This window comes from Paraburkholderia sp. HC6.4b, assembly GCF_014200875.1.
GTDB lineage: Bacteria > Pseudomonadota > Gammaproteobacteria > Burkholderiales > Burkholderiaceae > Paraburkholderia > Paraburkholderia tuberum.
Window position 1 is genome coordinate 1 of the sequence record NZ_JACHDC010000036.1, and the last position, 55602, is coordinate 55602.

A 55602-nucleotide genomic window follows, 5' to 3' on the forward strand; every position below is an offset into this window, starting at 1 on the left:
GCAACGTCAAATATGACCTTATAAGCAGCGACAATTACCCCGTTGACCGGCCAAGATAGTTGTCGCTGACCGGCCATGCTGCTTGACGCTGTCTATGAGGACGAGATCGGTAATCGTGACGATCGAAGCAGCGCACGCGAACCCCGCCAGCCACGACGGCAAGCCGGGCCAATGCTCCATCGCCCACGACGATAAGGAAAAGCCGCCGAGCAACGTCACGATCGAATAAACGAACTTGCGAAACCACGACGGCTCATGCGAGCGCATCATGAAAACGCACGTCCCACACACCACACCTACGACGAGTTTTGGATCAACCTGCGAATGCAGAAGCGTGATCAACACGCCGCTCGTCATTCCTGCGCTGATCGCAGCCCCCGTCGATGAAACAGGCTCTGTCATTGGCTCTCCGATAAGAAAGCGGCCACCAAATGGTGGCCGTAAACGAAAAACCCGCCCGAAGGCGGCGAATCTGAAAGCGTTAGAACAACATGCTGCTAGGTTGATGTTTGCTCCGCCGGCCATTCGATCTGCGGCATCCCCGCAGTGAACACCGCGAGCGCCGGCAGCGACTTCTCGCCGCTCCGCGCTGCTGCGATCTCGGCAAGGCCGTATCCCCACATTGCGTCGCGCCAGTCGCGCATTGCGCGGGCCTCAGCGGCAAACGTTGGGATGCTGCTCTCCAGATACGTGATGCCCGACTTGATGTCGTCGTAACCACGGCTGCGCGCCGCGGCGTCCATCGCCCGCTGCAACGCGTCGACGTAGGCGCTTGCGATCGTGTCATCGTCCGTGACTGGTTCAGCGCGCGCTGTGCGAACCACATCGCCGTCGAGGTAGGGTTCGACGTCGACGCATTTAGTTAGCGCGTCGAACTGGACATCGTCGGCAACGGGATAGACGTGGTTATCCGCGAGCCAGGTTGCAGACGGCGCGCCACCGGCAAAACTGACATTCGGGAACAGATTCCCAAGCAAATCAATCTTGAACGAACCATCGGGATTCTGTATTGCGTATCTCATGGAGTTCCCCAGTAAGCCTGCTGGTTTTGATAGAGGGCGCCTTCCGCTCCGGGCGGGAGGAGGATCGCCTCAGCGAGAAAAGCGGTCATGATCGAGCCGAAGGTCCCGGTTCCGGGCTCATATGGGACGCCCAGCACCACGCTGTTCACCGTAACTGCTGCCGACCCGCCCGTGCTGGATGTGTACTGCGAGCCGTTAAGCCAGAGCGTGAGCGGGCTTTTCGAGAGAAGTGCGCTCGCGCTATTGAGATTCGTCGGTGACGCGTTGCTTGAACTGATGACGCCGTAGCTACTCGATAGCGCTGTGCCATTGATCCGTTGCGACGCGACGGTACCGGAAGTGACGAATCCGATCTGGTATCCAATCGGGTTGCTCACGACGGGCGTCTGAAGGAATGGGTATACGACGCCAGTGGCACGCTGGAGCGTGCAGTTGAATACGGTGTTCAGCGTGAAGGGATTCGCGGCCGTGTTGATATTCGGCAGCGGCGCGCTCAGCGTCTGAGAGTTTCCACTGTCGTCGTCAGAATACGACTGGACCGCCGGTTGCCCGTTGACCGCGACCAGCACGCCAGCTTCGACGATGTGCGGTTGCGCCCCCGCCACCGCCGTCGCGTGATACCCCTTTCCGCTTTGGTCGTACCAGGTGCTGACCGTGGCGTCGCTCACGCCTACAAATTCCATCAGCGCCGCGATATCCAGATCGCCCTGCGGCGTAAAACGGATGTTCCGTACTGCGCTATCCGATGCACGCACGACTGTTCGAGCTGATAGCAAGCACGCCCAATCTCGACTGGCTGCTGCTGACCAAGCGCATCGGCAACGCTCGAGAGATGATCGTCGATGCGCTACTACAGAGGAAAGGCCTAAAGGCTCACGCCCCTTGGCCGTGGCCGAACGTCTGGATCGGCGCGACGGTCGTCAATCAGGAAGAGGCCGACCGGGATATTCCGAAGTTGCTCGAGGTGCCAGCTCGCGTGCGCTTCCTTTCGGCGGAGCCGTTGCTCGGGCCGGTCGATCTCAGGCGGTGGCATCTGTCGGATCGGTGCGGCGGTCGCTATCCGTCCCCGACGCTGCCGGATGAACATCGCACGACGCGGCTGGACATGCTCGATTGGGTGATTGCCGGCGGTGAAAGCGGCCCGGGCGCGCGGCCGATGAATACGGATTGGGCGCGCACGCTCCGCGATCAGTGTGGTGAGGCCGTGGTGCCGTTTCTATTCAAACAGCACGGCGAATGGGCCGATGCGTCGGTGGCAGCGTTCGGCTCCTCACCCGGCGAAGTACGTTTCATGCGCGCCGACGGCACCCTATGGGCCGCGCCTCCTAGCGATGAAGACGCCGACTGCATCACGATCAGACGTGTGGGCAAGAAAGCAGCTGGCCGCGAACTTGATGGCCGCACGCATGACGCATTTCCGGAGAAGCGGTGATGTCAGAGATCGGGGAAACCGTCATTGATCGCCGTACGAGCGCGCACTTCTGCGTCTCTGAGTGCATCCTGAAGCTCGTCGAACCACGGACCTTCTTCGAGCTGGTAGTTGAGGAAATTCTTGTACACAGGTTGACCGTCCAGCCTCGTAATTACGGCTCGCGCCGAAAAGCGGCCATTCGGATCGGCAGCGCCGGCAAGATATTCCCGGTCAGCGTTGACAATGATTCGATACGGATCGTATTCAATTTCGCGATGTCGGTCCGACATGTTCAGCTCCGGTTTTTCGCTTTAGGAATCCTAGCATGAGAGCGCTTTCCATCCGCCAGCCCTGGTGTTGGCTCATCGTGCGTCCAGATCTCACCGATGCGGCGCGCGCGGCAGCGATCGCCGCTGGCACCCTGAAGGACATCGAAAACCGCAGCTGGCCGACAAAGGTCCGCGGGCGCGTGTTGATTCACGCTTCAAAGGGTATGACGCGCGCGGAGTACGAAGCCGCACAGGATCCGCTGTGGCCGGTCGGCGGCCCGACGATCGAACTGCCTCCGTTCGACCAGCTACAACGCGGCGGAATCGTCGGCGTCGCAACAATCGACGGATGCGTCGCGCCCAGCGATCGCACGTCACCGTGGCACATCGAAGGCCAATACGGCTTTCATGTCGTCGAGTCGAAGCCGCTGCCTTTCGTTGCCTGCAAGGAGCACTCAACTTTTTCGAAGTTGCGCCAGAGGTCGCCGCGCAGTTGCGGCAACTGCTCGAACTTGGAGTCGTCGCATGAGCGCGATTATTAGTCCCTGCGGCACCTATCGATATCTGCTCAGGCGGCCGGCCCCGGTCGGGCCCGAGTTCGAACAGCCGTGCCTCGGAACTGCTTTGTTCGTGATGCTAAACCCGAGCACCGCAGACGCAACTGCCGACGATCCCACGGTGCGCCGCTGCAAGGCGTTCGCATACCGATGGGGATGCAACGGAATTGCCGTGGTCAACCTGTATGCCCTTCGCTCTCCAAGCCCGGCTGACCTGTGGCGCCACGCTGATCCTGTCGGACCCGACAACGACATGTGGCTGCGCATCGCCGCGCGCGAGCACGAAACGGTCATTTTCGCCTGGGGAGCGAACTCCAAACTGGACCGCGTGCGTGAGGTGTACGCGATCTTTTGCGGCGCCCCGCACAGGCGGATTCTGAGCCTTGGCACGACGAAAGACGGATCGCCACGCCATCCGCTGTATGTGCGCGCCGACCAGCGGCTTACCAATTGGAGCCCGGCGCAATGACGTCAAGACGAAAAAAAGCCTCGCTCGTCGCGAGGCTTAACATCGCGGGAGACGCGGCTGCCAACGTCTGCATCTTATTCCGCACGCACCGTCGCACTTATCGGACGACTCCGAAAGTCGGACTCAGACGTGAGAGCGAAATGATCGCCCAATCTAACCAGCTCGACGAAACGATGGTGATAGACGAACAGATTCTCGATGAATTAGAGCGCCAGCCTCTAACTTTTTGTCTTCAATGCTTGTTGCGACCGGTGAAGGCTTTTCAAGCAATCGAGGATCATGTTACGGCTGTATGGCCAAGATTCCGGAGAATCTATTTCGGATTCGAAAATAATCTCGTTGAGATTGCGAAGACAAACTCGAACACTCAAGGCGACTCCCAACAAGTCCGTCTCGGCAAGATCTTCGACCGGGAGCGACGCCAGAATCTCCAAGTACTCGTCAAGTTGGCGTTTTCTGAATATTTTGTATTGACTCCATGTGCCAACTTCTTTAAATCGATCGCCGGGTTCGTGCGCCTCCTCCGCAAGCGTAATACTCAGTCGGAGAGTGTCATCGACAGCCCTTCGAATCGATGCCTTGCGTCTGCGGTCGCGACGCACATCTCGGCGGCGCTGCGCCCAGTACAAGCCAATCGTCGCGAAGATAGCGGCGACGGTTCCGACCGCTTGCCCGAAACCAAACCAGTCACCACGATGATATGCGTCCATGCGTGAGCTCCCGATCCTACTTTCCGGTGGAATATTTCATGTGCGCTGCCGCAGCGAATCGCGGGTGCAGCGGCGATCAACAGCCTTGAAGCAGTCAATGTTGACCCGCGTTCACCAGCATCCAGATTTGCTTTCGGGTTTCGCCTGCAAGGATGCGAGCGAACACGGCGCCGCAGCGAATGCAGGTGTAATGCTCCTCCGCACGCACCGCCTGCACGGTCCCTCTACCGTTGAAGTCCAGGTTCTCATGCGGGCCGATGGCGGCCGGCTGCCCGTAGAGGTCGCTGCAGGCACCGCAAGGCTGAATCCAAAGTCTCATCGCGAAACATTCGGGCGGCTATCGAGCAGAAGCGTTTTGCAGTTGCACGATGATTTCGCGCATTCCGCGATGCGTGCATGGGCGACCGGGCGCCACCGATTCGATAGCGGCGTTCAATTCAGCCACCGAGAGGCCGCGCTTGCGCAACAGCGGATAGAGCGATTGAAGGTGGAGTTCGTGGAGGAATTTCCCGCTTTTCTCGTTGAAGCAAATACGCAACAGCCCGCGCGCTTCGCCCTGTGTGACTGCATCGACGCGCAGGCCCATTGCCTTCGCAATGTCGAGCGAGCGCTGGACAAAATCTTGTTTGGTCATGGCCAGTCTCCATTTTCAGCCATGGTACATCACGCCGCGCCGTGCGCCGTGGGTAGCGTCTCTCCCATCGGTGGAAACCAGATGGAGGTAATCCAATGATCGGATCGATGTTCCGAATAATCCGAATCCACATGAGGAGCGAGCGATGAGCGACTATCTCACGGCTCACGAACTGGCCGACCTTATCAACTGCAAACCCAACCAGCGCACCGCAATGCAGCGCTGGCTGAGAGATAACCACTGGAAATTCGTCGTCGACCGAAACGGCCTGCCGAAAGTGTCGCGCGCATATCGCGATATGAAGCTCGGCGTCACGCCGACGGATCACAGAAACTCGAAATTTGATGCCGCGCCAAACCTCCAAGCCTTCGCCCGATAAGCCCGCCGCAGTCAACGAATCGACTGGCATAGACCGGCTGTACAAGCGCACTGGCGTCCGCAAGATCTCGTTCTGGTACAAGTTCCCAGACGGCCGCAGCGAGACCTTTGCAACCGTGGCGCGCGGCGACCGGGCCGCACTCGCCACCGCCGAGCGCAATGCGATGCGTAAAGCGCTCGACATTCAGGCCGGCCAGATCGTCGCTGGCTCCGTTGCCGCCATGGTCGAGCGCTTTCGCGACGAGGTCGCGCCGACGCACTTCCGCGATCAATCGAAAGATGGTCTCGCCGTCCGACGCGGCGCGTACGAGCGTCTCATCAAGTTCTTCGGCCGGATGGCCCCGATGGCCCTCGAAACATTCCACGGTTATCAGTTCCTCGACGCGCGAGCGAACGCGGGCGCGCCGATCGGCGCAAACAAGGACATGGCCCTCATGCAGACCATCTGCAATTACGCGGTGCGCTGGGGCGTCATCAAGCAAAACCCGTTCATCGGGATGATGCTGAACACCAACGACCCGGACGTGCGCACGATCGAGCGGCATCAAGTGCTCGCGTTCTACGTTTGGGCGCTTCGCCAGAAGCAGTCCTATCGCACAATGGGACTCGCAGCGATGTTTTGCTACCTGACCGGCTTTCGCGCGGCAGAGATCCGCCCTTTCCACTTCTCCGGCCTGACCGAGGCCGGCGTGCGCGTCGTCGGCGCGAAGCGGAAAAAAGGCGAGGCTGAAGTGCACAAGCTTCGGCAGTGGTCGTGGCGGCTACGCGCTGTCACCGAGCGTGCCAAGCGCGATCGAGCGGTCGACAGCCTCTTCCTCTTTCCAACGCGGACCGGACAGCCATATTCGAAAAGCGGTTGGAATGCTGTCTGGCAGGACGCCATGTACGCCTACATCGGCTCGTTCGACAAGAACATCGCGCTCGAGGCCGAGGCGAAGCGCATGCATGAGGCTGCGCAGCGCATCGCGAACCGGATCAACGCGCCAATCCGCGGCGGCATAATGGAACTGCAGATCACCAAGCATCCCGAGTATTTCGCACTCTCGGACGTTCGGCCGACTGCAATTAGTGCAAAGCTCGAGCAGCACGACGCGGATGCGTACGACTTCGCCGCCCACGCGAGTCCAGGCACGACACACCGTCACTACGACCGGCGTCGCGTCAAGGTCGCAAAGGCCACGGAGTAAGTACATCGTAAGAAGCTGGCTAACTACCCGGATTTGCGTCGCGAATTCCTCGCGACTTCCGGCATGGGAAACGGCGCAGTTCGGCCATCTGCTGCCGATCCCTCACCGGCTCCTAACGTCACTCCTATGACCTTTGAACATCCGTTTGCGGACGCTCATCAGCGCTCGCAGCCACGGCCATGAGCGGTAGCAGCGGCGAGCGCAAGGTGGCATGTTCAGAGATGCCGCACGTGTCACCACCGCCGAAGCGATTTTCAGATTCGCGAAATCCGTTCCTCTAATTTCATGGCGTCGTCGAGCCGGCCAAGTCTTCCGTAGCAGACGGCGAGGGAGCTCAAGCTAGACTTCAGGCTGCCGTGATCCACGCGGCCATGCTTATCGCCCTGTTCCTTTTCCGTGACCGCGCGCTCGAACCACGGTCGCGCCTCGTCGAATTTGCCGACGCTAGACAGGCAGGAGCCGACCGAATTCAGGCTCTCGCCCAGGCTGCCGTGATCCACGCGGCCATGCTTATCGCCCTGTTCCGCTTCTGCGACCGCGCGCTCGAACCACGACCGCGCCTCGTCGTACTTGCCGACGCCTGACAGGCAGGAGCCGACAAAGTGCAGGCTCGTGCCCAGGCTCTCGTGATCGACGCGGCCATGCGTGTCGCCCTGTTCCTTTTCCGTGACCGAGCGCTCGAACCACGGTCGCGCCTCGTCGAATTTGCCAACCCTAGACAGGCAGGAGCCGACCGAATTCAGGCTCGCGCCCAGGCTGCCGTGATCCACGCGGCCATGCTTATCGCCCTGTTCCGCTTCTGCGACCGCGCGCTCGAACCACGGTCGCGCCTCGTCGTACTTGCCGACGCTCGACAGGCAGTAGCCGAGAGAGTGCAGGCTCGTGCCCAGGCTCTCGTGATTGACGCGGCCATGCGTGTCGCCCTGTTCCTTTTCCGTGACCGCGCGCTCGAACCACGGTCGCGCCTCGTCGAATTTGCCGACGCTAGACAGGCAGGAGCCGACCGAATTCAGGCTCGCGCCTAGGCTGCCGTGATCCACGCGGCCATGCTTATCGCCCTGTTCCGCTTCTGCGACCGCGCGCTCGAACCACGGCCGAGCCTCGTCGTACTTGCCGACGCTCGACAGGCAGTAGCCGAGAGAGTGCAGGCTCTTGCTCAGGCTCTCGTGATCGACGCGGCCATGCGTGTCGCCCTGTTCCTTTTCCGTGACCGCGCGCTCGAACCACGGTCGCGCCTCGTCGAATTTGCCGACCGTAGACAGGCAGGAGCCGACCGAATTCAGGCTCGCGCCCCGGCTGCCGTGATCCACGCGGCCATGCGTGTCGCCCTGTTCCTTTTCCGTGACCGCGCGCTCGAACCACGGTCGCGCCTCGTCGAACCTCCCGATCGCGTACAGACCGGCCCCTACTGCGTGTTGGTCGACCGCTGTCATGCCAAGTTCGCCGTCCCAATCTGCCGGATCCAGCCGGTAGCACAGGATGGCCCCTCCCAATTTCGCGTCCCCCGGCGCAGCAACGACCTGCCGTACCAGAGTAAGAAAACGGGCCTTCTGCCGCAGCCGAACCCCCCGCAAGCTGGCAGCTAGTGCCTCATCCTGCGCCGAACACTGCACCAGGTACGAGCCGAGCAGCTGATGCATGCGCAATTCGGCACTGCCTTCAAGTAGGTGCAGGTCAAGGCACACGTCGAGCTTTCTTTCAAAGTCGGTCCGTACACCGGCGTACTCGAGTTCCAGATGGCCGAACAGTTCATCGCGGATAATGCGCTGCTGTGCAAGGAATGCTGCCGCATATAGCAGCAGGCGCACCGAAGCATCGACTGTCCTGAGGACGAGATCGAAGCTGCTACTCGCCTCCGGTGCCATGTCCAATCTGGCGTCATCCAGCCGTCCGCGACGCTGCTCGTACGCCAGTGCACGCGACGCCGGCACGATCTGCACCGGCAGCCCGCCAGATAGCGCCGCGAGGTCTTGGCCGAAACGCTCAGCGACGACCGCTCCGCCGACCTTTTCGACGAGTTCGAGGGACATCGCCGGCGAAAGCGGTGCGACAGGGAGGCTCGGCCACTCATCGCACCAGCGCTCGTTGACGGTCGTCACGAGCACGTGGCACGGCATGCCGCTGCGAGGAAGCCAGGGCTCTATGGCTTGTTTCGTCGACGGGTTGTCGAAGATCAGCAGCGTCGCGGCACCGTGCATCGTCAGTAGCGTTCGTTCGCAGCGATCGGCCAGCGGTAGGTCGGATGTGAATTCCAGCCCAAGGCTGTTGGCTCCGATGCGCGCCAAGTCGGCCATTTCCGTACCCGCGTTGATGAAGAAACGGCCTCCCGGGTACCTGTCACGGCCGAGCCGCGCGTACTCGCGCGCGAGTTCGCTCTTGCCAACACCGGGTGGTCCGTACAGAACGACGACACGCTCGTGAGCGGGGTTCCCGAGTTCACGAGCGATGTCGCCCAGCAGTTCCTCGCGGCCGAGAAACGGGACGTCGCCACGCGCCGCGACGTTGCTGCGAAAACGCGCTGGCTCCCGCGGCTCCATCGCCGGTGCAGGTGCAGCCGGCGATGCCGGATGGGCCCGTGGGCTCGGCAGTCGCCTTTCGTGCCCAGGATCGTGGGGAAATACGCTCGGGTCGACTGTCCAGACTTCGACGGGACTATCCTCGTAGCGAATCGGAAACACGCGCAGCGAACCGCTGTTCTCAAGAGTCACGTAGAGTGCCCGATTCGGCCATTTGCGCGTCTGGTATGCAGCACCGGCGGCGAAATGCAGTGTCGTTCCTGTAAGCGACGTGACCGTGTCGACGTCAGTCTCATGCAGGTGACCCCGCAATATGACGTCGACATGGCCTTGCAGGCTTGCCCTAACGTTCGACCGTTCGACATCGCTGAGCCAGTCAAGAGGGTGGTGGATCAGTGCCAAATTCAGATCGGCCGAGTGCGTCCCCAGCTCGGTGAGCGCAGCATCGAGGCAACGACGACCAAGCAGCAGCTTCGCATGATCATTGTCGTCCTGGCAGAACAGTGAGCTGTTCAGGCTCAGCACGGCAATGCGACGCCCACGTACTTCCACTAACTCGACAGGTCCGCAGGTCGAAGTATCCGGGAAGCGCCGAACCCCTGCGAAGTACTGCTCATGCCATTGGCTGAAAGCGCGCAATTTAAGGCTCAAGTGTGGCTTCGGCATATTCGGCGCAAAGTACGCGTCGGAGTCTTCCCGCGAACCGAGCGTTCGCGCGAGTCCCACACCCTGGCTCCGATCGACGTCGTGGTTGCCTGGAACGACGAACAGAGAGCGCCGCTCGACGTCAGCCGCGTCGAGTAACGCGTCGAAGAAGCGGGTCGCCTGCTCATATTCCTGCGGCTTGCCCGCCTGTGCGATGTCGCCGGTCGCAAATATCAAGTGGCAGCGCCGGCCGGCGTTGCGGTAATCGCGCACGGACTTGATCAGCGCACGCAACACGACGTCACTGTCGTACGTGTCGCCGCTTCGAAAGTGAAAGTCGGAAATGTGCAACCAACACAGGTCCATCTGGCACCTTGTTCGCAGAGCGAGAAAGTGAATGATCATATCACTGTGAATATGACCACGGCATCGGCCGCCAGCGAACGTCATTCAGCGCAGTCTCAACTGCTCGAAGCCCGTATTGACCTTCGCAATAGCATTGACAGCTGCTTCAGCGTCAGATGCTGCAATTGCGGTATCGCGGTCGAAAGGTGGGCTTTGGGTCGAAGCCGGGGGAAAACGAAAAACACCCTGTTTTCGGGGGTCGCTTTACCCTTCCCGCGTCGCTTCCAAGCTAATACAAGACGATCTGAAGGGTCGAGGTTTTAGACTCGGGCGGGTGGCTTGAGTTTTCACACGGCCTTGTTCGGTAGCGAACATATTTGGATGTCGACTAACACCTGCCGTTGGAGCCACGACGACCCGACCGTCGCCAATGGGTCGATCTGAGCCTGTGCTCGTCGTTGCAATTCACAACGAGCGGGCCACCACCACAACTGTATGCACATACAGTCCCAGAAGCGCAATGCACGGTCCGAATTTTCGGAACGACTCACCGCGAACCCGCATGCCACCGTGCGTGAAAGGGCGCGTCTGTTCCGAATTTAGTTTGTGAGATCCTTGTCTGACGCGGCTGCGAGGCGTTTTGACGGCTGGATTGTGATTCCTGTCGTCGTGGGTTCGAGTCCCATCAGCCACCCCACAGAATTCAAGCAAACGGCGTTGTGAGCAATCACAACGCCGTTTTTGTTTTGCTGACGGCCTTCTGCGTTTTCCACGATGTCTGTGCGGTTTTCCGCCCCGCAATCACCCCTTCCCGCCTTCTCCCGCCTCTCAAAAACCGCTTGGCCAATAGGGCCGGTTCACCGGTCCGCCTTGCGGCGCGTACGTCTGAACGATTGTTTCTTCATCGGGAAGAGTAATTTCAGATTATCGGCACAAATTCTCAATAGTAGGGGTATACACTCGCTTCCATCGACGTTGCAGACACCTGGTTCACTGGCTCCTGCAACATCTTCCTGAAATGCAGTCGAAACGTTATCGGAGTCCTACCATGAAGACCAAGTTTATCGCCGCCCTGCTGGTTGCCGCTTCCGCCTCTATCGCCGCTCCCGCTTTCGCCAGCGGATATGGTCCGGCACCGTACTACCGTCCGTCGGTTGGCGCGCCGGCTTCGCAACAAGGCCAGAACGCGCAGACCGTCGCTGCCGAACGCGCCAACGCGCAATCGAATGCATACGGCGGCGTGAATAGCGTGTCGACGCAATCGGGCACGCGCAGCGAACCCACGTCGGGTCCGCAATCGGTGTTCTTCGGCCACTAAGCCGCCAGCAGTACCGTCAGGTCCGCTGCCTCTGAAGGCAGCGATCAAACTGGGCGCCGCGCCTGCAGTATCGATGCCGGCGCCCAGTTGCATTTACGGCAGCCGTGGTACCCGGTACGTTGCCCGGGTAGCCTTCGGTTTGCAACCGTTGTCTCGTGCGCCTGCGGCTTCCTTGCCTCATCCGAACACGACGTCCCCTTCCGTCGCGACGCGGCTATCCGCGTCTAACTCGCCAGCCCCGCATCGATCAATTCGCGCGCCGCGCGAAAAGCCGCCTCGGCGGCCGCATGCTCGGTGGACCACAAGCTATCGATATGCACGAGCTGCCAGTCGACCACCGTCGAATCGTCGCGCAGCACCCGGAAATGCGCCTTGACGCCGGTCAGTACCTGTTCCACCGCCACCTCGATGTCGTAGTCGCCATAGCGCGCCTGATAGTCGCCCATGTCGACGCCCTTCGGCTCCATGCTCGTCTCCGTGGTTTCGCTGATCGCGGGTAGGCGGACGCGCGCGTCCCGCTGGCGTCGCGCTGGCCAATCACCTGCTCGCGACTCACCCGCGACGCGCCGCCTCGCTCTCCGCACCGGCCGTGCGGCCGGCCGCCGATCAGCGGATCAGTTGCAATCGCCGGAAAGATACTGCCGGCCGTTGCAGTTGATTTCGACCCCACCACTGCCCGCTTCGGCAACCAGGTCGGATGCCAGCAACTCCGCCGCAACGGACTGCGCGACTTCGGGCGCCGTCTGTCCGACGCCGACGTCGTTCAGACGCCGCAACGCTTCGACCGCTTCAGGACTCAAGGACTTCGACATGGCCGTCTCCGTCGGAATGCTCAATTCATCGTAGCAAGTTTCATCGGCGGATGCAGGTGTGCGCGCCTGACGAGCCTGCTCCCCGGAGCGTCGAGCCTGGCAATTGGCGTCTGAAACCGGCATGACCGTTAGGAGCACGCCTCAACGCGCCACCAGCGGCCCCGGAACGCGGCCTGCTACTAGCTAATTGTGCACACAGCCGCGTGTCTGCAGACGGCACGCGACATCGAAGGAGAACGACATGAAGCGAGGCAATTGGGCCACGTTGACGGCCACCGCCGCCGCGCTGGCAGCGCTCTTTGCGAGCGGCGCGAGCGCCGTCGCGCAGACGGCGCCCAGCGCGCCGCCGGACAGCCATGCGCCGATGGCCAAACCGCCCGAGGCGGCATCGGGCGCCGGCAGTTCGAGCAACCCGGACAACATGCCGATCAAGCGGCCGGCGAAGCCAACCAACGACCACATGTCGCACGAGCCGCCCGCAAGCGGCGCAAACGCGAAATAGCCGCTGCGCACGCCGCTCGCATTGGCGGAGCGTCATCAAAGCCGCGCGATCGACACCTCGGTCGACTTCACGAGCGCGACCACCTCCGAGCCGACTTTCAGTTCGAGTTCGTCGACCGAGCGCGTCGTGATCACCGACGTGACGATGCCGAACGGCGTCTCTACGTCGACCTCGGACACCACCGAGCCGCGGATGATTTCCTTGACCTTGCCTTTGAACTGATTGCGCACGTTGATGGCGGAAATGCTCATTTCAGATCACTCCACAGAAGCAGTTGATAACGGAATCGGATCGATTTGCCAGGAAAACTCAGACGGCCCAGCGCACCTCGGTCGGCCGCGTGAGACGGCCGGGTTCGGGCAAGCCGTACGGGTCATAGGGCTGATACGCGCAATGCGCCAGCGTGTCGTCGTTCGGCGCGTTGTTCAGCACGCGTTGCAGCACGTGGTCTTCGAGTGCGGCGAAGCCCGCCGACGCCCGCGCGCGCGGACGTGCGAGCGCGACCGGCTGATCGAGCGCGATGCGGCCTTCCTCGATCAGCAGAATCCGCTCGCCGAGCGCGACGGCTTCGTGCACGTCGTGCGTGACGAGCAGCGCGGTGAAGCGATGCTCGCGCCACAGCCTTTCGATCAGCGCGTGCATTTCGATGCGCGTCAACGCATCGAGCGCGCCGAGCGGCTCGTCGAGCAGCAGCAATTGCGGACGATGCACGAGCGCCCGCGCGAGCGCGACGCGCTGCCGCTGACCGCCCGATAGTTGCGCGGGCCAGTCGTTCGCGCGTTCGAGCAGGCCGACTTCGGCGAGCACCGCGCGCGCATCGTCGCGCGCGCCGCGGCCGAGGCCGAGCATCACGTTTTGCAGCACGCTTTTCCACGGCAGCAGACGCGCATCCTGAAACATGATGCGGGTGTCGAGCGGACCGCCGTTCCCAGCGCGCTTTTCGAGCACACCCGAACTGGCTTCCTCGAGACCCGCGACGAGCCGCAACAAGGTCGACTTGCCGCAACCGCTGCGGCCGACGATCGCGACGAAGCTGCCCCGCTCGATTGACAGATCGAAGCCCGACAGCACCTCGCGCTCGCCATAGCGCTTGCCGACGCCGCGCAATTGCACCGCGTAGTCGCTCGCGGGGCGCGCGTCGCTGCGGGCCAGCGCGGTGGCGGGTTGCAAGCCGGCTTGCGAGCCGTGATGAGTCCCGGCCGCCCCGTCCCGCTCAACCAGCGCAGCCTCGTTCGCGTCGTGATCCGCGAGCCGCGGCTGCGCGAGTTCGGTCTCGAGATCGCTGCCCGCGATACCGCCGAACGTCGTCGATAGCGTCGTTGCGCTCATGCTTTTGCTCCTCGCTGATAGGCCGGATGCCAGCGCAGCGACACGCGCTCGAGGCTCTTCGCGAGCATGTCCGCGAGTTTGCCGAGCGCCGCGTACAGCAGAATGCCGACCACCACCACATCGGTTTGCAGGAATTCGCGCGCGTTCATCGTCATGTAGCCGATGCCCGATTGCGCGGAAATGGTCTCGGCGACGATCAGCGTGACCCACATCAGACCGAACGCGAAACGCACGCCGACCAGAATCGACGGCAGCGCACCCGGCAGAATCACGTGGCGGTACAGTGCGAAACCTTTGACGCCATAGCTGCGCGCCATCTCGGTCAGGTTCGCGTCGACCGAACGGATGCCGTGAAACGTGTTCACATAGACCGGGAAGAACACGCCGAGCGCGACGAGGAATACCTTCGCTTGTTCCTCGATGCCGAACCACAGGATCACGAGCGGAATCATCGCGAGCGCGGGAATGTTGCGGATCATCTGTACGGTCGAATCGAGCACGATTTCCGCGGGTTTGAAGAGACCCGTCGCCAGTCCGAGCACGAAACCGATGCCGCCGCCGATCGCGAAGCCCGACACCGCGCGCCAGGTGCTGACCTTCACGTCGGCCCACATTTCGCCGGACTGGATCAGCGACCATGCGGCCTTCACGACCGCGAGCGGCTCGGGCAGCACGCGCGTCGACAGCGCGCCGCTGCGCGCGGCGATTTCCCACGCGAGCAGGATCGCGATCGGCGCGAGCCACGGCAGCAGGTGCGCGCCGAAACGGCGCAGCGCGGCAGCGCGCGCCGTGGACGCGGGCTGCGGGGTTGCCGCCGTTCCCGCGCTCAAAGTGGTGTCACTCATGTTGGCTTTTCTCCTTGCCTGTCGATCGTCGCGCGCGTGTCGCGCAAGCCGCGCGACCCATGCTATGGGCGCGCTCAACTCGCGCTCGCCGCCTTCGGCAGATAGCTGGTGCAGACGATTTCGCCGAACGGCCCCGACAACGGCCCGTTGGCAACCTTGCTGAAGCGTTGCGGCAGCAGCGGAAACACGAGTTCGGCAAAACGGTAGGATTCCTCGAGATGCGGATAGCCCGACAGGATGAACGTCTCGATGCCGAGCGCCGCGTACTCCTTCATACGCGCGGCCACCTGCTCCGGATTGCCGACCAGCGCGGTGCCCGCGCCGCCGCGCACGAGCCCCACGCCCGCCCACAGGTTCGGATAGACCTCGAGCTGCTCGCGCCCGCCGCGCTTGCCGCCGTGCAGCGCGGCCATACGGCGCTGCCCTTCCGAATCCATCTTCGCGAACGACGCCTGCGCACGCGCGACCGTGTCGTCGTCGAGCTTGCTGATCAGCTTGTCGGCGGCGGCCCACGCTTCCTCCTCGGTCTCGCGCACGATCACGTGCAGACGGATGCCGAAGCGGATCTGCCGGCCGCGCGCCGCGGCGCGTGCGCGAATGTCGGCGATCTTCTTCGCGACCGCTTCGGGCGGCTCGCCCCACGTCAGATAGGTGTCGATGTGCTCGGCCGCGATATCGTGCGCGGCCGCCGACGAGCCGCCGAACCACAGCGGCGGATGCGGGTTTTGCACCGGCGGATATAGCGCCTTGCCGCCCTTCGACCGCAAATGCTTGCCGTCGAAATCGATCGCTTCGTTGCTGTGCGACGCGGCGAGCAGCTTGCGCCAGATATGCAGGAATTCGTCGGTGATTTCGTAGCGCGTGTCGTGATCGACGAACACGCCGTCGCCGGCCAGTTCGGCCGCGTCGCCGCCCGTCACCACGTTGATCAACAGACGCCCGTTCGACAGCCGGTCGAACGTCGCCGCCATACGCGCGGCGAGTCCCGGCGACGACAGCACCGGGCGAATCGCGACGAGGAACTTCAGCCGCTGCGTCGCGGCAATCAGGCTCGACGCGACGACCCAGGCGTCCTCGCACGAGCGGCCGGTCGGCAGCAGCACGCCCTCGTAGCCGAGCGTGTCGGCGGCGACGGCGATCTGCCGGAAGTAGTCGTAGTCGGCTGCGCGTGCGCCTTGGGACGTACCGAGATAGCGGCTGTCGCCGTGAGTCGGAATGAACCAGAACACATTCATGTTGTTACTCCTGTCTGTCCCTGACGTAATGAAAACGGTGAGCGCGAGCGCCGGCCGCGCGCATCGAGCCGGCAACCGGCAAGGCGCTGCGACGCGTTGAAGGATTGAGAAACGGACGATGGACTCAGGCCATCGGCAACTGCGTCAAATCGATGAAGGCTATGCGCCTGGCGGACGACACCGCGAACACGACCGCGCGTGAGCCCTGCGACAACGGAGATTCGGTGTGAGGCTCGACATTGCGACGGCTTTCCTCGACCAACGTGCGCGTGATGCGCTCGATTTATCGGATGACGGCGACACCCGAGCCGTCTGCATGAGGAAACAGTCTATGGAGCGGTCCGCGGCTTTTGAACGATTTTATTGAGCTTAGGATTTCCGCTTTCGTGATTAGCCCGGTTCTACCGCATACGGTTGTTGCGCTTTATACACGCGGCCCCGGCCGCCCAACCCCGGTCGATATAATGGCGCTCGTTTCCAATCACCCGGTACAGGTCTTGCGAGTTGCCTGTACGTTGCCGGTGCAATGCATGCAAAAAATTATTCTGCCGTTCGTCGCCGGTTTTCTGGCTTCTTTGTTCTTTCGCGAATCGACGCTGGCGCTGATGCACGCTGCCGGCATGATCGACCCCAGCGGTTTTTCGACCGCGCCGTTTTTGCCGCTCGGCCTGCCTGAGTTCATCGCGAACGCAATCTGGAGCGCGTGCTGGGCCGTGCTGATGGCCTGGCTGCTGCGCGTCGCGCCGCATCGGCGCGCGCCGTGGGTACCCGCGTTCGTGTTCGGCGGCATCGTGCTGACGGCGGCGAGCGTGTTCGTCGTCGATCCGCTGCGCGGCATCTGGCCGAGCGGCAACATGCTGCCGCGCCTCGCGGTGGGCTTCACGGCGAACGCGATGTGGGGCTGGGGTGCGCTCGTGTTCATGCGCGCGTTCATGGCGAGCGAGGCAGAGGAATAAGCGCGGCGAACATGAATTCGCGCAACGCGTAGATTCGCGCGGGCGGGTTCGCGAGGCCGCGCGTTCAGCCGCGCAGAGCGCCCAACGGGTGCTCGTTCGCCGGCCACGGGCTGTCGAACATCTGCTCCACATCGGCCCGGTTGACGTCCTCGATGCGCGCGAAACGCCAGCGCGGCGCGTTGTCCTTATCGATGATGCGTGCGCGAATGCCTTCCACCGTATCGCCGCGCAGAAAGCTCGAGCGCGTCAGATCGAGATCAGTGCGCAGCACGTCGGCCATCGACCCTTCCGCGCGCGTGACCACTTCGAGCGAGACCGCCATCGACAGCGGCGAGCGCTCGCGCAGCACCGCGATCGTCTGCTCGGCCCACTCCGCCGCGTCGCCACCGCGCTCGCGTTCCTGTTCGAGCGACTTGAGTATCCGCGCGACGTCGGGTAGCGCGAAATGCCGGTCGATCAACGTCCGCGCCTTCGCGAGCGCGCTCTCCTCGGGCCGCGGCGCGACCTGATACGCGAGCGTCTCGCGCTCGACGCACGCAAACACATCAGCACCGCGCTCGAACGGTTCGCGGCTCAACGTATCGACGAGCGCGGGCAACGCCGCGTCGTCGATGTAGGCATCGGCGAGGCCCGCGTACAGCGCGTCGGCCGCGCCGATCGTCGCGCCGGTCACCGCCAGATAGCGGCCGATCGCGCCGGGCGTGCGCGCGAGAAACCAGCTCGCGCCGACATCCGGAAAGAGGCCGATACGGGTTTCGGGCATCGCCATCTTCGTCGATGGCGTGACGACGCGCAGGCCGCCGGTGCGATGTGCGCCCTGCGAAATGCCCACGCCGCCGCCCATCACGATGCCGTTCATCAACGCGATATACGGCTTCGGATACACGAAGATCGCGTGATTGAGCCGGTATTCCTCGCTGAAGAACGTATCGCGCGCCTCCTGGTCGCCGGTTTGCGCCGCTTCATACATGAAGCGGATGTCGCCGCCCGCGCAGAACGCGCGCTCGTGCCGGCTGCGCACGACGACGGCCAGCACCTCGGGGTCCTCGCGCCACTGGTCGAGCGCCGCGTGGATCGCGCGGATCATGCCGGTCGACAGCGCATTCAGCGCTTTCGGCCGCTCCAGTTCGATGAGACCGATGCGGTTGGCTACGTGGGTCGCGATTTCGTCGCTAGTGGCGGGCAAGGCGGACGTGGACATGGAGAACTGGGCGCGGCGGCGCGGCATGAGGTGGAACCGAACGTTATCACGGGCCTGCCGCTTTGCGTTTGGTGGGGACCTCGGGGGCCGGGTCCGTGGAGCCGGCCGACTTGGCGTGGCGCCGCGCGACGGTTTTTTTGCCGCGGACTGCGGCGCTGTTCGATGCGCCCGCCGCCACGGCCTGCGGCACACCGAGCCATGCGTCGAGCGTCACGCCGACGAGCGTCTCGAGCGGCACGCTCGGAAACACCGGGCACGTGAGATTCAGCGCGACGATGCCATGCAGACTCGCCCACAACGCCTCGGCCCAGATGGCCGGCTCCATCGATGCGACCGACGCCGACAGATGCCCCGCTGCTCGCAATTCGTCGAGCGCGTCGATCATGATGTGCAGCGCGGCGTCGCCGGGATCGTCGTCGGCAACGCCGCCGGCGGCGTTGCCCAGGGAGGCGGTCGAACCACCGGTCCCGGTGTTCGCGCTTGTGTCGCCCGTGTTGCCGTCGTGTTTGCCAGTGCCCACCCCGCCACCGAGCGCCGCGCCGGTATAGCTCGGGTCCTCCATGAAAATCAGCCGGTACGTTTCAGGATGCTCGACGCCAAACGCGACGTACGCGCGCCCGAGCGCCTTCAGCCGTTCGGCGGGATCCGCGATCTGCACGAGCGGCACGAAGGTCGCGAGCAACTGCGCGTAGCCTTCGGCGCACAAGGCCCGCGCGATGTCGTCGCGACTCGCGAAATGCAGATACAACGTGGCGGGCGAATATTCGATCGCGTCAGCGATCTTGCGCATCGACAGCGCGGCAAAGCCCTCGCCCACGACGATGCGCCGCGCGGCATCGAGGATGCGTTCGCGCAGTGCCTGCTTCTGGCGGTTTTTTCGTTCGGCGATTCCCATGACTCGCAATTTTCAGATTGACAAACTGAAAAGTCAATTTAAACTGAACATCGTTTACTGAACAATGTTCAGTAAATTTTCATCTGTCAAATCGAGCAGCCACGAGCGCGCGACGATGTCGCGCCGCCATCTGAGGGAATCGTCATGCAAGCCACGGGAAAGGTCGGTTTATTCGGTGCAGCGGGCGCTGCGGGTCAAAGCATCGCGACGGCGCTTGGCGCGGCGGGCCGCGATTACCGGGTGGTCGGCCGCTCGCGCGAGGTATTGCAACGGACTTTCGGTGACGACCCGCACGCGGAGATTGTCACCTGGAACCCCGACGACCCCGCCTCGATCCGCGCCGCGGCCGCCGGTCTGCAGACCGTGATCTACCTCGTCGGCGTGCCCTACGACCAGTTCGCGCAGCACCCGCCGTTGATGGAGAAAACGCTGGCTGGCGTGACGGCCGCCGGTGTCGAGCGCTTCATTCTGATCGGCACCGTGTATCCGTATGGCCGCGCGCGCGGCAACCCGGTCCGCGAAGATCATCCGCGCGAGCCGCACACGTTCAAGGGCCGCATGCGGCTTGAACAGGAAAAGCTCGTGCTGGCCGCGCATGGCCAGAAAGGTCTCGAAACGCTGGTATTGCGACTGCCCGATTTCTATGGACCGGGGGTCGAGCGCAGCCTGTTGCACGGTGTCTTCGTTGGCGCCGCTACCGGCAAGCGCGCGCAGGTGCTCGGTCCCGTCGACGTACCGCACGAATTCATCTATCTGCCGGATATCGGTCCCGTGGTCGAACGACTCACGCGCACGCCCGAAGCCTACGGCCGCTGGTGGCATCTCGCGGGCGCCGGCACGATCACGCAGCGCGAGGTGGCGCGCGAGGCCTACGCGCTCGCGGGCTCCAGGCCGAAGCTGATGGTGGCCGGCAAGGGCATGCTGCGCGTGCTCGGGCTATTCAATCCGCTGATGCGCGAGTTGGTCGAGATGAACTATCTGATGACCGAGCCGGTCGTGCTCGATGATTCGGCGCTGGCGACGTTGATCGGGCCGCTCAGGAAGACGTCGTATCAGGAAGGGATCAGGCGGTGCTTCGAAGCGGCGCGCGAGGTAGTGCCGGCACGCGACATGAATTAGCGGCAAGGCGTTGGCGATGCGTAGGTGAAGTGAAAACCGCAGAGATGGACCTGCACCCGGCCTCTGGCGCCGACGGTCCGTCGGCAGGTCCGCTTAGCCTGCCATCTGCCCCGGCGGAAAGTGGCCACTCTTGAGCAGCACGGGTGTGCCGTTACTGATCTGCAGATGCTCACGCGCAACGGCCTCGATGCGCGGCCGGCCCGCATCGAACGCGCGCAGCCAGCCGTCGAGGTTCTCGCTGTAAGCGCCGAAATGATCCTCGAGCGCTTCCACCGAGATCGCGCACGGCACCGGCTCACCGTCCACCAGCGCGGAAAACACGACGGTCAGGTTGGAGTCGCGGTAAGCAGGCGCGTCTTCGGGAAAACGGATCTTCATGGTCGCCTCGTCAGAAGTTGGCGGCGGGAATGTAGCTCGCGCGGAAGGCCCTGCGCGCCGCCGATCCTCGCAAGTCCCGCTATGGTACTCGCGCCGCCGGATCACGGTCCAGCGCGCGCGGGCGCCTGATTCAGGGCATCGCGCGCTGCCTTGGCGAGCCCTTTGCACGGAAATCGCCGACACGCTCACGGCCCATCCAGCAATCGGTCGACATACTCGCGGGCCGCCCGTTCGACGAACGCGAGCGCCTCTTCTTCACTGTCGAAGCGTTGCCGGTCGCCGAGCTCGAGCAGCGTTTCCATCCGGTGCGGATCGTCCGGGCCGAGCTCGGCGAGGCTGACCGTGCCGACGTAAGTACCGTCCGCTTTGGTGTGCGCGTCGCCCGACGTGCCCGACGTGCTGCCCCCTGGCACGAGGCGCGCGGCGGCGCTGATGTAATAGCCGCGATAAGGGCCACTGACCCGTTCAGCCATCTTCGTCCTCCTGTTGCGGTTGCAGAGCTGGCGCCAGTCGCAACGGCGCCGCCCTGATGCTTCAGCATGCGGCGCGCCGCTGCACTGGGTGTGTGCGGGCGGCCCGTCCCATAACGATAAGGCGCGTTGCAGCGCGATAAGTTCTGCTCGCGAGACGCCGCCCCCCGCGCCGCGCCAAAAGAGCCGCGCCAAAGAGCCGCGCCGCACTTCAGCCGCGCGCGCTGGTCGAACGGTCCATACCGGCATGCTCCATGCTGTCGCACGGTACCTGTTACGACGCCATTTCGAGGCCAGCGAGCGCAATATGGGAAAATATTTTCTGCAGGATCATGAACTGCCCGAGCCGGATGCGGCGAACCGCTGGTTCGAGTACGCCGAAAGTCACGGCATCGACATCCCGAAAGCGATCGGCATCTGGGAAGACGCAGCCACTGAAGAAGGCGCGGAAGCCCGGCGGCTCCTCAACGCAGCGGGCATCACGGTCGAAATGACCTGAGCCGTGACGCGCGCCCTCGCGCTCCACAGCGGCCGACCCGACCCGGCAGCCCCCTCTATCTGAATGAAAGGACACAACACGATGCAATTCACGACGCAACCGCGACGCGCCGGCCGATTCCACCGCCTCCGATCCAGCGCCGCGCTTGCCCTCGTGCGTCGCGCGTCGCTGTCGGCCGCCTTGCCCGCCGCGCTGCTGCTCGCCGCGGGACTGGGCGGCTGCGCGTCGTCGAACACGACCACGCTGATCAATCTGCCCAACGGCCAGACCGGCTTCGCGGTCAACTGCAGCGGCGCCGACGCCGGCTCGAGTTGGGCCTCGTGCTACGTGCAAGCGGGTAAGGCCTGCGGCGCGACCGGCTACGACATCGTGTCGAAGGATAACGACGAAGGCGGCATTGCCGGCGGCAGCGTCACGAACGTGGCGTCGGCGAACGTGAAGGGCCGCTCGATGATCGTGCGCTGCAAGTAAGCCGATTTACGTGCCTGGCGGCAATCGCGGCGGCTGGCGCGGGCGCTCAATGCGCCTGCATCTTCGAGAAGAGATTCAACACCGCGACGCCAGCGACGATCAATCCCAGCCCGATGATCGCCGGTACGTCGGGTACCTGCCGGTACAGCACTAGCGCGACCAGCGTGATCAGCACGATGCCCGCGCCGGACCAGATCGCGTAGACGATGCCGACTGGAATGCTTCGGAGCGTCAACGACAGGCAATAGAACGCGATGCCGTAGCCGAGCACGACGACCATCGACGGCAGCAGCCGTGAAAAGCCGTCCGAGGCCCGCATCGCGGAAGTCGCGATCACTTCGGCGACGATCGCGATCGCGAGCAGCGCATACGGGGGTACGCGCATCGCGTCAGTTTTTCGCGAGCGCGAGCTTGCCGTAGTCGTGACCGAGATGCGCGCACAGCGCTTCGACCACGAGTTCATGATCGGCGCGCTGCGGCAGACCGGACACCGTGATCGAACCGATCACGCCCGCCCCTTCCACCGCCAGCGGAAACGCGCCGCCGTGCGACGCGTACTCGGTGGCCGGCAGTCCGTGCTTGTCGGCGAGCGTCGCGCCCGCGAGCTGCATTTTCAGACCGATCGCGTACGAGCTACGGCGAAATTGCGCGACGGTGTTGCCCTTGCGACGCGCCCAGTCGACGTTGTCGGGCGTCGCGCCGTCGAGCAGGCTGAAGAATAGCGGCTGGCCGAACGTTCGCACGTCGATTGCAGCGGCAATGCCGCGCGCTTTCGCGACTTCGTGCAGATACGCGCCGACTTGCCACGCGCGGTCGGCATCGAAGCGGGGAAACACGAGGGTTTTTTCCTGAATGGCGATGACCTGCAGGTCGTGAGCGATATCCATGGGGTTCAGAACGGGTCGGGGCATCAGAGTCAAAGGGGCCGCCGTCGTGAAGATCCGGCGAGCCGCGTGGAGAATCTGAATTCTAGCGCAGCATCCGCGCACGGCTTTCCAGAGCCTTTCCGATAGGCGACGTCGCGCGGGCAGAGCGAAGCGCAATGAAGCCAATTCTTACATGGCTATTGCGCTGACCGTATGGCTGGTCTATAATCTTTTCTTCGACGGACGCGGGGTGGAGCAGTCTGGCAGCTCGTCGGGCTCATAACCCGAAGGTCGTAGGTTCAAATCCTACCCCCGCAACCAACCGAAATCATTGAAGGGTTACAACGCATCGGCGTGTAACCCTTTTTTGTTTTTGTGGCCTTGGTCTGGTGATCCCCTTGACCGCCCCTCCCTCAGGCGAAAAAAACGCGTCAACTGAATGACGCGCCAAGCTACGGGGCAATGTACAAGAGAGAAAAGATGACTGCGGTGGACGCGGTGGCCTCCATCTCAACCATCAGGACCGATGCCATCAGCGCATCCAAAAATCGACTGTCAATCAATGTCGGACACGACGGCGCTCGCCGCCTTGGACGTCGTCTCGCGCAGCCCCTGTCGGCGCCTCAGTAATCCCTCGCCCCGGTGATAAACTCCTATCACCCTTTCTCGTCCCCTTTCCAATGAAATTCTGTTCTGTCTGCGGCCACGGCGTCAGTCTGAGCATTCCGCCGGGCGACAATCGCGAGCGCTTCGTATGCGGCAGTTGCGGCACCGTGCATTATCAGAATCCGCGTAACGTGGTCGGCACCGTTCCCGTGTGGGACGACAAGGTGCTGCTGTGCCGTCGCGCGATCGAGCCGCGCTACGGTTACTGGACACTGCCCGCCGGCTTCATGGAAATGGGAGAAACGACGGCCGAAGCCGCCTCGCGCGAAACGCTCGAGGAAGCCGGCGCCCGCGTCGAGGTGCAGAACCTGTTTTCGCTGCTGAATGTGCCGCACGTGCATCAGGTACATCTGTTCTACATGGCGCGGCTGCTCGATCTCGACGTCGTCGCCGGCGAGGAAAGCCTCGAAGTGAAGCTGTTCGAGGAGCACGAGATTCCGTGGGATGAGATCGCGTTTCCGACCGTCGGCCAGACGCTGCGCTTTTTTTTCGCCGACCGCGCGGCCGGCAGTTTCGGCCTGCATACCGGCGACATCTTCCGCTCCCTGCGCGAAGGCTGAGCGGCGCGCATGGTTCCCTGGCTCGGAGCTGACGACCCGTTTCCGCCCGTCGAGCGCGCGCTCGGCGCCGCGAGCGGCGCGCCCGGTCTGCTGGCGGCAAGCGGCGATCTGCTGCCGTCGCGCCTCATCGACGCGTATCGGCGCGGCATCTTCCCATGGTATTCGGACGGCCAGCCGGTGTTGTGGTGGAGCCCCGATCCGCGCATGATCCTGCGCCCCGCCGAGTTCAAGGTGTCGCCATCGCTGCGCAAGACGCTCAAGCGCGTGTTGCGCGACGACGCGTGGGAAATCCGCGTCGATCACGATTTCGCCGCCGTGATGCGCGCCTGCGCGCAGGCGCCGCGCCACGGTCAGCGCGGCACGTGGATCACCGCCGACGTCGTCGAAGCCTATTCGTCGCTGCACCGCCTGGGCGACGCGCACAGCATCGAAACCTGGCTCGAGGGCAAGCGTGTAGCGGGATTGTATGGCGTGTCGCTCGGGCGGATGTTCTTCGGCGAATCGATGTACACCGACGTCACCGACGGCTCGAAAATGGCGCTGGCCGCGCTGGTCGGCCACTTGCGACGTCACGAAATAGAAATGATAGACTGCCAGCAGAACACGTCGCATCTGGCGTCGCTCGGCGGCCGCGAGATAGCGCGCAAGGCGTTTGTCGCGCATGTTCGCGCGTCTGTCGGCGCGCCGGCTATCCCGTGGCGCTTCGACAAGACCGCCCTGCTCGACATCCTCGCGCGGGCGGCGTAGGAAAAATCAGGCCGAATCCGGTCCGCCGCCCATCGAATAGCGGCATCAACCGCCGGGCGTGCCGGGTTTGCATTACCAGAGACGCTTCGAGAGCTGCCAACGTGACTCATCCCAACGAGCTGCCTCTTTCTCCGCTTTCCGCGCTGCAATTTTATGCAACGGCGCCCTATCCCTGCAGTTACCTGGACGGCCGCATCGCGCGCTCGCAGGTCGCCACACCCAGTCACCTGATCAATTCGGACGTCTACACCGACCTCGTCAAGGCGGGCTTCCGGCGCTCGGGCGTGTTCACGTATCGCCCGTATTGCGACGGCTGCCGCGCGTGCGTGCCGGTGCGCGTGCCGGTCGAGCGTTTTCAGCCGAACCGCACGCAGCGGCGTGTATGGAGAAAGCACGGCGACCTGATCGCGACCGTCGCGCCGCTGCACTACGACGAGGAGCATTACGCGCTGTATATGCGCTACCAGTCGGCGCGCCACGCGGGCGGCGGCATGGATCGCGACAGCCGCGACCAGTACGAGCAGTTCCTGCTGCAAAGCCGGATCAACTCGCGGCTCGTCGAGTTTCGTGAGCCACCGCCGCTGCAGCCCGATGGGCGACCTGACGCGCGGGGCGCGCTGCGCATGATCAGCATGATCGATATCCTCGGCGACGGGTTGTCGTCGGTGTACACGTTCTTCGAGCCGAGCCTGCCGCACGCGAGCTTCGGCACCTACAACATCTTCTGGCAGATCGAGCAGGCGCGCAGCCTGAACCTGCCCTACGTGTATCTCGGCTACTGGATTCGCGAAAGCCCGAAAATGGCGTACAAGGCGAATTTCCGGCCGCTCGAAGGCTTGATCGACGGCGCGTGGCGCGTGCTCGATCCGGCCAGCATCGACCTGCCGCCGGTCGATTTCGCGATGCATGGACGACGCGGGCCGCTCAGGCCGTAGTCGAGGCGCCGTCCGTCGAGTCGTTGCCGGGTCCTGCGTCGCCGGCAACGCCCCCACCAGTCTCATCAAAGCCCAAAGCCGGTAAAATAGCGGGTTCCCATTTTCCGGCCGTCCGGCTTCATCCCGTGCTCAGCTCCCTTTATCCGCTCGTTCGCGCCCAACTCTTTCGCATGGACGCGGAAGACGCTCACCATCTGACTTTGCGCATGCTCGGCGCCGCCGGTCGCACCGGCCTCGCCGGCGCGCTCGCGTCGCGCGTGCCGGATTCGCCGCGCACCCTGATGGGCCTGACGTTCCGAAACCCGGTCGGACTCGCGGCGGGCCTCGACAAAGACGGCGCGTGCATCGACGGTCTGGCGGCGCTCGGCTTCGGCTTCATCGAAGTGGGCACCGTGACACCGCGCGCGCAGCCGGGCAATCCGCGTCCGCGCATGTTCCGGCTGCCGCAGGCGAACGCGGTGATCAACCGGATGGGCTTTAACAACGCCGGCGTCGACCAGTTCGTGAAGAACGTCCAGGCCGCGCGCTATCGCGGCATCCTCGGTCTTAATATCGGCAAGAACGCCGACACGCCGATCGAGCGCGCCGCTGAAGACTATCTGTACTGCCTCGAGCGCGTGTACCCGTTCGCGAGCTACGTGACGGTCAACATTTCGTCGCCGAATACGAAGAACCTGCGCCAGCTGCAGGGCGCCGACGAACTCGACGCGCTGCTCGCCGCGCTGAAAGACAAGCAGCAAAGACTCGCCGACATGCACGGCAAGCTCGTGCCGCTCGCACTGAAGATCGCGCCCGACCTCGGCGACGAGCAGGTCAAGTCGATCGCCGACACCTTGCTGCGCCACAAATTCGAAGGCGTCATCGCGACCAACACTACGCTCTCGCGCACCGCCGTCGCCGGCATGCGGCATGCTGACGAAGCCGGCGGCCTGTCGGGCAAGCCGGTGTTCGACGCGTCGAACGAGGTGATCCGCAAGCTGCGCGCCGAAGTCGGCGAGGCGGTGCCGATCATCGGCGTCGGCGGCATTTTCTCGGGCGACGATGCGCGCGCGAAGCTCGCGGCCGGCGCGTCGCTGGTGCAGCTTTATACTGGTTTCATCTACCGCGGTCCGGCGCTCGTCGCCGAATGCGCGCAGGCGTTGCGCTAGGCATCCGCGCCGCCGCATATAGACATAAACAAACGGTATTTAGGTTGCGATAGGCTCGTTTGCTATGCTCTCGACCGTCAAAACATCAGACGTACAAGGAACACGATGAAATTCGGCCTATTGAAGAAACTCCTCGCCACCGCGCTGATCGGCGCGTCGCTGAGCGCCGTTACCGCGCACGCGGAAGACCTGCTCGACCAGGTCAAGCAGCGCGGCACGCTGCGCATCGGTCTCGAAGGCACCTTCCCGCCGTTCAACTCGAAAGCGCCGTCGGGCGAGCTGGTCGGCTATGACGTCGACATCGCCAAGGCGGTCGCGGCCAGGCTCGGCGTGAAGCCCGAGTTCGTCACGACCGAGTGGAGCGGCATCATCGCCGGTCTGCAGGCGGGCAAGTTCGATGTGATCGTCAACCAGGTCGGCATCACCGACGCGCGCAAGCAGACGCTCGACTTCTCCCCGGCGTACACGTACTCGGCGGCGCAACTGATCCAGCGCAAGAACGACACGCGCCAGTTCACCTCGCTCGAAGACCTGAAGGGCAAGAAGCTCGGCGTCGGTCTCGGCACGAACTACATGGACATGGCGAAGGCAGTGCCGGGCATCGACGTGAAGACCTACCCGGGCGCACCCGAATACCTGCGTGATCTGGCCGCCGGCCGGCTCGACGCGGCGTTGAACGACCGTCTGATGCTCGCGTACCTGCTGAAGAACTCGAACCTGCCGCTGCGCACCGGCGCGAACGTCGGCCCGGGCAACCCGTCGGGCATTCCGTTCAGAAAGGGCAACCCGAAGTTCGCGCAGGCGATCGACGACGCAATGACCCAGCTCGAAGCGGACGGCACCTTCACGAAGATCTCGGACAAGTGGTTCGGCATCGACGTCAGCAAGCCGATCAAGTAACACGCGTGGAGTCGAACGAAGGGCGGCATCGATCACGATGCCGCCCTTCGCGCTTTTGCGGCCCACGCGAGTTGCGAGAGCCGCGGGAGCCGAACCGCGCGCCGCGTATACCCCGAGCCGCATCGCGCGGCCCGCGCCTGAACGCGCGCCAAAGTTTATGATGTGCGCTTTGTGCGTCAATAAGAACAATGCCCATGTCCATCACATCCCTGCTGCTCCAATCGCTGCCGGTGCTCGCACAAGGCGCGCTGCTGACGATCAAGTTCGCGATCCTGTCGATGATCTTCGGCCTGATCGGCGGCGCCATGCTCGCGCTGATGGGCATCAGCCACAGCCGTCCGCTGAACTGGATCGCGCGCGTCTATGTGAGCGTGATGCGCGGCACGCCGCTGCTCGTGCAGATCTTCGTGATTTATTACGGTCTGCCGAGCTTCGGCATTTCGCTCGATCCGACGCCGGCCGGCGTGATCGCGCTGTCGGCGAACGTCGCCGCGTATCTGTCCGAGAGCATGCGCGGCGCGATTCTGGGCATCCACCAGGGCCAGTGGCTCGCCTCCTACAGCCTCGGGCTGTCGCGGCGTCAGACGCTGCGCTACGTGATCGCGCCGCAGGCGCTGCGCATCGCGGTGCCGAGTCTGTCGAACAGCCTGATCAGCCTGATCAAGGACACCTCGCTCGTGTCCGTCATCACGGTGACCGAGTTGCTGCGCAGCGCGCAGGAAATCATCGCGTCGACCTACCAGCCGCTGCCGCTTTATCTTGCGGCCGCGGCCGTGTACTGGGTGCTGTGTCAGGTGCTCGAGTGGGCGCAGCGCTGGTACGAGCGGCGGCTGTCGCTGCCTACGCGGCACTGAGCGCCGCCCACTCCCTTTCGTTGGCCCCAGCGGCTCATTCCCCAGCGAACTTGAGCCCCAACGCCGCGCGCGCCGCGTCGCCCATCGCGATCATCTGTCGCGACGTGTCGTGCGGCATCAGCGGACTCTCCAGCACACCCGCGCGAATCAGCTCGCAAAAGTGCGCGGTCTCGTAGTTCAAGCCGCCGCCTTCGAACGGTTCGTCGAGTTCGACGACGCGGCCATCCGCATAACGGATCGTCGCGCGCGACGGGTTCCACCACGGCTCGTGCAGCGTCACGTGACCGCCTTGGGCCATCAGCAGCGCATCGCCCTTGCCATGCAGATCGAGCCCGCAGAATAGCTGCGCGATACCGCCGCGCTCGTGCAGGCTGTTCAGACTCGCGAACGTATCGACGCCGGTCGCGCCAAGCCGGCCGAAGGTCTGCACGTCGCGTGGCGCGCCGAGCCAGTCGACCGCGAGAAACATCTCGTAGATGCCGATATCGAGCAGCGCGCCGCCCGCATGCTCGAACGACAGCGACGGATGATCGGCCGGCACGCCCGGCACCGAGCAGCCCGCGCGCACGAGCCCGACCTCGCCGATCGGCTCGGCCGCGAGGTGCTCGCGCAACCTTCTGTAGAGCGGATAGAACGGCGGCTTCATCGCTTCCATGAAGAGCCGTTGCGAAGCGCGCGCGGAGTCGAGCACGCGCTCGAGCTGCGGACGATTGATACACGCGGGTTTCTCGCACAGCACGTGCAGCCCCGCTTGCAACGCGGCGATCGCATAGTCGGCGTGACTGTCCTGCAGCGTCGCGATATAGAGCGCGTCGATGCCGCTCGCGAGCAGAGTGTCGAAACTGTCGCAGACGGCGCCGCCGAATTCATCGGCGAACGCCTGGGCCGGTTCCACGCGACGCGACCACAGCGCCGCGAGCCGCGTCCGCGGCACGAACGCGAGCCCTTGCGCGAAGCGGCGCGCAATCCGGCCGGTGCCGACGATCCCCCAGCGGATCTCGCGCGATGAAGCGGTGTCCTGCGCTGCCCGATCGGTCGGTTGGGTGCTGGCTGCGTGCGGTGCCGCTGTCGTATCTGTCATCGTGTGTGCAAAGGTCCATGCGGTTCGGAACAGCCGCTATTGTCACCGATGCCGCTTGCGAACGCGGCGAACCCGGCCAATCGAACCATGCGGCATCACTGCCGCGCACCGACCTTCGACACCCCACCCCGCCGCTCCCGCCGGACATTGACATACGCTCAGTCCGCGCTCGCAATCACGCTCAAACCCGCGCCGGCGGCTCCGCGGAAAACCGCCCGCCGACCTCCTCGGCCGCGTAATCGATCATCGCGAGCGCAGCGATCTCGGCCTCCTTCGGATCGCGCCGCTCGATCGCTTCGATGACGCGCTGATGCGATGCGATCGCACTCTCCCACAGCCCTTCCCGGTCGTGCACGATCGGATTGAGGGTCGACAGCGCGCCGCGAATGATCGCCGCCATCTGCTTGAAGAACTGGTTGCCGCTCGCGATCACGATGCGCGTATGGAACAGCTCGTCGGCTTCCTGATAGCCGGCCTCGCCCGGACGGATCATGCGAAACGCCTCGAACGCCTCGCGAATCGCCGCGACTTCCGCGGCACTGCCGCGCGCGGCCGCCTGCGCCGACGCGCGCGGTTCGATCAGCATGCGAAACTCGATCACGTCACGCAGAAACATCGGATCGGGCTTTGCGCGGAAACGCCAATTGACGACGTCCTCGTCGATCATGCGCCAGTCGCTCATCGGCCGGATGCGCGTGCCGATCTTCGGCCGCACGTCGAGCATGTCGCGCGCGAGCAGCATCGATAGCGCCTCGCGCATCACGGTGCGGCTCACATCGAATTCCTTCGACAGCACATCCTGCGGCGGCAGAATCGCGCCGTATTTTTCCTCGACGATGCCGCTGACGAGCCCGTCCATGACTTTGCTCACCAACGAGCGATCCTTGTTTGCGTGTTCCATGACATATCCCCGAAGCGGTGTTGACCCCGCGTGGCCTGTTGATTGAAGGGCCCGTACGTATCTGTTATGCCAATAGAATCGTTTTTCGATACGTTGCAAGCTTCGAAACGGATGCGCCAGTGGGACACTTCCTGACAGGGTTATCCCTCTGAAGATTTGTTTCGTTCGTGTAACGCCATCTGTTTCGCCAGGCACAAAGCTCGCTCGTCAAAGCGTGCCTGCGTTGTGGGGTTTGAATTGTGCGCATTCGCACGTTGGCGTGATGAAATTGTCTGATTTGCACGGACGTGGTCGGACGCCTGCGTGTTCCGGCGAACAAAGATCGGCTCCTGCGCCTCCGACAGCACGCTGACGCCGAACAGCTCGGCGTCCATCAGCCGTGCAAGCGCACGATGTCGTCTTCGCCGGGAGCGCCGCCCGACTGCACCTCGATGATTTCCAGCGGCGTCTTGCCAGCATTTTCGAGCCGATGCCTGACGCCCAGCGGAATCAACGTCGACTGATTCTCCGACAGCAGGAAGCGCTCGTCGCCGTCCTTGCTCGACGCGTCCCACACCGAGTCCCAGGCGCCGGTGTCCGACCAGCCCGCGTCGAACGGCACCGTCACGCCGACGAGACGCGCGTCGGTGCCGATGCGCTCCATCACCGCATAGTCGACTGAGTCGGACGGACACGCGGCGAACGCGTCGCGCGCGAGATGCAGCGCGCCGGCCTCGTCGATGCTCGCGCCTGCGAATGCGTCCTTGCAGGCCGCCGCGATCAGCGGACGGCACAGGCCGATCGCGTCGAGCCACACCGACGCGCGCACCACGAACATGCCGCTGTTCCACCAGTACTCGCCCGACGCGAAGTAGCGCTCGGCCAGCTCGGCATCGGGCTTCTCGACGAAGCGCTCGATCGTCCGCGCGCCCCGGTTTCCCAAAGCCGCGGCGGTGCGGATATAGCTGTAGCCGGTCGCCGCGCGCTGCGGCGGCACGCCGAGCGTGACGATCGCGTCCCGCGAAGCATGCGCGAGCGCTTCGTTGAGCGCCGCGCCGAACGCCGCTTGATCGGCGATCGGATGATCGGCGGGCAGCGCGACCAGGATCGGATCGTCGCCGGCCGCGGCATGCGCGCGCGCGGCGAGCGCCGCGACGGTCAGCGCCGGAGCGGTGTCGCGCGCCATCGGTTCGAGCAGTATGCGCACCGGCTTTCGGTACTGCTCGACGCGCTCGAGCGTCGGCAGCCGCAGTTCCTCGCAGCAGACCACCAGCGGCGCGGCGGGCGGCGTGGTGCGGGCCGCGTCGGGCGCGGCCGGGTCGAACGCGTCGTCGAGGCGGCGCAGCGTCGCTTCGAGCAGCGACTGGTCGCCCATCAGCCCGATCCGCTGCTTCGGATTGCGTTCGCGCGACAGCGGCCACAGCCTCGTACCGGAGCCGCTCGCGAGAATCACCGGTTGCACGGTCAGTTCGCGCAGCGCGGCGGCGGTCCCAGCCTGCGGCGCGGGCGGATTACCTGGTTCTACCATTCGATTCATTTGCGATCCTGTCGAATCCAGATCCTGTTCACGGGCCGGCATGACGCCAGCAAGTGCCTCGTGGTCGCAAGCGTGTTCAGTCGTATGCGCGCGACGCACGCTGCGGCCTGGGCGCCCCTGTCTGTCCGCGTGCTCCCTATGCTTCTCCGAACGGACGCAACGCCCCCGCGGCGCGATGTTCATCGTGCCTGTGCAGCTCGCCGTCGAGCGCCGCGCTGTCGGGCTGACGCAGCTTCGTGAAGCCGCCGCGATAGACGTTCTCGACGTACGACATGATGTTTTCCTGCGCCACCGACGACAGGATCGCGTGATCGGTGTGCTTGCAGAAGGCCACGTGAATGCGCGTGAAGCGCGCGAGCCGCGTGCCGCGCACGCCGAAGTAGCGCTCGAGCTCCTCGACGCCTTCGTCCAGCACACCGAACACCAGGTGCGTGTCGACGCCCCGTGCTTCGAGGTTCGCGAACAGATGCCGCTCGTCACGCGCGCCGAATTCGAGGCCACACAGTTGCTCGATCCGGTCGGCCAGCGTTTCGCCGGTCCGCGCGAGCTGGCGTACCACCAGCTCGCGCACGAGGCCCCAGCCGCCCGTCTCGCCCTTGAGCACGCGCAGCCATTTGCCCGGCTGCTTCATCGAGCGCATGTAGTTGCGCGTCGAGCCGAACGCGGACACCGGGATCATCGGCTTGCCGTGTTCGTCGCAGACGTTACGCCATCTGAACTTCTGCACGTTGACGATCACCGCGCCCACCACCGCCGCTTCGCGCATCGCCGCATGCAGGCCGGTGTAGGCGCCCGAGCAGATGCCGAGCAGCAGCGCGCCCGCATGACCGCGCGCGGCAAGCCAGCGCGACGCGTACGCGGCGTCGCCGACACTCGACTGAGAGTACAGCGCGTCGAGGCTCAACGTGTCGCACGACGGCATGCTGTCGCCGACACCACGGACGTCGATGCGCAGCGACGCGATCCCCTGGCGTGCGAGACGCCGCGCGAAATGTACGCCGAAACGCCCATTGCCGATCCGCGACACCGCGCCGGTATTGAGCAGCAGCACCGCCGGGGCGCGCGCCGCCGCGGCGCCGTCGGGCCGGCAGTAGATGCCGAACACCTTGCCCTCATTCAGCCACACCGGCGTCTCGTGCAGCCTCGGCGCGACATAGTGGCCGCCCGCCGGCTCTTCCCCTCGCTCGGGCACGCGCGCCACCGTTTGGGCCGTTTGGGCCGTTTGCGCGCTCCCCGCCAGCAGCCAGTTCTCGATGGTCTCGAACGCGGCGTGCGGTATTTCGCTTTCGAGCGGTTCCATCATGAAGCGGCTGTATTCGTCGAACGGGTGACGCTCGAGCTCGACGCCATGTTCGCTGTAATGCGCGGCGAGCGCACCGGCGCGAGCCGGGTTCAGTGAATCGAGCAGCAGCACGCGCGCGGCCGGCCGGCTCGTCGCGCGATACAGATCCGCCGCGTGCAGGCTTTGCAGCGTGTCGCGATACATGCGAAAGCCATACGCTTCGACGAACTCGTCGGTATCGGGCTCGACCACGCAATCCATCGCGGCCGGATCGTTCAACCACTGCCGGTAATGCGCGCGCAATTCGCGCTGGTAAGTCTTGCCCGACAGCACCGGCGACATCAGCACGAGACCGTGCACATCGCCAAGTTCCTGCGCGGCAAGCGCGGCCAGCATGCCGCCGAGACGCAGACCGCACACGCTGACACGCTCGACGCCGGTCGCCTCGCGCAGTTGCGCGACCGCCTGCTTGACGCTGTCGATCCATGCGCGCCACAGGCCGGCGTCGGTCGGGTCGCCGGCTGAATCGCCGGTCGCCGGGTAGTCGAAGCGCAGTACCGGCATGCCGCGCGCGGCGAGGCGCTCGGCGAGCCGGCGCATGCCGCGATACGTGCACAGCGTGTCGTAGCCAAACGGGGAACACATCACAACGCCATCCGGGCCGTTCGCTGGATGCAACCAGCCGAATTTGCCGTCGAAGACGATGGGTCTCACGGTCCGCTCCTTACTCTTCCTTTTCAAATGATTACAACAAAGGTGCTCTCGCGCATATGTGCGTCGCGCCACATTAGTTTGGGTTCCGAATCGCGCTGCGCTGGCGTGTGTCGATGAGCGTGCTGTGCAGTGCAGCATGCCCCGCGTGTGGACCGACACGCGGCGGATCGCGTCGGTCATGCGCTGTGGTCGATGCCGGCGGCTGCGTGCAGCGTGCCGCGAGCATTACGTGATGGAGACGGCGCGGGCGCGCTTAGGAATGCTCCGCAATGCGGTGCGCGCGGCCGGCTCGTGGCTAACCACTGCGCTACCCTATGAGCTTTGCCATTTAACCCCCTGCCGATCGCGGCTATCTGTACGGCCACCCACACAGTCACGCGGCGCCCGGGGGCAAGATGCAAGACCTGCGACGCGTTGATGCCGCCGCGTATGTCCGCGCGGCCCTTCTCACCGGCCCGGCAATGGAACATGGAACGAAGCATCGTCAGGAACATCTTCATCAACCTTGCCGGCGCCGTCGCGCCGACCTTCGTTTCCCTCGTGACCGTGCCCACCTACATTCATCTGCTGGGCGCCGAGCGTTACGGGGTGATCAATCTGGTGTGGGCGCTGATCGGCTACTTCAGCGTCCTTGATCTGGGCACCAGTCTGGCGACGGAAAACCAGATCGCCAAGGCTCGCGCGGCCAGCGACGATTCGATCGAACCGATTTTCTGGAGTGCGTGGTTCATGAATCTCGGTACCGGCATCATCGGCGGCGCGCTGATCTATGCCGGAGCCATTGTCTACATCACCTACGGCGTGAAAATCGAGCCGACGTTCCAGCATGAAGTGATGGCGAGCCTGCCGTGGATCGCGGTCGCTGTGCCGATCGCGAACGTGACCTGGGTGTTCGCGGGCGCGATTACCGGCGTCGAGTGCTTCACGAGCTACAACATCAACCAGACGCTCGGCACCGCGCTGTTCCAGTTGCTGCCGATCGCGGCGGTCCTCTGCTTTTCGCCGTCACTGGCGATCGCGATTCCAGCCGCCGTGATCGCGCGTTTCGTCGGCGGCCTGATGCTGGGCGTGGCCGCCATTCGCGCGCTCGGCATTCGCCGTATGCGGATGCCGCAATGGCGCTTGATGATCGGGCTGTTCCGCAACGGCCGCTGGCTGCTGATGTTTTCCGGCGCCAACATGATCGCGTCGACGCTCGACCGCGTGTTCATCGGCGGACTGCTCGGCGCGCGCTTCGTCACTTACTACGCAACGCCGCAAAACCTGATCAATCGATTGAACCTGCTGCCGCTCGCTATGGTGCGCACCCTGTTTCCGCGACTGTCGGCGGCGTCGCGCGAGGATGCGGATGCGCTCGCGCACAACGCGCTTGCGTTTCTCAACGGAGCATTTACGCCATGCGTGATCATCGCGCTGTTCGCCCTGAAGCCGTTTTTGCTGCTGTGGCTCGGACCGCAGCTCGCCGCCGCGGCGCCGGTCGCGAGCGTGCTGATCCTCGGCGTGTGGCTGAGCGGCCAGTCGAGCATCCTCGGCAGCCTGTTGCAGGCGCAGACCCATCCCGTGGCAGTGGCGAGCGTCAGTTGGCTTCAGTTGCCGTTCTTTACCGGCGCGTTATGGTGCGGCATCCACTGGTTCGGCATCATGGGCGCGGCGGTCGTCGTCGTGCTGAAGGTGCTGCTCGATTACTCGGTGTTGCTCGCGTTCTCAGGGCTGCATGCATGGACGATCGTGCGCAACATGCTCGCGCATCTCGCGTTTCTGCTCGTCGCGCTCGCGCTTGCGGATTCGATCAGCGCGTTGCTGCTGGCGATCGTCGTCGCGCTCGCGTTGAGCGCGGCGAACTTCGGCATGTCGCTGCGCGGGTCGAGCGAGTTGCGCGACGCGCTTTACAGGCTCTGGCTGCGTTGCGCGCCGTCGTCCGGACGGGCACGAGGCTGAGTCCCGGCGCGCGCAATCAATGACGCCGGTCCACCGCTCGTTCACGGTCGGTGGACCTGGATGCCAAGGCTGAAAACACGTACCCAGCCGACCCGGCATCACAACAGTTCGAACGTATTGACGAACGGTGCGCCGTCGCGCTCGCGGCGCCTCGGACCGAAGCGCGCCTGAGCGCCGCGCACCTGACGCGTGAGACCGATGAACGGCATACCGTGTTCGAGGTACGGTCCCTCCGTCTTGCGAAAGCCGAACTGCTCGTAGAACCCGCGCAAACCAAGCGGTGCGCTCACGCGCGTGGCGCGGCCCGGCCAGCGTTGGGCGACCGCTTCGAGCACACGCTCGATCAGCATCTCGGCGGTGCCGTCGCCGCGCCGCAGCGGACTCGTCAGCACCTTGTCGATCGTCACTTCCGGATCTTCGGAATCGCCGGGCTGCACCCGCGCATAGGCGAGCACCGGCATCGGCCGCGCCATGTCTTCGACCGCGAACACATGCAAGGCCTGCTCGTCGCGACCGTCCGCGTCGAGGCACACATGCGACTGCTCGACGACGAATACCGCACTGCGCGCACGCAGTACGACATACAACTCACGTGCAGATAGCTGATCGAACTCCAGCGTTTTCCAGTTCATCACGCCCCCGGCTGTCAAAATTTTCGGCGGGTCCGGCGATGCCTGCCGTGCGCGACGGCAGGCCGATCCATGACGGTCCCTCATCATCGACTACACGGTAACGTGCGCTAAAGATGTGTTTCCGTGCGCCATCGCACTGACGCTCGGGGTTGACGATCCTTAAATACGAGCCAACGAAGCGCAGCCTTGCCACGTTCGCCCGGTATCGCAGATGGCTTCACGCAGGCCCGCCTGCAACACTGCACTGCACCATCGCGAACGCACGCCGCGGTCTTCGCACCGCACGAAACTACACACGAAAATCAGGTGCCGACGTCATTCGACCCCGGTACCCATCGGCAGACCTTTGACCATAAGGGAGCACTGCATGAAAACTGCATTGAGACGCATCCTGTCCGAATCCGCACGCCTGGATGTCCCGCTGGAAAGCCTCGCCGACGACGCCGACCTCTATGCTGCCGGACTCTCATCGCTCGCGACCGTGCATCTGATGCTTGCCATGGAAGACGAATTCAACGTCGAAATTCCTGACCGTATGCTGACGCGCCGCCTGTTCTCGAGCATCGACTCGATGGCCGCCGCGATGACGGAGTTGCAGCAGGCCAAGGCGGCAGCATGAGTGCGCCGCTGCTGGATCAGGCCGCCGCAGCGGCCTGCGGGGCGGCCTCGAACTCGGCTACTGACGCCCGGACCGGCGACGGCCGGGGCGCTGCCACCGGGACGCTGAGCGCGCTCGATACCGGTCCCGAATGGCGTGCTGCAGCGCATCGTTGCGCGGCGATCGCCGCGCAGTACGCGGACGCCGTGGACCGCGAGGCGCGCTTTCCGGTCGAGGCGTTCGACGCGCTCAAGGCCGAGCGTTTGTTGTCGGCGATGGTGCCGACCGCTTTCGGCGGCGCGGGCCTGTCGCTTGCCGATATCGGTGCGATCTGCGAAACGCTGGCGCAGGGCTGCGCATCGACGGCGATGATCTATGCGATGCATCAGATCCAGGTCGCGTGCATCGACTCTCATCGCGGCGCCTCCGCCTGGCAAGCGAGCCTGCTTGCACAACTGGCCGAGCAGCAATGGTTGCTCGCGTCGGCGACGTCGGAAGAGACGATCGGCGGCAACATGCGCACGAGCGCGTGCTCGGTGGAGCTCGATGGCGCGCGTTTTCGGATCGAAAAGCTCGCCCCGACGATCTCGTACGGCGCGCACGCCGACGGCATCCTCGTGACCGCGCGGCGCACCGCCGACGCGGCCGCGTCCGACCAGGTGCTGATCGTCGCGCTGCGCGCCGATACGCAGCTCGAGCGGCGCGGCGGCTGGGACGCGATGGGCATGCGCGGCACCTGCAGCGAGGGCTTCCGGCTCGTCGCGACCGGACTGGCCGAACAGATCCTCGCGACGCCGTTCGCCGACATCGCCGATCAGACCATGCTGCCCGTGTCGCACACGCTGTGGGCCTCGGTATGGACCGGCATCACCGTCGACGCGGTCAATCGCGCGAAAGCGTTCTTCCGCGCGCAGGCGCGCGCGAAGCCCGGCACGATGCCGCCGGCGGGCCTGCGGCTCGCCGAAGCGGTCGGGCTGCTGCAGATGATGCAGGCGCGTCTATCGGTCGCGCTGGAGGCCGCGCGCGCCGCGCATCAGGCACGCGAGGGCGCGACCCAGGCGGACGCCCCGCTCGCGGCGATGCTCGGTTTCGCGTCGGACATGAACACGCTGAAGACCAGCATTTCGACCACCGCGCTGCAGGTGGTACAGGAAGTGCTGATGATCTGCGGCATGGCGGGCTACAAGAACGGCACGCCCTATAGCGTCGGCCGCCATCTGCGCGACCTGCACTCGGCGCCCTTGATGATCAATAACGACCGTATCGCGCAGAACACCGCGAGTCTGCTGCTCGCGCAACGTCCTGCCGCGCCGGGGAGACCCTGAATGAAGCTGATGACCGATACCGCCGCTATCGCCGCGGCCGCCGCCGCCACGGACGTGGGGCCTTCGCTCACGCTGCGCGACGAGATGCTGGCCGCCGGCCTGCTGATCGACACCGGTGAAAACGGACTGTATGGCCGCAGCCAGGTTTTCGAGGACGTGATCGAGCGACTGAACCTCGCGATTACGCAGCTGGGTAAAGATCAGCAAGCCGAAGTATTGCGTTTTCCGCCCGCGATGCGCCGCATCGACTTCGAGGATAGCGAATACCTGAAGAGCTTTCCGAATCTAGCGGGCACCATCCATTCGTTTTGCGGCGACGACATGGGCCACCACCGTCTGCTGCGCGCGCTCGACGATGCGATGGCCGACAGCGACGACGACCGCGGCGACGCGTGGCTCGCGCAACAGAAACCGACGCGCGTCGTGCTGACGCCGGCCGCCTGCTATCCGATCTATCCGGTGATGGCGCGGCGCGGCGCGCTGCCCGCCGACGGCCACACCGTCGACGTGCTGTCGTACTGCTTCCGTCATGAGCCGTCGCTCGATCCGGGCCGCATGCAGATGTTCCGTCAACGGGAATACGTGCGTCTCGGCAGCCCCGAGCAGGTGATGGCGTTCCGGCAGATGTGGATCGAGCGCGGCTCGCTGCTTGTGAAGCTGCTAGGCTTGCCGGTCGAAGTCGATCTCGCGAACGATCCGTTCTTCGGCCGCGGCGGCAAGATCGTCGCCGATAGTCAGCGCGCGCAGGCGCTCAAGTTCGAGTTGCTGATCGCGGTCGCCGATCCGCGCGGCAAGACGGCCTGCCTGTCGTTCAACTATCACATGGACCACTTCGGCGCGATCTGGAAGATCGCCTGCGAAGACGGCGCGACCGCGCATACGGGCTGTGTCGGCTTCGGCATGGAACGCATCACGCTCGCGCTGTTCCGTCATCATGGGCTCGACGTCGACGCGTGGCCCGACGAGGTGCGCGCGCTGCTGTGGGGCGATACCGAGACCCGCGTCGCGGATGCGCTGCAGGCGGCGCAATCTACGCAAACCGCGACCGTCGCCGGGGAGCGCGCATGAATCCATCGCCGACTTCGGCGCTTGCCGGCGCGCTCGCCAACTCGTCGCTGCCGCGACGCGCAGGCGATCCGCCGACGCATCAGCAGACCCACGCGGTGCCCGGTGCCGGCACGCAGTTGCGCGAACACGTAGCGCACGCGCTGCATCAGGGCGAACGCGTGTGGCAGGAGACCAACTGCTATGTCGATCTGTGGATCGAGTTGCTGCACGGCTTCGGGCTCGATCCGCGCGCGGCGCTCGCGTTCACGGTCACGCAGGATTTCGAAGGCGATCAATTCACGTTCTTCAAGTTTCCGCTCGATGATCTCGACCGTCTGTATGGCACCCAGGTGCAGGAGCTCGCGATCTACGACTCGCTCGAAGAACGCGTGCTCGCGCAGACGCTGCGCGGCCACACCGTGCTAGTCGAGGTCGACGGCTACTACCTCCCCGATACGCGCGCGACCTCGTATCGCCGCGAGCATCCGAAGACCACGATCGGCATCGACTTCGTCGACACCGCCGCGCGCCGCCTCGGCTATTTCCACAACACCGGCTACCACCGGCTCGAGGGCGACGACTACGACGGCGTGTTTCGCAAGCTGCCGCATTTCACCGCGCAGCCCGATCTGCTGTTTCCCTACGTCGAGTTCGCCAAGCAGGCGCGGCCCGCGCTCGAAGGCACCGCGCTCGCGGAGGCGTCGGCGGAACTACTGTGCGCGCATCTGGAACGGCGTCCGTTGACCAATCCGATTTCGCAATGGCGTGCCGCGTTTCCCGCGCATCTCGATACGCTGTTCGAGCGCGACGAGGCGTACTTCCATCTGTACTCGTTCAATCTGATGCGGCAGCTCGGCGCGAACTTCGAGTTCCTGTCGAAGTATCTGCAGTGGCTGTTCGCGCAAGGCTTCGAGATCCCGCCGACGATACCGGCCGCCGCGCAAAGCATCGCGTCGGAGTCGATGGTGATGCAGTTCCGGCTCATTCGCGCGATCGCGCGCGGCCGTCTCGATACCTGCGAAGACTGCTTCGACGTGCTTGAAAGCGCTTATGAAAAAACGCTGCCACCGCTGGCCGCTCTGGTGCGCTAATACGGTGATGCGTGGTTGCGCGCATTTCGTGCCGCGCGGTTTTTCCGGGAATTGACCGTGGATGTATCGACACTCGATCCGCCCGCTGACGAGGGCGATGCTGGCCGTGCGCGCGCGACCGGCGCGATCGCGCAAGCGCATCATGCAGGCACTGCCCGCGCCGCGCCCTCGCTATGGCCGCAACGGCTCGACACCGGCTGGGCCTGTCTGAGCACCGCGCCGCACGCCTATGAGTCGCCGGCCGATCTGCCCGCGCAAGGCTGGCTCGCCGCGCAGGTGCCCGGCACCGTCGCGAGCGCGCGGCTCGCCGCCGGTCTGCTCGATGTCGATCACCCGCCACCGCTCGCATTCGACGATCACTGGTATCGCGTCACGCTGATCGGTACGGGGCGGCGCCGCTTGCGTTTTCATGGACTCGCGACGCTCGCGCAAGTGTGGCTCGACGATGTGAAGCGGCTCGAGTCCGCATCGATGTTCATCGCCCATGATCTGGATATCGACCTGGATGGCCGCGCGACGCTCGTGCTGTGCTTTCGCTCACTGACGCCAGCGTTGGCGGCCAAACGCTCGCGTGCGCGCTGGCGGCCGCGGCTCGTGTCGCCGCCGACGCTTCGCAACGTGCGCACCACGCTGCTCGGCCATATGCCCGGCTGGTGTCCGTCGATTCAGACGGTCGGCCCGTGGCGTCCGATCGAAATGCTCGGCGACGCGCCGCACGCATTCGACACGATTGATCTGACCAGCCGGCTCGAGCAAGAGGATGGGGTTGTTTCGTTGACTTTACGTTTCGTACGCCCCCACGACGTCGCGGCCTGCCGCGCGACACTTTCTTGCGGCGACCATGTTTCGTCTTTGCAATGGCACGATGCATATACACTCACCGGCGACGTGCGCGTGCCCCACGCGAAACGCTGGTGGCCGCATACGCATGGAGAGCCCACTTTATATCCTCTGACGTTGCAGCTCGTCGACGGCAACGTGATCTCTCAGTCTCTGGGCTCGATCGGCTTTCGTCGTATCGAAGTGGACCGCGGCGCCGATGCTGCGGGTTTCGCCTTGCGCGTGAATGAAGTGCCCGTATTCTGTCGCGGCGCGTGCTGGACCAGCGCCGATCTCGTCACGCTAGCAGGCACCGAAACGCAATTGCGCCATACGTTCGAGCTCGCGCGCGCCGCTGGCATGAACATGCTGCGCGTCGGCGGCACGATGCTCTATGAGTCCGATCTGTTTTATGCGCTCGCCGACGAGTACGGCCTGTTGATCTGGCAGGACTTCGCGCTGGCGAATTTCGACTACCCGAACGATGTTGCGTTCAGCGCATTGATCGAGCGCGAAGCGAGCCAGTTCCTGAGCCGCACGCGTCGCTTTGCCTCGCTCGCGGTGCTGTGCGGCGGCAGCGAGGTCGACCAGCAGGCGGCGATGTTCGGACTGCCCGCGGCGCAGCGCGCGCAAGCGTTGTTTACCGAGCTGCTGCCCGCGCTCGTCGCGCGCGAACGTGAGGACGTGCCCTATGTCAGCAATTCGCCATCGGGCGGCGCGTGGCCGTTCTCGACCAACGAGGGCGTCACGCACTACTACGGCGTCGGCGCGTATCAGCGCCCGCTCGCCGACGTGCGCCGCGCGCAGGTGCGCTTCGCGGCCGAATGCCTGGCATTCGCCAACGTCCCCGACGAGGCGACGCTGCACGACGCGCTCGGCACGATCCACACGCACGATCCGCGCTGGAAAGCCGCCGTGCCGCGCGATCCTGGCGCAGGCTGGGATTTCGACGACGTGCGCGATCATTATTTGCAGGCGCTTTACGGCGTCGAGCCGGCGCGCTTGCGCTATGAAGATGCGGCGCGTTATCTCGATCTGTCGCGCGCGGTGGTTGCCGAGCTGATCGGCGACGTGTTCGCCGAGTGGCGGCGCGCGGGCTCGTCGTGCGGCGGCGGCCTCGTGTGGCAGTTGCAGGATCTGCGCGCGGGCGCGGGCTGGGGCGTGATCGACGCGACGGGACGGCCGAAAAGCGCGCTGCACGGCTTCGCGCAGACACTGCAGCCGTTGCAGATCACGCTCACCGACGAAGGCCTGAACGGCCTCGATATTCATCTGATCAACGAGCGCGCACAAACGTTTTGCGGCGAACTCGAACTGGTCTGTCTGCGCGACGGCAGCGTGAAGGTCACTTCCGCGCGACGCGCGCTGACGCTTGCCCCGCGCAGCCTGCAACGCATCAGTGCGGCCGCGCATCTGGGCCAGTTCTTCGATTTCACGCATGCGTACCGCTTCGGCCCACGCGCGCACGATGTCACGATTGCAACGCTCTACGATGCCGCGAGTGGCGAGATCGTGTCCGAAGCGTTTCATCTGCCCGAGCGTAGCGTGCACGCGCGTGATGACCTCGGTATGACCGTCGAGGTCGAACGTCGTGGCGACGGCAGCGGCTGGCAGCTTGCGATCGAAACGAAGCGCTTTGCGCGCTTCGTTCATATCATTGACCCTCGTTATCGCGCGGTGCGCGACTGGTTCCATCTCGCGCCGAACCGGCGCTGTATCGTGCCGCTGCGTGCGCTCGAACCGCTGCTGCCGACCGCCTTCGCGGCGTCGCCGCAAGAACTCGTTGCTCCTGCATCAAACGCGGCCTTTAAAGTGGATGAAACATGCGGGGCACCCCAGGGGGAAGTCCGCGCGATCAATGCGCTATCCGCCATCTTCTACGGCTAGTGGTCATTCCGAACTAGTCGCACGTACGCGAAGCGCCCCAAAGCTCGCTTCGCAGGTCTCGAACTGTCTGCCCGGCTCGCTCACTGTTGGCTCGAACGCGACTGTTGCCTGCTTTGAGAGGCCTTACGTGCGACAGCGCACGCACTCCATTTAACACTTCTGAATCATTTCCGGCACTTCACGAGGAGCGCTTCAAAACGTGCATGCGGCGCCAGGTTCAAATCTGAGACAGCTTCGACAGCACCCAGTTTTTGGCCGTGAAGCCTTTGATATCAAGGGATTCGCCCAAACCCGAAGCTTTCATACGATGCATTCCCCATCCGGCAGGGGTGTGCAGAACTGAAACAAAAAGCCGCTTTTACTCTCCCGACGCGCTCCGGGTTTCTTCGCTGCGCCGCATCAGCAGGCGTTTTCCCTAACGTTGGCACGGTCCTCGCTACTACCTCCACGCAACAGAGTGTCACCGCACACGAGCGCAACAACAGAGGCGGTGGCAGACAGGCCTAAAACGGGGCCGATGTGTTCATCCAGGCTGCTCGCCGGGCAGCCCACTCCCGAGGATGCGGGCATCGGATCAAATAAACGGAGAGAGTCGCGCGAGGCGCGACTTTCATGCGAGGACCGATCATGTTGACACTTCAATCCGATTTGCACGGTAACCATCTGCTGGGCGCAATGCCGTCGCACGAATGGCAGGCACTAGCTCCCCACCTCGAACTGGTTCATCTGCGCACCGAGCAACTGCTATGCGACTCGGGTCAACGGATCCATCATGTGTACTTCCCCACCACCGCGATCATCTCGATGCTCTCGACGATGGAAGACGGCAGCTCCGTCGAGATCGCCGCGGTCGGCCGCGAAGGCATGACCGGCGTGCCGGTCCTCACGGGCGGCGAAACCATGCCCAACCGCGTACAGGTGCAATGCGCGGGCTTCGCCTACCGGATGAGCGCGCAGGCGCTCAAGCAGCAGTTCGCGCGCTCCGACTTTCTGCGCCGCCTGATGCTGCTGTATATGCACGCTCTTCTGACCCAGGTCGCGCAGACCGCCGCGTGCAACCGCCATCACTCGCTCAACAAGCAACTGTGCCGCTGGCTGCTGATCGAGGTGGACCGCGTGGCGTCGAACGATCTGATCGTCACGCAGCAGCTGATTGCCGACATGCTCGGCGTGCGCCGCGAAGGCATCACCGAAGCGGCCGGCAAGCTGCACGACGAAGGCCTGATTCATCATAGCCGCGGTCATATCAAGGTGCTCGACCGCAAGGGCCTCGAAGCCCGCGCGTGCGAATGCTACGGCCTCGTGAAACGCGAATTCGATCGTCTGCTGCCGCGACTGCGCCAGGCCGAGACCGTCGAATAAGCGGCACGCGGCTAGATGACCGGGGTCGATTTGCCTATGTTCAGGATTACTGCTCGATGTCTCGACGCACTGTTCGTGATTGCAGGCGGTCTGCTCGCCCACTGGATGCGCTTTTCCGCGCCGATCGCGTTCGCCGATACCGAGCGTCTTCTGATCGCGTTCAAGTGTGTGCTGGTTCTGTTGCTGTTTCCGGGCTTCGGGGTCTATGAGACGTGGCGCGGCAAGGCGCTCGCGCCGGTGCTCGCGCGAATCGCCGCCGCGTGGCTCACGGTGGTCGCGACCGCGCTCCTGCTCGCGTTCACGCTGCATCGGACGGATGCGGTGTCGCGCCTGTGGCTCGGCTACTCGACGCTGATCTCCGGCGCGTTGATCATCGCGACACGCTGCATCATGCACGTGGTGCTGCGCTTCGTACGTCGCCGCGGCATGAACGCGCGCACCGTCGCGATCGTCGGCGCACCGGGGTTTGCGCGCACGCTGCTCGCGCATCTCGAGCATGCGCCGCAAGCGGGCTTCAAACCGGTGTGCGTGTTCGACACCAGCGTGCAAGGCCACGACGCGTATGGCGCGCGTCTGACCCGCCTACCCGTGCTGACGGATCTGGAAGCGTTCGCGACGAAGGTGCGCAATGAACGCGTGAACGAAGTGTGGCTCGCGTTGCCGCTTTCCGAGGAACACACGATCTACCGCTTCACGCGCACCTTCAGACACGACTTCGTCAATCTGCGCTTCATTCCCGACGTGCGCAGTCTGTCGCTGTTCAATCAAGCGATCGTCGATGTCGTCGGTTTGCCGACGCTGAATCTGAGCGCGACGCCATTCTCGTCGCCGCAGATGTGGCCCAAGCTGATGTTCGACCGCCTGTTCGCCGTGCTCGCGCTCATCGTGCTCGCGCCGGTGTTCGCCGTGCTCGCGATCGGCATCAAGCTCACGTCGCCGGGACCGGTGTTTTTCCGGCAGATCCGCAAGGGCGTCGACGGCCAGCCGTTCGGCATCTACAAGTTCCGCTCGATGACCGTGCACCAGGAAGAGCGCGGCCAGATCACGCAGGCGACCCGCAACGACTTGCGCGTGACGAAGCTCGGCAGCTTCATGCGTCGCACGAGTCTCGACGAGCTGCCGCAGTTTCTGAACGTGCTGCTCGGTCAGATGTCGGTGGTGGGTCCGCGTCCGCATGCGGTCGAACACGATGATCTGTACAAGGACCAGGTATACGGCTACATGCACCGTTACCGCATCAAGCCCGGCATCACCGGCTGGGCCCAGGTCAACGGCTATCGCGGCGCGACCACCAAGGTCGAGAAGATGGAAGCGCGCGTGAAGTTCGATCTCTTCTATATCCAGAACTGGTCGTTCTGGTTCGACATGAAGATCGTCTTCATCACGATTTTCAAGGGCTTTGTCGGCCGCAACGCGTTCTGACCACGCCATCGAGGCAATCGCATCCGGGAGTGTCGGTCATCGTGCCGGCACTGCGGCGCATGCGAAGTGCGGGTACTGAAGGCGGTGCGCTGAAGGATCGCCGGAATGCGCCTGCGTTCCATTCGAGAAAAACACCCAACCGGGCAACAACGCGTACACGCCGCTGCGAATAGAAGCGCCAACGCCGGCGGCCCGATCGACAGCCGCCGTGGTTGACGCAAGATGAGCAGCCGCGACGGACCACGTCATGGACGGGTCCGCCGCGCGACACCGCCTCTACAGGAACGCGCTGACATCGGTCTGAAACCGTACCGCGAGCGCCTTGGCGACTTTCTTGCTGATCGCGCGGCGCCCCGCGAGAATATCGCTGACCACGGTCGGCGACGCGATGCCGGCCAGATCCTTCTGCTTGAGACCATGCGTGATCAGCAGATGGCGCAGGACCTCGCGCGGCTCCGCTTTTGGAATCGTCAGGTTGCGCGCTTGCCAATGACCGACCAGTTCCGTCACGATCGCGTGCAGATCGGCGAGCGGATCGTTGTCGTTGCCGCTTAGATGATCGGACAGCGAATTGGCGACTCGCACCATCTGGTGATAATCCTCTTCGGTGCGAATCGGCGTGATCGGCAACTGGCTCTTCAGCGCAGCCCACGTTGCGGAGATGTCGGGAAAGGGTCCCGGAAGGCGATCGGCATTCATGAGTTTTAATTCGTCCTCGTCCAAAAGCCGTCGGCGCGTTAATCGGTGACGCGCGAATGACGACTGCCTGTTGTAGTGAATCGCCGTGACACGCCGAATTGCCGGCACGGCGAACTTCGCAGTGAGGAAATTCAGCGATCACGATAGCGAACGTCTGCTTCAGGTCGTTATGGCCACGCGAGGCATGCCGCGCCAGCGAATATCTCGCCCATAGCGCGTGGCGCGCACCCCGATGTGGTTTTTTGAAGTCCAATACTGCTTGCTTGACAATGGCCCGCCGCGGCTGGCCTTGCACGCGCGGCGCGTATCGCGCGATACGCGATACGCGCTGCCGACACAAAGCGCGAAGCGGACGCGCCCACACCAAGAGCCGCCCGGACGCGTTGGTCAGAACGGCTCGTTACTGCCCGTTGCGAAATCACTGCATGACGACGAAAACCTCTTTCTCTCCTATCGAAAACTCCACGAGGCGAGAACAGCGAAAGACCCTCACCTCATTGCCTCCACCTGCTTTTCGGCGCCGTGTCGCTGGCGATGCCGAGTTCCCGGGTCGCGAGATCGGGCTGCGCCCACCTCACCTGCTCCCCCAGCTCCATCGCCGGCAGACCCTGAGCGACCGCCGCAATCGTGCGCGTGACCTCGGCCATGAACGCCCGCCGGAACACCTGAGGCGAAAACCGCTCGGCATTCGCGCGACAGGCCGCCGGCGTGATGTACGCGCTCAGCCGCTCGAAGCGGTCGATCGCGTCGAGCATTGACACCGCCGTCTGACGCGCGAAGAAAACGCCGGTCGGGTGCGGGTCGCCGACCGGCACTACCGTTTCGAGCGCCCCGCCCCGGGCGAACGCAATGACCGGCGTGCCGCAGGCCTGCGCTTCGAGCGGCACGATGCCGAAATCTTCCTCGGCGGCGCACACGAAGGCTCGCGCACGCGCCAGATACTCCTTCAGTACGCCGAATGGCTGATAGCCGAGGACCGTCACGTTCGGTCCTGCCTTCGCGCGGATCGACGCCATTTGCGGCCCGTCGCCGATCGCGATCAGCTTGCGCTGCGGCGTGGCGTTGAACGTCTCGACGATCAGATCGATGCGTTGGTGCGGCACCATCCGCGATACGGTCAGATAGAAATCGTCTTTTTCGGTGCGCAGTTCGAATTCGTTCACGTCGACGGGCGGCGGAATCACCGCGGCATCGCGCCGATAGGTTTTCATCATGCGCCGCGCGACCGATTGCGAATTCGCGATCAGACGATCGACACCATTCGTCGACTGCGCGTCCCAGCCGCGCAGGTAATGCAGCAATACCCGCGCGGCCCACGACTTCGGCCCGCGCAGCAGATTCGCTTCGCGCAGATACTGATGCTGCAGATCCCACGCATATCGCATCAGCGAGTGCACGTAACTGATGTGCGTCTGATGAGGGCCGACCAATACGCCCTTCGCGACTGCGCAAGAACTGGTGATGATCAGGTCATAGCTCGACAGATCGAACCGTTCGACGGCGAGCGGCATCAAGGGCAAATAGGCGCGATAACGGCTGCGCGCAAACGGCAGGCCTTGAATGAACGACGTGGTGACCGGCTTACCGGCAAGCGGCGTGCGATCTTCGAGAAAATCGACGACGCTGAAAACGTCGGCGTCGGGAAAGCACTCGATGATCTGCCCGAGCACTTTCTCGGCGCCGCCGGGAGCGACCAGCCAATCGTGCACGATCGCTACTTTCATATTCCGTCCTATCTGTCACGAATCGCCACCTGGCCTCAGAGAAGAGTGTATGTGCCACGTTCCTGACTGTGCGTGCGCGTGCCCACATTCGACGTGCGACAGTAAGCGAGTAATTCGCAGACTCCGTTCGTGTCTGCAAAAACACGGCTTCATTCCGGCGCTTTCGTATGTGCACTACGCCTGACGTATCGCCTCACGCCTGCTCGCCAGTCCAGCCCACACCTTTACGATCGGAGCGCTGCGCGAGCGACGGGCGAGCGACCTCGACGGCCGCAGTGCCTCGCGTGCCGTTTGGCGATCGGAGCAGTCAGTTGGGAGGGCCGGGTTCGGCCCTGGGGGAATTCGCCGTGCGCTGCACGGCGCGCGACGCAGTGGTGCTGCTGTCGGACGGTCCATTGCGCGTGCGCTTCGAAGCGCCTGGCGCGCGGATGATCGGCGACGCGCGCGTGTCGGGCATCGCGCGGCGGGCATCGGCGGCTAATTGTCTGCGCACGGTGCCGGGCATTTTCCGCCAGGTGCGCGCGATTGCCGCCGCGGCGGGCGGTATAAGCGGGATCGTGCGGCACGACCGCAACAAAAAACGCGTGTGAACCGTTGGAGCGGCTCACACGCGTCAGAGCGAACAGAAACGCAATTCGCTTAATTCTGGCCGTACGTGATCGTTTGCACGCCGGTGTCCGTGCCGAGCAGGCACAGGTTCGCGCCGCGGCCCGCGAACAGGCCGACCGTGACGACGCCGGGCCATGCGTTGATATGCGCCTCGAGCGTGCGCGGGTCGCTGATCCTCAAGCCCTTCACGTCGATGATCTCGTTGCCGTTGTCGGTGATGAACGGCACACCCTCTTTCGTCACACGCACGACGGGCACGCCGCCGAGCGCCGTCACGCGCCGGCCGATCGCGGTGCGCGCCATCGGCACGACTTCGATCGGCAGCGGGAAATGGCCCAGCGTCTCGACGACCTTGCTCGCATCCGCGATGCAGACGAAAACTTCCGACACCGACGCGACGATCTTCTCGCGCGTGAGCGCGCCGCCGCCGCCCTTGATCATCGCGCCGCTGTGATCGATTTCGTCGGCGCCGTCGACGTACACCGGCAGCGAGTCGATCTCATTCAGGTCGAGCACCTTGAAGCCGTGCGATTGCAGACGCGCGGTGGTGGCGAGCGAACTCGACACCGCGCCGCGATAGCGGGATTTGGTGGCGGCCAGCGCGTCGATGAAGCAGTTCGCGGTGGAGCCCGTGCCGACGCCGATCACCGAGCTTTGCGGCACGTTGGCATTCACGTAATCGGCGGCGGCCTGGCCGACCAGTTGCTTGAGTTCGTCTTGAGTCATGGGAGAGGCGGGGAAAGCGTGAAAAACCCGTAGTTTACCGGAGTGGCGCGGAGAAGGCCGGGTTTGGGTGGCTTTGTGCCGCGGACCACGCTTGTTTGCCGGACACGATTGGACACATTGAGACACAGGAATCATCCATCGCCATCACGAATTGATCGGCGAAATTGATCTATTCATGAATGCGCACCCGATGGACCTTGATCCCGCTTTCGAAAGGGAATACGACACTGGCTTTTGCGCCAAATTGTGGGGCTACACTAAAGCGCCTCCTGCGCAAATAGCTGTATTTTCCGCACTCAAAGCAAAACGCCCGGAACCACCACCGCGTTCCGGGCGCCCACAATCGGGCAACAAACAAGAACGACGACAGAAAAACTACTTCTTCACCGCCCGCTGCCGCACAGCCTCGAACAGACACACTCCGCTAGCCACGGATACATTCAAACTCTCCACCGTTCCCGCCATCGGAATGTTCATGACGACATCGCAGGTTTCACGCGTCAGGCGTCGCATGCCCTCGCCTTCGGCTCCCATCACGAGCGCCACCGGCCCGTCGAGTTCCGTTTCGTAGACACTCTTCTGCGCGTCGTCGGCCGTGCCGACCACCCAGACACCCGCGTCCTTCAGTTCGCGCAGCGCGCGCGCCAGATTCGTGACCGTGATGTACGGGACCGTGTCGGCCGCGCCGCTCGCGACTTTCGCGGCGGTCGCGTTCAGTCCCACCGCGCGATCGCGCGGCGCGATCACCGCGTGGGCGCCGGCCGCGTCGGCGACGCGCAGGCAGGCGCCGAGATTGTGCGGATCGGTCACGCCGTCGAGCACGAGGATCAGCGGCGAGCCGCTGATGCCGTCGAGCAGTTCGGCGAGATTCTGCGCAAGCGGCAGATCGCCCGCGCGCGCGACCACGCCCTGATGACGTTCCGTGCGCGCGAGGCCCCACAGACGCGTTTCGTCGGCGGCGATCAGACGCACGCCCGCGTCTTTCGCGGCGTGCAGGAATTCGGTCATACGACGGTCCTTGCGCGTCGCGTCGTAATAGACATCCTCGACCGTCGACGCATCGTGCCGGATACGCGCGGTCACTGCGTGGAAACCGTATAAGACCTTATGACGTGCCATGACTGAACAACCTTTGATGGGGCGCGCATTCAACGCGCGCCACTGTGATGAATATGAAACCAAAAGGCAGACCGCGCGCAACCGGCACGTGCTCACGTGCCCGCTGCGCGCGGTCCCGGCGCTGTGAAAGCCTCAGCGCTTCTTGCGTGCCTGCTTCGACGCCGCCTTGGTCGCGACACCGTGCTTCCTCGCCACGCGCGCTTCCTTGACCGCCGCGCTCTGCGCGGGCGCGGCCTTCTTGCGCCGCGGACCCGGCACCGACGCGCCACTTTCCACCGGCGGCATCACGCGCACGCGCGGGCCAGCGCCTTCTCCCTTGTCCGCCGCGATGCCACGTGCCGCAGGCGGCTTGATCGGCGTATCGCGCACAAGGCGGAAGTCGATCTTGCGCGCGTCGAGATCGACGCGGCTCACCTGCACGCGCACGCGATCCGACAGCCGGTAGCGAATGCCGGTGCGCTCGCCGCGCAGCTCGTTCTTGATCTCGTCGTACTGGAAGTAGTCGGAGCCGAGTTCGGTCACATGCACGAGGCCTTCGATGAACAGAGAATCGAGCTGCACGAAAATACCAAACGACGTGACGCCGTTGACCATGCCGCCATACTCTTCGCCGAGCTTGTCGCGCATGAAATAGCACTTGAGCCACGCTTCGACATCGCGCGATGCTTCGTCCGCGCGGCGCTCGTTCGCCGAGCAGTGCAGCCCAAGTTCTTCCCAGATCGCCACGTTGTTCGCGCGCCCGCGGGCGCCCCGCTTTTCCTCGTCGGCCTGTTGCATCGCGCGGGCGCGCGGCGACAGTGCGGTATTGAGCTCGACGCCGTGCGGCGGCTGCGGCTGATACTTACGGCCCTGCAGGATCGCGTAGATCGCGCGATGCGTGAGCAGGTCGGGGTAACGGCGGATCGGGCTCGTGAAGTGCGCGTAGGCCTCGTAGGCGAGGCCAAAGTGGCCGATGTTGTCGGGGCTGTAGACCGCCTGCTGCATCGAGCGCAGCAGCATCGTCTGCAGCATCGAGGCGTCGGGCCGGTCGCGGATCTGCGCCATCAGTGCGGCGTAGTCGCTCGCGTGCGGCGTGTCGCCGCCGCCGAGCGTCAGGCCCATGCCGCGCAGGAAGGTACGCAGGTTCTCGAGCTTTTCCGCGCTCGGGCCCGCATGCACGCGGAACAGGCCCGGATGCTTGTTGCGCTTGAGGAAGTCCGCCGCGCACACGTTCGCGGCCAGCATGCATTCCTCGATCAGCTTGTGCGCATCGTTGCGCGTGCGCGGCACGATCTGCTCGATCTTGCCCTGCGCGTTGCAGACGATGTACGTCTCCGTCGTATCGAAGTCGATCGCGCCGCGCTTCTGACGCGCCGCGAACAGCGCCTTGTAGACGCCATACAGATTCTGCAGTTGCGGCAGCAACGCGGCGCGGCGGGTCGCTTCCGGGCCTTTGGTGTTTTTCAGCACCGCGGCGACTTCGGTGTAGGTGAGCCGCGCGGCCGAATGCATGACGCCCGGATAGAACTGATACGCCTTCACGTCGCCACGCGCGGTGACGATCATGTCGCACACGAGCACGCAGCGGTCGACTTGCGGATTCAGCGAGCACAGTCCGTTCGACAGCTTCTCCGGCAGCATCGGGATCACGCGGCGCGGGAAATACACCGACGTGCTGCGCTCGATCGCGTCGGTATCGAGCCCGCTTTGCGCAAGCACGTAATGCGACACGTCCGCGATCGCGACGATCAGGCGGAAACCGTCGCCGCGGCCCACCTGCACCGGCTCGCAATAGACGGCGTCGTCGAAGTCGCGCGCGTCCTCGCCGTCGATCGTGACGAGCGGCACGTCGCGCAGATCGACGCGATGGCGAATATCGGCCGGGCGCACTTCGTCGGGCAGCTTCGCCGCTTCGGCCAGCGCGGCCTCGCCGAACTCGTGCGGCACGCCGTATTTGCGCACCGCGATTTCGATTTCCATGCCGGGGTCGTCGATATCGCCCAGCACTTCGACCACGCGGCCGAGCGGCTGCGAATGACGGCTCGGAAAATCGGTCAGCTCGACCACCACGACCTGGCCAACCTTCGCCTTGCGGGTGTTCTGCGTGATCAGGATGTCGTGGCCGATGCGCTTGTCTTCGGGCGCGACGATCAGCGCGCCGTTCTCGTTGAGCAGACGGCCAATCACGCGCTTGTTCGCGCGGTCGGTGACCTCGACGATGTGCCCTTCGGGCCGCCCACGCCGGTCATAGCCGACGATGCGCGCGAGCACGCGGTCGTTGTGCATGACCTTCTGCATCTCGCCGTTGGGCAGGAACAGGTCGTCCTGGCCGTCGTCGCGAATCAGGAAACCGTAGCCGTCGCGATGGCCCTGGACGCGGCCCGCGACGAAGTTCGACGGATGGGTCAGTTGATAGAGATTGCGCTGATCGAGCCGGATCTGGCCGTCGCGCTCCATTGCGCCGAGACGCTTGAAAAATCCTTCGCGCTCCTGGCGCTTGATCGACAGGGCTTCGGCGATGTCGTTCGCGGCAAGCGGCATTTCACTCGTGCGCAGCACGCCGAGGATTTCTTCGCGGCTTGGAATCGGATACGGAAATTTGCTCAAGGGCTTGTCGATGATTTTTTCTCGTTGCATGGACGTCGGTCGGCGATGTGATCCGGCCTGGAAGGCGTTTGCGTAATGCGCGCAGTCGCGCTCGGCTGCATCTGCACGGCGGCTGCGCTGGCTCGGTCATTGCACCTGCTGCTTTCTGCTCTTCTGCTCCCACTGCGATTTGCACCGGAAACTGCCTGGGTCCGGCTCGTTCGACGCCAGCCGACGCGCGTCTGCCTGATCGCAAGTGACACTCGCGTCGGGACGCCGGATGTGCATCGTGCCAACGAACTACTGCGAGGCATTCTAACACCCGTGTCGGGCGCCACGCGGGCCTGCGGCGGTGGTTGGGACGCATAGTGCGCCGGGCTCGCCGCGAGGTTGAATCGCGTTCGGCAAATCGCTTGACAGGTCGGAATCTGTCGCTATAATTGCGGTCTTTGCTGTTCATCACCTGCCCAGGTGGCGAAATTGGTAGACGCACTAGGTTCAGGTCCTAGCGGTGGCAACACTGTGGAGGTTCGAGTCCTCTCCTGGGCACCATCAGTTGTTCCGGCGTAAGCCGTAGTGGTCCGAGAAACCCCGTAAGATCAAGGTCTTACGGGGTTTTTTGTTGCCTGCAGTTCCGTTACGTTCCGCTGACGTCGATCATTTTTACGTATACTGTTGCGTATACCAGATTCGGGGGCTTTCCCATGCCCAGACGCGTCGATTCGAAGTCGGAATTGGTCTTTCGCGCCGCCAAGCCGCGCGCGCAGCCTTACCTGCTCGCTGATGGAAATGGTCTTGCACTGAGGGTCCGGCCAAACGGTACCCGGACGTGGCTGTTGCGATATCGGCGACCGGGCACCAGCAAGGAAAACTTCCTCAGCCTTGGTCCCTACCCTGACGTCTCGCTCGTGGATGCGCGTAAAGCAGCCACCATCGCGCGCAACCTCGTCCGCGATGGCACCGATCCCGTCGAGCACCGGAGAGCCGAGTCAGCGGCGCGCAAGCGCGCAGCCGAAGGCGCATTTCAGCTTGTGGCTCAGAAGTGGCTCGCATTCAAGCGCAAGGAGTGGGCCGATGAGACGTACCGGAAGGCCGAGTTCGTGGTGCGCGAGTACCTGAGTCCGGCGCTTGGCAATAAGCCGATTTCGACCTTGGCTACGCCCGAGGTCAAACCCGTGCTGGAAGCGATTGCGGCGCACGCGCCGAACCTCGCCACGAAAGCGCGCCAGTACGTCGGCGGCATCGTGACCTACGCAATACAACACGGTCTAAGAGAAGACGGTATTCCGCTGTCGCTGCGCGGCGTCATCCCACGGCATAAGAAAGGGCATATTCCGGCAATCACGAAACCCGCCGAGATCGCGCCGCTCGTGCAAGCCATTAACACCTATAAATCGCCGATCACGCGGGCCGCCCTGAAACTGACCATGCTTACCGGTCTGCGTCCGGGGATGGTCGCAGCCGCACCCTGGGACGAAGTGGATCTCGATGTGGCCGAATGGCACGTCCCGGCCGGCCGGATGAAGATGCAGCACGAGCACATCGTGCCACTGCCGAAGCAAGCGGTTGAGTTGCTCGAGGAGCTCGAGGCTCTGACCGGCCGCGGACACTACGTCTTCCCCTCACCGGCGCGCCAGAAGACGCCGCATTTGCACCGGGATGCCCTAAGCAAGGCATTGCGCGAATTGGGCTTCCA

The 55602-nt window shown here is 64.2% G+C and carries 56 protein-coding genes, 3 tRNA genes and 1 pseudogene (1 of these 60 only partly in view); 31 read left to right on the forward strand and 29 right to left on the reverse strand.

All coding sequences use genetic code 11. The annotated features are described in order from the left end of the window. Positions 1-18 precede the first annotated feature (18 nt). The 3 genes from HDG34_RS37105 to HDG34_RS37115 form a co-directional block, all read right to left on the reverse strand. Positions 19-402 carry a putative holin gene (locus HDG34_RS37105; RefSeq protein ID WP_184068575.1) on the reverse strand — a complete coding sequence of 128 codons (384 nt, stop codon included), beginning with the start codon at positions 400-402 and terminating at the stop codon, positions 19-21. A gap of 95 nt (positions 403-497) precedes the next feature. Beyond that, positions 498-1022, reverse strand: a complete 525-nt coding sequence (locus HDG34_RS37110; protein WP_184068578.1) for a hypothetical protein — start codon at positions 1020-1022, stop codon at positions 498-500. Beyond that, a complete protein-coding gene (locus HDG34_RS37115) occupies positions 1019-1777 on the reverse strand; it encodes a hypothetical protein (protein WP_184068580.1) in 759 nt (252 codons plus the stop codon). The genes HDG34_RS37110 and HDG34_RS37115 overlap by 4 nt, the downstream gene beginning before the upstream one ends. A 2-nt stretch (positions 1778-1779) precedes the next feature. On the opposite strand from HDG34_RS37115, the pseudogene HDG34_RS37120 reads away from it, so the two are divergent. Beyond that, positions 1780-2454, forward strand: a pseudogene (locus tag HDG34_RS37120) (DUF5131 family protein); the annotation flags it as partial. A gap of 2 nt (positions 2455-2456) precedes the next feature. Here HDG34_RS37120 and HDG34_RS37125 read toward each other — a convergent pair. Continuing rightward, positions 2457-2723, reverse strand: a complete 267-nt coding sequence (locus HDG34_RS37125) for a hypothetical protein (protein WP_184068586.1) — start codon at positions 2721-2723, stop codon at positions 2457-2459. A 35-nt stretch (positions 2724-2758) separates the two neighbouring features. Here HDG34_RS37125 and HDG34_RS37130 point away from each other — a divergent pair, with 35 nt between their 5' ends. The 3 genes from HDG34_RS37130 to HDG34_RS37140 all read left to right on the forward strand — a co-directional run bounded on the left by HDG34_RS37130 (position 2759) and on the right by HDG34_RS37140 (position 4444). Beyond that, positions 2759-3244, forward strand: coding sequence for an ASCH domain-containing protein (locus HDG34_RS37130; RefSeq protein WP_260321463.1), 486 nt, complete (start codon positions 2759-2761; stop codon positions 3242-3244). Beyond that, entirely contained in the window at positions 3228-3728 is a 501-nt protein-coding gene (locus HDG34_RS37135; RefSeq protein ID WP_184068589.1) for a DUF1643 domain-containing protein, read from the forward strand. The genes HDG34_RS37130 and HDG34_RS37135 overlap by 17 nt, the downstream gene beginning before the upstream one ends. Positions 3729-3868: 140 nt before the next feature. After that, the gene (locus HDG34_RS37140; RefSeq protein WP_184068592.1) at positions 3869-4444 is read left to right on the forward strand and encodes a hypothetical protein; all 576 of its coding nucleotides are present in this window, start codon (positions 3869-3871) and stop codon (positions 4442-4444) included. 331 nt (positions 4445-4775) lie between these two features. On the opposite strand, the gene HDG34_RS37145 is transcribed toward HDG34_RS37140, so the two are convergent. Next, the gene (locus HDG34_RS37145) at positions 4776-5072 is read right to left on the reverse strand and encodes a hypothetical protein (protein ID WP_184068595.1); all 297 of its coding nucleotides are present in this window, start codon (positions 5070-5072) and stop codon (positions 4776-4778) included. A gap of 145 nt (positions 5073-5217) precedes the next feature. Between HDG34_RS37145 and HDG34_RS37150 the strand changes: the two genes are divergently transcribed. Next, positions 5218-5451: a DUF4224 domain-containing protein gene (locus HDG34_RS37150; protein WP_184068598.1), complete on the forward strand. Its 234-nt coding sequence runs from the start codon at positions 5218-5220 to the stop codon at positions 5449-5451. Then, a complete protein-coding gene (locus HDG34_RS37155; protein WP_184068601.1) occupies positions 5417-6637 on the forward strand; it encodes a hypothetical protein in 1221 nt (406 codons plus the stop codon). Before HDG34_RS37150 ends, HDG34_RS37155 begins: the two co-directional genes overlap by 35 nt. 254 nt (positions 6638-6891) lie before the next feature. On the opposite strand, the gene HDG34_RS37160 is transcribed toward HDG34_RS37155, so the two are convergent. Beyond that, positions 6892-10149 carry a tetratricopeptide repeat protein gene (locus HDG34_RS37160; protein ID WP_184068604.1) on the reverse strand — a complete coding sequence of 1086 codons (3258 nt, stop codon included), beginning with the start codon at positions 10147-10149 and terminating at the stop codon, positions 6892-6894. A gap of 618 nt (positions 10150-10767) precedes the next feature. Here HDG34_RS37160 and HDG34_RS37165 point away from each other — a divergent pair. Together HDG34_RS37165 and HDG34_RS37170 are read left to right on the forward strand one after the other, a co-directional pair. Continuing rightward, positions 10768-10840: transfer RNA gene (locus HDG34_RS37165), tRNA-Ser, on the forward strand. 351 nt (positions 10841-11191) lie between these two features. Next, entirely contained in the window at positions 11192-11461 is a 270-nt protein-coding gene (locus HDG34_RS37170; protein WP_018418204.1) for a hypothetical protein, read from the forward strand. A gap of 224 nt (positions 11462-11685) precedes the next feature. On the opposite strand, the gene HDG34_RS37175 is transcribed toward HDG34_RS37170, so the two are convergent. Next, entirely contained in the window at positions 11686-11928 is a 243-nt protein-coding gene (locus HDG34_RS37175; protein WP_018418205.1) for a DUF6566 family protein, read from the reverse strand. Between the two features lie 147 nt (positions 11929-12075). Then, the gene (locus HDG34_RS37180) at positions 12076-12273 is read right to left on the reverse strand and encodes a hypothetical protein (RefSeq protein WP_184068607.1); all 198 of its coding nucleotides are present in this window, start codon (positions 12271-12273) and stop codon (positions 12076-12078) included. A gap of 241 nt (positions 12274-12514) precedes the next feature. Between HDG34_RS37180 and HDG34_RS37185 the strand changes: the two genes are divergently transcribed. Continuing rightward, positions 12515-12775, forward strand: coding sequence for a hypothetical protein (locus HDG34_RS37185; RefSeq protein ID WP_090804375.1), 261 nt, complete (start codon positions 12515-12517; stop codon positions 12773-12775). 35 nt (positions 12776-12810) lie between these two features. On the opposite strand, the gene HDG34_RS37190 is transcribed toward HDG34_RS37185, so the two are convergent. The 4 genes from HDG34_RS37190 to ssuD all read right to left on the reverse strand — a co-directional run bounded on the left by HDG34_RS37190 (position 12811) and on the right by ssuD (position 16184). Then, positions 12811-13026 carry a molybdopterin-binding protein gene (locus HDG34_RS37190; RefSeq protein ID WP_008922916.1) on the reverse strand — a complete coding sequence of 72 codons (216 nt, stop codon included), beginning with the start codon at positions 13024-13026 and terminating at the stop codon, positions 12811-12813. 58 nt (positions 13027-13084) lie between these two features. Next, complete coding sequence (locus HDG34_RS37195; protein WP_184068611.1) at positions 13085-14104, reverse strand: ATP-binding cassette domain-containing protein; 1020 nt, start codon at positions 14102-14104, stop codon at positions 13085-13087. Next, positions 14101-14949 carry an aliphatic sulfonate ABC transporter permease SsuC gene (gene ssuC, locus HDG34_RS37200; RefSeq protein WP_184068614.1) on the reverse strand — a complete coding sequence of 283 codons (849 nt, stop codon included), beginning with the start codon at positions 14947-14949 and terminating at the stop codon, positions 14101-14103. Before ssuC ends, HDG34_RS37195 begins: the two co-directional genes overlap by 4 nt. 74 nt (positions 14950-15023) lie before the next feature. Beyond that, complete coding sequence (gene ssuD, locus HDG34_RS37205; protein ID WP_184068618.1) at positions 15024-16184, reverse strand: FMNH2-dependent alkanesulfonate monooxygenase; 1161 nt, start codon at positions 16182-16184, stop codon at positions 15024-15026. A 530-nt stretch (positions 16185-16714) separates the two neighbouring features. Here ssuD and HDG34_RS37210 point away from each other — a divergent pair. Beyond that, the gene (locus HDG34_RS37210) at positions 16715-17140 is read left to right on the forward strand and encodes a hypothetical protein (RefSeq protein ID WP_090805723.1); all 426 of its coding nucleotides are present in this window, start codon (positions 16715-16717) and stop codon (positions 17138-17140) included. A 64-nt stretch (positions 17141-17204) separates the two neighbouring features. Here the strand turns inward: HDG34_RS37210 and HDG34_RS37215 are convergent, their stop codons facing one another. Then, the gene (locus tag HDG34_RS37215) at positions 17205-18341 is read right to left on the reverse strand and encodes an enoyl-CoA hydratase/isomerase family protein (protein WP_184068621.1); all 1137 of its coding nucleotides are present in this window, start codon (positions 18339-18341) and stop codon (positions 17205-17207) included. 46 nt (positions 18342-18387) lie between these two features. Beyond that, entirely contained in the window at positions 18388-19236 is an 849-nt protein-coding gene (locus tag HDG34_RS37220) for a TetR/AcrR family transcriptional regulator (RefSeq protein WP_184068624.1), read from the reverse strand. Positions 19237-19380: 144 nt separating this feature from the next. Here HDG34_RS37220 and HDG34_RS37225 point away from each other — a divergent pair, with 144 nt between their 5' ends. Further along, on the forward strand, positions 19381-20355 hold the full coding sequence (locus HDG34_RS37225) for an NAD-dependent epimerase/dehydratase family protein (protein ID WP_184068627.1): 975 nt from the start codon (positions 19381-19383) through the stop codon (positions 20353-20355). A 93-nt stretch (positions 20356-20448) separates the two neighbouring features. On the opposite strand, the gene HDG34_RS37230 is transcribed toward HDG34_RS37225, so the two are convergent. Both HDG34_RS37230 and HDG34_RS37235 read right to left on the reverse strand, forming a co-directional pair. Next, positions 20449-20733, reverse strand: a complete 285-nt coding sequence (locus HDG34_RS37230; RefSeq protein ID WP_090804362.1) for a DUF1488 domain-containing protein — start codon at positions 20731-20733, stop codon at positions 20449-20451. A gap of 185 nt (positions 20734-20918) precedes the next feature. Beyond that, positions 20919-21206 carry a hypothetical protein gene (locus HDG34_RS37235; RefSeq protein ID WP_184068631.1) on the reverse strand — a complete coding sequence of 96 codons (288 nt, stop codon included), beginning with the start codon at positions 21204-21206 and terminating at the stop codon, positions 20919-20921. Positions 21207-21510: 304 nt separating this feature from the next. Here HDG34_RS37235 and HDG34_RS37240 point away from each other — a divergent pair, with 304 nt between their 5' ends. After that, positions 21511-21702 carry a hypothetical protein gene (locus HDG34_RS37240; protein ID WP_184029291.1) on the forward strand — a complete coding sequence of 64 codons (192 nt, stop codon included), beginning with the start codon at positions 21511-21513 and terminating at the stop codon, positions 21700-21702. Positions 21703-21783: 81 nt separating this feature from the next. Continuing rightward, positions 21784-22173, forward strand: coding sequence for a hypothetical protein (locus HDG34_RS37245; protein WP_184068634.1), 390 nt, complete (start codon positions 21784-21786; stop codon positions 22171-22173). Between the two features lie 46 nt (positions 22174-22219). On the opposite strand, the gene HDG34_RS37250 is transcribed toward HDG34_RS37245, so the two are convergent. Both HDG34_RS37250 and HDG34_RS37255 read right to left on the reverse strand, forming a co-directional pair. After that, positions 22220-22558 carry a multidrug efflux SMR transporter gene (locus HDG34_RS37250; RefSeq protein ID WP_184068636.1) on the reverse strand — a complete coding sequence of 113 codons (339 nt, stop codon included), beginning with the start codon at positions 22556-22558 and terminating at the stop codon, positions 22220-22222. 4 nt (positions 22559-22562) lie between these two features. Next, on the reverse strand, positions 22563-23060 hold the full coding sequence (locus HDG34_RS37255; protein ID WP_184043993.1) for a heme-degrading domain-containing protein: 498 nt from the start codon (positions 23058-23060) through the stop codon (positions 22563-22565). A 223-nt stretch (positions 23061-23283) separates the two neighbouring features. On the opposite strand from HDG34_RS37255, the gene HDG34_RS37260 reads away from it, so the two are divergent. From HDG34_RS37260 to HDG34_RS37290, 7 genes are all read left to right on the forward strand, one after another. Next, positions 23284-23360: transfer RNA gene (locus HDG34_RS37260), tRNA-Met, on the forward strand. 359 nt (positions 23361-23719) lie between these two features. After that, positions 23720-24265 carry an NUDIX hydrolase gene (locus HDG34_RS37265; protein WP_090804352.1) on the forward strand — a complete coding sequence of 182 codons (546 nt, stop codon included), beginning with the start codon at positions 23720-23722 and terminating at the stop codon, positions 24263-24265. Positions 24266-24274: 9 nt separating this feature from the next. Beyond that, positions 24275-25012: a leucyl/phenylalanyl-tRNA--protein transferase gene (gene aat, locus HDG34_RS37270; protein ID WP_184068639.1), complete on the forward strand. Its 738-nt coding sequence runs from the start codon at positions 24275-24277 to the stop codon at positions 25010-25012. 101 nt (positions 25013-25113) lie between these two features. Then, entirely contained in the window at positions 25114-25947 is an 834-nt protein-coding gene (locus tag HDG34_RS37275) for an arginyltransferase (protein WP_184068642.1), read from the forward strand. Positions 25948-26072: 125 nt separating this feature from the next. Then, the gene (locus tag HDG34_RS37280; protein ID WP_184068645.1) at positions 26073-27095 is read left to right on the forward strand and encodes a quinone-dependent dihydroorotate dehydrogenase; all 1023 of its coding nucleotides are present in this window, start codon (positions 26073-26075) and stop codon (positions 27093-27095) included. A 105-nt stretch (positions 27096-27200) separates the two neighbouring features. Then, a complete protein-coding gene (locus HDG34_RS37285; RefSeq protein WP_090805719.1) occupies positions 27201-27995 on the forward strand; it encodes a cystine ABC transporter substrate-binding protein in 795 nt (264 codons plus the stop codon). Positions 27996-28189: 194 nt separating this feature from the next. Further along, positions 28190-28849, forward strand: coding sequence for an amino acid ABC transporter permease (locus tag HDG34_RS37290; RefSeq protein WP_184029308.1), 660 nt, complete (start codon positions 28190-28192; stop codon positions 28847-28849). Positions 28850-28883: 34 nt separating this feature from the next. On the opposite strand, the gene HDG34_RS37295 is transcribed toward HDG34_RS37290, so the two are convergent. The 5 genes from HDG34_RS37295 to HDG34_RS37315 form a co-directional block, all read right to left on the reverse strand. Next, a complete protein-coding gene (locus tag HDG34_RS37295; RefSeq protein WP_221309382.1) occupies positions 28884-29930 on the reverse strand; it encodes a Gfo/Idh/MocA family protein in 1047 nt (348 codons plus the stop codon). A gap of 181 nt (positions 29931-30111) precedes the next feature. Further along, entirely contained in the window at positions 30112-30831 is a 720-nt protein-coding gene (locus HDG34_RS37300; protein ID WP_184068648.1) for a FadR/GntR family transcriptional regulator, read from the reverse strand. 140 nt (positions 30832-30971) lie between these two features. Then, positions 30972-31205 carry a hypothetical protein gene (locus HDG34_RS37305; RefSeq protein WP_090804338.1) on the reverse strand — a complete coding sequence of 78 codons (234 nt, stop codon included), beginning with the start codon at positions 31203-31205 and terminating at the stop codon, positions 30972-30974. Continuing rightward, the gene (locus HDG34_RS37310; protein ID WP_184068651.1) at positions 31205-32347 is read right to left on the reverse strand and encodes a sugar phosphate nucleotidyltransferase; all 1143 of its coding nucleotides are present in this window, start codon (positions 32345-32347) and stop codon (positions 31205-31207) included. Before HDG34_RS37310 ends, HDG34_RS37305 begins: the two co-directional genes overlap by 1 nt. A 136-nt stretch (positions 32348-32483) precedes the next feature. Continuing rightward, positions 32484-34343, reverse strand: a complete 1860-nt coding sequence (locus HDG34_RS37315; protein ID WP_184068654.1) for an alpha/beta fold hydrolase — start codon at positions 34341-34343, stop codon at positions 32484-32486. A 468-nt stretch (positions 34344-34811) separates the two neighbouring features. Between HDG34_RS37315 and HDG34_RS37320 the strand changes: the two genes are divergently transcribed. After that, positions 34812-36281, forward strand: coding sequence for an oligosaccharide flippase family protein (locus HDG34_RS37320; RefSeq protein ID WP_184068658.1), 1470 nt, complete (start codon positions 34812-34814; stop codon positions 36279-36281). 98 nt (positions 36282-36379) lie between these two features. Here the strand turns inward: HDG34_RS37320 and HDG34_RS37325 are convergent, their stop codons facing one another. Beyond that, a complete protein-coding gene (locus HDG34_RS37325; protein WP_184068661.1) occupies positions 36380-36913 on the reverse strand; it encodes a GNAT family N-acetyltransferase in 534 nt (177 codons plus the stop codon). Between the two features lie 367 nt (positions 36914-37280). Here HDG34_RS37325 and HDG34_RS37330 point away from each other — a divergent pair, with 367 nt between their 5' ends. The 7 genes from HDG34_RS37330 to HDG34_RS37360 all read left to right on the forward strand — a co-directional run bounded on the left by HDG34_RS37330 (position 37281) and on the right by HDG34_RS37360 (position 46464). Next, positions 37281-37532 carry an acyl carrier protein gene (locus HDG34_RS37330; RefSeq protein WP_090804328.1) on the forward strand — a complete coding sequence of 84 codons (252 nt, stop codon included), beginning with the start codon at positions 37281-37283 and terminating at the stop codon, positions 37530-37532. Continuing rightward, a complete protein-coding gene (locus tag HDG34_RS37335; protein ID WP_184068664.1) occupies positions 37529-38836 on the forward strand; it encodes an acyl-CoA dehydrogenase family protein in 1308 nt (435 codons plus the stop codon). Before HDG34_RS37330 ends, HDG34_RS37335 begins: the two co-directional genes overlap by 4 nt. After that, the gene (locus tag HDG34_RS37340) at positions 38837-39904 is read left to right on the forward strand and encodes an amino acid--[acyl-carrier-protein] ligase (RefSeq protein WP_184068667.1); all 1068 of its coding nucleotides are present in this window, start codon (positions 38837-38839) and stop codon (positions 39902-39904) included. Continuing rightward, complete coding sequence (locus HDG34_RS37345; protein ID WP_184068670.1) at positions 39901-40974, forward strand: DUF1839 family protein; 1074 nt, start codon at positions 39901-39903, stop codon at positions 40972-40974. Before HDG34_RS37340 ends, HDG34_RS37345 begins: the two co-directional genes overlap by 4 nt. 15 nt (positions 40975-40989) lie before the next feature. Then, entirely contained in the window at positions 40990-43680 is a 2691-nt protein-coding gene (locus HDG34_RS37350; protein ID WP_184068673.1) for a glycoside hydrolase family 2 protein, read from the forward strand. Positions 43681-44307: 627 nt separating this feature from the next. Continuing rightward, on the forward strand, positions 44308-45042 hold the full coding sequence (locus HDG34_RS37355) for a Crp/Fnr family transcriptional regulator (RefSeq protein WP_184068676.1): 735 nt from the start codon (positions 44308-44310) through the stop codon (positions 45040-45042). 36 nt (positions 45043-45078) lie between these two features. After that, the gene (locus HDG34_RS37360) at positions 45079-46464 is read left to right on the forward strand and encodes an undecaprenyl-phosphate glucose phosphotransferase (protein WP_184068679.1); all 1386 of its coding nucleotides are present in this window, start codon (positions 45079-45081) and stop codon (positions 46462-46464) included. 276 nt (positions 46465-46740) lie between these two features. Here the strand turns inward: HDG34_RS37360 and HDG34_RS37365 are convergent, their stop codons facing one another. After that, positions 46741-47163, reverse strand: a complete 423-nt coding sequence (locus HDG34_RS37365; protein WP_026225425.1) for a type II toxin-antitoxin system HigA family antitoxin — start codon at positions 47161-47163, stop codon at positions 46741-46743. Positions 47164-47657: 494 nt separating this feature from the next. Further along, a complete protein-coding gene (locus tag HDG34_RS37370; protein ID WP_184068682.1) occupies positions 47658-48887 on the reverse strand; it encodes a glycosyltransferase family 4 protein in 1230 nt (409 codons plus the stop codon). 347 nt (positions 48888-49234) lie between these two features. Here HDG34_RS37370 and HDG34_RS37375 point away from each other — a divergent pair, with 347 nt between their 5' ends. Next, the gene (locus HDG34_RS37375) at positions 49235-49477 is read left to right on the forward strand and encodes a hypothetical protein (protein WP_184068685.1); all 243 of its coding nucleotides are present in this window, start codon (positions 49235-49237) and stop codon (positions 49475-49477) included. A gap of 49 nt (positions 49478-49526) precedes the next feature. Here the strand turns inward: HDG34_RS37375 and rpiA are convergent, their stop codons facing one another. The 3 genes from rpiA to rnr all read right to left on the reverse strand — a co-directional run bounded on the left by rpiA (position 49527) and on the right by rnr (position 53957). Further along, positions 49527-50222 (reverse strand): ribose-5-phosphate isomerase RpiA, encoded by a 696-nt coding sequence (gene rpiA / locus HDG34_RS37380; protein ID WP_184068688.1) that lies wholly within the window; start codon positions 50220-50222, stop codon positions 49527-49529. A 375-nt stretch (positions 50223-50597) separates the two neighbouring features. After that, positions 50598-51341, reverse strand: a complete 744-nt coding sequence (rlmB, locus tag HDG34_RS37385) for a 23S rRNA (guanosine(2251)-2'-O)-methyltransferase RlmB (protein WP_184029367.1) — start codon at positions 51339-51341, stop codon at positions 50598-50600. A 132-nt stretch (positions 51342-51473) separates the two neighbouring features. Beyond that, positions 51474-53957: a ribonuclease R gene (gene rnr / locus HDG34_RS37390; protein ID WP_184044026.1), complete on the reverse strand. Its 2484-nt coding sequence runs from the start codon at positions 53955-53957 to the stop codon at positions 51474-51476. A 414-nt stretch (positions 53958-54371) separates the two neighbouring features. On the opposite strand from rnr, the gene HDG34_RS37395 reads away from it, so the two are divergent. Further along, positions 54372-54458 (forward strand) — tRNA-Leu (locus HDG34_RS37395). 152 nt (positions 54459-54610) lie between these two features. Further along, positions 54611-55602: the 5' portion of an integrase arm-type DNA-binding domain-containing protein gene (locus HDG34_RS37400; RefSeq protein ID WP_184068691.1), read on the forward strand. 217 nt of this gene lie beyond the right edge of the window; only the first 992 of its 1209 coding nucleotides appear in the window; it begins with the start codon at positions 54611-54613; its stop codon lies beyond the right edge, outside the window.

Coding starts and splice junctions, on each gene's coding strand:
- HDG34_RS37360 (WP_184068679.1), top strand. CDS start 45,079: ATGTTCAGGATTACTGCTCGATGTCTCGACGCACTGTTCGTGATTGCA.
- HDG34_RS37155 (WP_184068601.1), top strand. CDS start 5,417: ATGCCGCGCCAAACCTCCAAGCCTTCGCCCGATAAGCCCGCCGCAGTC.
- HDG34_RS37340 (WP_184068667.1), top strand. CDS start 38,837: ATGAAGCTGATGACCGATACCGCCGCTATCGCCGCGGCCGCCGCCGCC.
- HDG34_RS37335 (WP_184068664.1), top strand. CDS start 37,529: ATGAGTGCGCCGCTGCTGGATCAGGCCGCCGCAGCGGCCTGCGGGGCG.
- HDG34_RS37285 (WP_090805719.1), top strand. CDS start 27,201: ATGAAATTCGGCCTATTGAAGAAACTCCTCGCCACCGCGCTGATCGGC.
- HDG34_RS37240 (WP_184029291.1), top strand. CDS start 21,511: ATGGGAAAATATTTTCTGCAGGATCATGAACTGCCCGAGCCGGATGCG.
- rnr (WP_184044026.1), bottom strand. CDS start 53,957: ATGCAACGAGAAAAAATCATCGACAAGCCCTTGAGCAAATTTCCGTAT.
- HDG34_RS37215 (WP_184068621.1), bottom strand. CDS start 18,341: ATGTCCACGTCCGCCTTGCCCGCCACTAGCGACGAAATCGCGACCCAC.
- HDG34_RS37130 (WP_260321463.1), top strand. CDS start 2,759: ATGAGAGCGCTTTCCATCCGCCAGCCCTGGTGTTGGCTCATCGTGCGT.
- HDG34_RS37305 (WP_090804338.1), bottom strand. CDS start 31,205: ATGGACGCCGAGCTGTTCGGCGTCAGCGTGCTGTCGGAGGCGCAGGAG.
- HDG34_RS37190 (WP_008922916.1), bottom strand. CDS start 13,026: ATGAGCATTTCCGCCATCAACGTGCGCAATCAGTTCAAAGGCAAGGTC.
- HDG34_RS37105 (WP_184068575.1), bottom strand. CDS start 402: ATGACAGAGCCTGTTTCATCGACGGGGGCTGCGATCAGCGCAGGAATG.
- rlmB (WP_184029367.1), bottom strand. CDS start 51,341: ATGGCACGTCATAAGGTCTTATACGGTTTCCACGCAGTGACCGCGCGT.
- HDG34_RS37245 (WP_184068634.1), top strand. CDS start 21,784: ATGCAATTCACGACGCAACCGCGACGCGCCGGCCGATTCCACCGCCTC.
- HDG34_RS37330 (WP_090804328.1), top strand. CDS start 37,281: ATGAAAACTGCATTGAGACGCATCCTGTCCGAATCCGCACGCCTGGAT.
- HDG34_RS37150 (WP_184068598.1), top strand. CDS start 5,218: ATGAGCGACTATCTCACGGCTCACGAACTGGCCGACCTTATCAACTGC.
- HDG34_RS37220 (WP_184068624.1), bottom strand. CDS start 19,236: ATGGGAATCGCCGAACGAAAAAACCGCCAGAAGCAGGCACTGCGCGAA.
- HDG34_RS37145 (WP_184068595.1), bottom strand. CDS start 5,072: ATGACCAAACAAGATTTTGTCCAGCGCTCGCTCGACATTGCGAAGGCA.
- HDG34_RS37140 (WP_184068592.1), top strand. CDS start 3,869: ATGATCGCCCAATCTAACCAGCTCGACGAAACGATGGTGATAGACGAA.
- HDG34_RS37180 (WP_184068607.1), bottom strand. CDS start 12,273: ATGTCGAAGTCCTTGAGTCCTGAAGCGGTCGAAGCGTTGCGGCGTCTG.
- HDG34_RS37225 (WP_184068627.1), top strand. CDS start 19,381: ATGCAAGCCACGGGAAAGGTCGGTTTATTCGGTGCAGCGGGCGCTGCG.
- HDG34_RS37325 (WP_184068661.1), bottom strand. CDS start 36,913: ATGAACTGGAAAACGCTGGAGTTCGATCAGCTATCTGCACGTGAGTTG.
- HDG34_RS37170 (WP_018418204.1), top strand. CDS start 11,192: ATGAAGACCAAGTTTATCGCCGCCCTGCTGGTTGCCGCTTCCGCCTCT.
- HDG34_RS37195 (WP_184068611.1), bottom strand. CDS start 14,104: ATGAGCGCAACGACGCTATCGACGACGTTCGGCGGTATCGCGGGCAGC.
- HDG34_RS37235 (WP_184068631.1), bottom strand. CDS start 21,206: ATGGCTGAACGGGTCAGTGGCCCTTATCGCGGCTATTACATCAGCGCC.
- HDG34_RS37210 (WP_090805723.1), top strand. CDS start 16,715: ATGCAAAAAATTATTCTGCCGTTCGTCGCCGGTTTTCTGGCTTCTTTG.
- HDG34_RS37320 (WP_184068658.1), top strand. CDS start 34,812: ATGGAACGAAGCATCGTCAGGAACATCTTCATCAACCTTGCCGGCGCC.
- HDG34_RS37185 (WP_090804375.1), top strand. CDS start 12,515: ATGAAGCGAGGCAATTGGGCCACGTTGACGGCCACCGCCGCCGCGCTG.
- HDG34_RS37310 (WP_184068651.1), bottom strand. CDS start 32,347: ATGAATCGAATGGTAGAACCAGGTAATCCGCCCGCGCCGCAGGCTGGG.
- HDG34_RS37125 (WP_184068586.1), bottom strand. CDS start 2,723: ATGTCGGACCGACATCGCGAAATTGAATACGATCCGTATCGAATCATT.
- HDG34_RS37345 (WP_184068670.1), top strand. CDS start 39,901: ATGAATCCATCGCCGACTTCGGCGCTTGCCGGCGCGCTCGCCAACTCG.
- HDG34_RS37295 (WP_221309382.1), bottom strand. CDS start 29,930: ATGACAGATACGACAGCGGCACCGCACGCAGCCAGCACCCAACCGACC.
- aat (WP_184068639.1), top strand. CDS start 24,275: ATGGTTCCCTGGCTCGGAGCTGACGACCCGTTTCCGCCCGTCGAGCGC.
- HDG34_RS37265 (WP_090804352.1), top strand. CDS start 23,720: ATGAAATTCTGTTCTGTCTGCGGCCACGGCGTCAGTCTGAGCATTCCG.
- HDG34_RS37300 (WP_184068648.1), bottom strand. CDS start 30,831: ATGGAACACGCAAACAAGGATCGCTCGTTGGTGAGCAAAGTCATGGAC.
- HDG34_RS37370 (WP_184068682.1), bottom strand. CDS start 48,887: ATGAAAGTAGCGATCGTGCACGATTGGCTGGTCGCTCCCGGCGGCGCC.
- HDG34_RS37250 (WP_184068636.1), bottom strand. CDS start 22,558: ATGCGCGTACCCCCGTATGCGCTGCTCGCGATCGCGATCGTCGCCGAA.
- HDG34_RS37355 (WP_184068676.1), top strand. CDS start 44,308: ATGTTGACACTTCAATCCGATTTGCACGGTAACCATCTGCTGGGCGCA.
- HDG34_RS37290 (WP_184029308.1), top strand. CDS start 28,190: ATGTCCATCACATCCCTGCTGCTCCAATCGCTGCCGGTGCTCGCACAA.
- HDG34_RS37365 (WP_026225425.1), bottom strand. CDS start 47,163: ATGAATGCCGATCGCCTTCCGGGACCCTTTCCCGACATCTCCGCAACG.
- ssuD (WP_184068618.1), bottom strand. CDS start 16,184: ATGAATGTGTTCTGGTTCATTCCGACTCACGGCGACAGCCGCTATCTC.
- HDG34_RS37110 (WP_184068578.1), bottom strand. CDS start 1,022: ATGAGATACGCAATACAGAATCCCGATGGTTCGTTCAAGATTGATTTG.
- HDG34_RS37135 (WP_184068589.1), top strand. CDS start 3,228: ATGAGCGCGATTATTAGTCCCTGCGGCACCTATCGATATCTGCTCAGG.
- HDG34_RS37255 (WP_184043993.1), bottom strand. CDS start 23,060: ATGGATATCGCTCACGACCTGCAGGTCATCGCCATTCAGGAAAAAACC.
- HDG34_RS37230 (WP_090804362.1), bottom strand. CDS start 20,733: ATGAAGATCCGTTTTCCCGAAGACGCGCCTGCTTACCGCGACTCCAAC.
- HDG34_RS37175 (WP_018418205.1), bottom strand. CDS start 11,928: ATGGAGCCGAAGGGCGTCGACATGGGCGACTATCAGGCGCGCTATGGC.
- rpiA (WP_184068688.1), bottom strand. CDS start 50,222: ATGACTCAAGACGAACTCAAGCAACTGGTCGGCCAGGCCGCCGCCGAT.
- ssuC (WP_184068614.1), bottom strand. CDS start 14,949: ATGAGTGACACCACTTTGAGCGCGGGAACGGCGGCAACCCCGCAGCCC.